Origin of the sequence: Mucilaginibacter terrae (genome assembly GCF_042679325.1) — a bacterium.
Lineage (GTDB): Bacteria > Bacteroidota > Bacteroidia > Sphingobacteriales > Sphingobacteriaceae > Mucilaginibacter > Mucilaginibacter terrae.
Genome location: NZ_JBHTMJ010000012.1, coordinates 57672 through 115342 on the forward strand (window position 1 = coordinate 57672; position 57671 = coordinate 115342).

The following is a 57671-nucleotide window of genomic DNA, read 5'->3' on the forward strand; positions in this document are numbered from 1 at the left end:
TAACCGTACCGAAACGTCAACAATGTTGGCCACTAAGCTTCCATATAACAAACAATTATGGTACCAGCTAAATTCGGTATCAGCATTGGATGCATTTGGAACTAACTTTGTTGAAAACTCGCTATTATCGTATATGGGCCGTATCAACTATAGTTACGATAATAAATATTTGCTTACGGCATCTGCTCGTTGGGACGGGGCCTCACAATTGGCACCTGGCAATAAATGGCAATTTTTCCCCTCAACAGCTTTAGCCTGGCGTTTAGATCAGGAAGAGTTTATTAAAGATGTACCGTGGATAAACCAGTTAAAGTTGAGACTCGGTTATGGTGTTACCGGTAATGCCGCAGTTACCGAATATAGTACTGTTGGTGTGCTACAAACTTTATATTATACATTTGGTGCAAGCGTACAGCCCGGTTATGTTGCATCTGATGCATCATTGGCTAACCCAATTGGCTTGCCTAACCCCCTGTTAGGATGGGAACGTACCACCCAATATAACCTGGGTATCGATTTCGGATTCTTTAAAGGCCGCATCAGTGGTACTTTAGATATGTATAAATCGCGTACTAACGAATTGTTATATAATACTCCTGTTAACCCCGTATTAGGCTATACACGTAGTTTGGCAAATGTGGGTATAACTGCCAACAGAGGTTTGGAGTTAACATTAAATACAGAAAATATACAAAACCAAAACTTTAAATGGTCGAGTACATTAAATTTTGGTATTAATAAAGATAAAGTCGAATCATTACCGGCCGGTAACGATTATAACTTTGTTCCTGCTTTAGTAATTGGCTCACGCATACAAAGTTATTATGATTATAAAAAGATCGGCATATGGCAAAACACCCCGGAAGATTTAGCAGAAATGGCAAAGTTTAATGCCAATATAGCCAGTGCTAACAGCCAGTTCAGACCAGGTTCTATCAAAGTAGCCGATCTGAACAACGATTATCGTATTGATGCCAATAATGATCGTACGGTAGTTGGTTTTGGTACCCCAAGCTGGAATGCCGGTATTACCAATACATTTACCTACAAAAACTTCGATTTATCTGCATTTATATTCTCACGCTGGAACTTTACCATACTAACCGGTTCAGAGGCGTTACAGGGCCGTTATGCACAACGTTTGGTTGATTACTGGACACCCACTAATCCAACAAATGATTATCCGGCCCCAAACTACGGCAGCGCAAATGGCGATACTTACCGTAGTTCTATGAACTATCAGGATGGTTCGTTTGTAAAGGTCCGTAACATTACACTTGGCTATGTACTCCCTAACTTGGTTGCTAAAAAATTAACCTTATCGCGCGTAAGGGTTTATTTACAGGCTTTAAACCCAGGCTTGATCTACTCTAAAGTTGATTGGGTTGATCCAGATTTGGGAGGTTCAACCTTTAACAGGGGCTTTGTACTGGGATTAAATGTTGGATTTTAATTGTTTACGATAATACGATACAAAACATGAAAAATATATCAAAACTTATATATGGTGCCGCCTTGGCTTCAAGCTTAATGGTTTTACCAACTTCATGCAAGAAAAGTTTCTTGGATGAAAATCAAATTACGTTACTAAATACAGAAGATTTTAAAACAACCACAGGAATAGATGGATTAGTGATCGGTATGTACCAGAGTTTAAAATTTCACTTTAATTACACCTGGGCTTATACCACTACCAATTATGGTGTTGATGAATTTACAGCCGGTGGCGATCGTACCGAGCAAATGTGGAACTCGTACGATGGTAACCTTAATTCATTCTCACCCGATGCTGCAAGCGTTTGGGATAATATGTATGGTAACATTAACTCCGCAAACATTGTGATAGAGAATGTGCCTTTGTATTATACTGGCGCAGCTAAAGACACTCGTTTGGGCGAAGGTTATTTTATGCGGGCTTTTGATTATTTTAAATTAGTTAAGCAATTTGGTGGAGTGCCTTTAAGACTAACCCAATCAACAGGTATTGAGTATAATTTTACGCGTGCAACAGCTAAAGAAATTTATGCGCAGGTAATAAGCGATTTTGAAAAAGCGTATCCACTTTTACCTGCAACACCGGGTGAAACCGGCCGTATCACCAAGTGGGCAGCTGCACACTTTTTAGCTAAAGCATACTTGTACCGTGCAAGTGAGTTAAATAATGATTTTAATGCCGATACTAAAGAAGCCGATTTAAATAATGCTATTAAATATGCCGACTTGGTAATTAATACCAGCGGACACACCCTTGCTACCAATTTTAGCGACCTGTGGAACTTTACCACCTTAGATGGTGCAAACGAAACCAATAAGGAGATTATTTTATCTGCCCAGTTTTCTGGTAATACGGCAACACAAGGGCGTTACGGAAACCAAATACACTTATATTACCCATCAGTTTATCAAAATTTACCGGGTATGCAGCGTGATATACCAGGTGACCGTGAATTTCAGCGCATGCGATCAACAGATTATGCATTGGATGTGTACGATCGAGTGAACGATTCGCGTTTTTGGAAAAGTTTTAAAACTCGTTACCTGTGTAACCGTCCTGCAGGTGCCCCTGTTTGGACCGCAGCCAATGCGCCAACACCTGCACAAGTAGGCCAGCCAAGGTTTACCGGCGGGCAAGAGTCTATATTGTATATTGTAAATAATGCAGGTGATACCCGTTATACATCGGCTAATATAGCCCTGCGGGCACCGTCAATGTATGTAAGGTACTTTGCAGGCCAACCCGAAAACTTATTAGGTGGTCATGGTAATTATGGTGTAAGCCAGTATGTAGCATTATCTAAATTTATGGATGGCTCACGTAACGCTGTAGCGTCGCAATTTGGCCAGCGCGATGGTATTTTAGGCCGCTTGGCCGAAACTTACCTCATAGCTGCCGAAGCATACGGTCGTTTAGGACAATATAGTGCTGCCATTCCGTATTTAAACAAAGTGAGAGACCGCGCCGCTTATAAAGATGGTGAAGATCGTGCTGCCTATGTAGATGGCGGTGTAGCATACAAAAACAATGCATCTGCTGCTGCTGCATTTGTATCTTACTCGGATAGAAATACTTATTACGAATCAAACAACATTGCTACCACAACAGCGAATACCTTGAATGGTGTACATTTAAATAGCGAAGCTGATATTTTTAACTCTACCAGGGAGTTTTATAGCCGTTTGAGTGCAGGTTCAAATGCTGATAAATTTTTAGCCTTCATATTAAATGAGCGTTCACGTGAGCTAATGGGTGAGTTGATGCGCTGGGAAGATCTGGCTCGTACGCGTACCCTTATCTCCAGAACAACAGCCTTTAGCGATGAAGCGCGTCCAATAGCAACAAAGCACTACCTGCGTCCCGTTCCTCAAACATTTTTAGATGTTAACCGGAAAGACAACCAGCCTTTAACCCCTGCCGAAAAAGCAGCTATGCAAAACCCGGGCTGGTAATAAATACCATTTTGTTTAAACAGACAAAGCCCCGCTACATTGGCGGGGCTTTGTCTGTTTAATGAGTTTTATTATAGCAACTAATAGATTAATAACAACAGTTTAGTATTTACAGATCTTCTATTCGCACCCCATCTCCAATATTAATAATTCCGCCCTTTATAATACGCGCTGTGATACCTCCATGCCCCCGTACAGCATTATAACCACCCGGGCCTAAAACTTCTTCCATGCGCGAGCAGGGGTGGCATTCGCCGGTGTACTCCAAAAGTACGTTACCTACGTAAAAGCGGCGGTCTTTAAATGCGTAAAGATTAATGCCTTTCACTACTATATTGCGGCGTAACATGCCGGGTGTTAAACCAGGGATCTGCATTACCGAGGCTATCAAATCCAAGTGTTCTTGCTGAATTAAGGTTATCTGCCTTTTGCTGCTGGCCGCCCCCGAAAAGTGATCGCCGGCTAAACCTTTCAAAGTTATAGCCTCAACCTCGTTTAGTGAAACCAATGGTTCTCTGCGCCCGGGCCTGATGCCTATCCAGGTTACCGTGCCTTGCTGGGGCATAGTATCCATTAATGTTTGCAGCGGCGAATTTGGAGATAACTTCATGACAATTATTTATAGAACCAGCTGGGCATGTAACCGCTGTAATGTTGCCGGGGCATTGGCTGTAAAGCCCGGGTGTACTTTAGATGCCTGTACCACCGTACTGCGGGTAGCAGTTAACCACCTGAAACGAGATGCAGCATCCAATTTGCCAATAGGACCACCTTGTAGGGTACCCAGGCAAATTTGCTCAAAGGAATGTAAGTTAGCAGCCAAATCGGGTAAATGCAGTTGTTTGCAAAAGGTTTGCAACCGCTGCTCATCAATTGTATATATACATTGCAAAAATTTAAGCCTGGAGCAATACAATATTACGCCTATGTTTAAAAACTCCTCGCGCTCCACCCTGGGTACGGCGCGTATTACGGCGTACTCAAATAATTGATGCTCTGGCATGTTGTGCTTCGTTTATAAAGTTTATTGATGCGGATAAACGCGTGGTTAAAAACTGGTAATAAACCTCACGTCGCTGTTCGGCCAAGTCTTCTGAGCAAGCATCAATCAGCCAGTCGTCTGGCAGCAGGTTAACAATGGCACGGATACGTTCACTGGTGAGTATGGCTTTAAACTCAGTGTCTACTGTTTCCAGTTCATCGGCCCAGGGAAGTAACACATGGTCTTTCACCTGTGCAAAAGGGCGCTTGGCCTGTTCTTCCCAGTTATGCCACGAGTGATGAAAGTATAGGGCAGCTCCATGATCTATCAGCCAAAGCTCTTGATGCCACATCAGCATGTTGGTGTTGCGTGGTGTACGGTCTACATTGGTTAACAGGCAATCCAGCCATACAATTTGCGAAGATAGCTTACCGCTTAAACGGTTGACGGTAGGGTCGTATGTAATAGCACCCGACAGGTAGTGAAGCGCCAGGTTTAAACCCGTGCTGGCTTTCAGCAGGTCTTGTATTTCTTCATCAGGCTCGGTGCGTCCAAAAGCGGTATCCAGGTTGGCAAATACCAGCTCGGGTATTTTAAAACCCAGGGTGCGCGCAATTTCACCGCCCAATAATTCGGCAACCAGTGCTTTTACACCCTGGCCGGCCCCTCTAAATTTAAGCACGTACAAAAACTCATCGTCGGCCTCGGCAATTGCAGGGAGTGAACCACCTTCGCGCAACGGGGTAACGTAGCGCATTACGTTAACTGTGCGTAACTGACCTTTATGAATATCCATCCCCATTAAGTTTCCTTAGGTAATTACAAAATATATGATGTAGTGGGCAAATATAAGCATAGACCGTATTTTTTGTAGGTTTTGCTTTTGATGATTAATTGAATAGATATGTAATGTAGGAATTATTTTTTGTAATAAATTAACACCTAATTGTGGTTACTTATTTGTGAAAATAGAATAAGCGAGCCGTAACTTCCTCCAATTAATATTTATATAGTTTCAAAATATATTCGGTTTTCTTCATAAAACCTCATATTTCTTCATTTTTCATAAGCACGTGAAAAATTAAATAAAACTCGTATTTATTATAAATATAGGCACAAAAAAAGCGGACTATAAATAATGCCCGCTAATGTTTGTGATGCTGTATGGTTACTGATCCAGCCCGCCGCGACGGGTAGCCTTCACCTGTACAGGCCAAACCATAGGCTGGCCGGTACGTGGGTTATTACCTAACGGGGCTCTTTCGGTTGATGTTCTTTGCGGATCTTCGCAGGCCATGTAAACCAGTATGGCGGTTAAAATAGCGTTGTTACGCACATCATCGAAAACAATTTTATCATAGGTATCGCGGTTGGTGTGCCAGGTATAATTGCCATAGCTCCAGCCTAACGAGCTTAACGAGAAACCAGGTGCGCCCACAGCTACAAAGGAAGCAAAATCGGATCCACCCGCACCTGGCACGCCAGGGAAATTGGTTTTAATAGAATCGCGGATATTTGATGGTACTGCAGCCAACCAGCGTGTTATGTATTCGCTGGCTTTGGCATAACCCTGACCTCCAATGTTTACCACACGGCCGGTTCCGTTATCCTGGTTGAACAGGGCCTGCAGGTTTTTTACGATTTCTGGGTGGTCTTCCACAAACGCGCGGGAGCCATTCAGTCCTTGTTCTTCACTGCCCCAGTGACCTACCAAAATGGTGCGTTTAGGGTTAGGATAGATTTTTTTCAAGATGCGCATAGCCTCCATCATGGTTAAGGTGCCGGTACCGTTATCGGTTGCGCCGGTTCCGCCATCCCACGAATCAAAGTGGGCCGATAGCATAACGTATTCATCGGGTTTTTGCTTGCCTTTGATCTCGGCAATGGTGTTGAAGGTTGGTACTACACCCAGTTCTTTCGATTCGGTATGTACGCTAATACGGGGCTTAACGCCCGACTCGGTTAAGCGGTATAGTAAGCCATAATCTTCCAAGGCTATATCAACGGTAGGTACTTTTTTGGTATAAGCACTGAAGATCTTATCTACACCAAAACCCGCCGACCAGTTACTGGTGATGATACCTGCAGCCCCGGCATTTTCTAAAGCTACAGGCAGGGTACGGGCGTTAAAACCGGTTTTGGTAATACGTTTACGCCATGCATCAGTTTGGGCGGTACGGTCTGTCTTCATGCTTTCAAATGATGCCTTGGTGGCATATTGCTGCCAGTTATCATCAGGGCGGCCGGTTGGCTGAGCCATGGAAATCATTATAAACTTACCTTTAACTATAGGGAGCCATTTTTGAAAAGCGGCAGAATCGGCCAGGTCGGGGAGTATCACCATTTCGGCGGTAACGGTTTTATCGCCCATGCCCGGGCTCCAGGCCAGTTGTGTACCCTCTAATGATTTTACCCTTGGGTAAACCATGTCCAGGTGTGAAATGCCTCTTTCCCAGCCGCGCCATTCACCCCATTTTTCGTTGCGTGCAGTTACACCCCAGCTTTTGTATTTAGCTACAGCCCATTCATTTGCTTTAAGCATTTGAGGGGTGCCTACCAAGCGCGGTCCTACGCCGTCAATCAGTTCATGCGCAAGTTTTTGCAACTGAGAGTTTTCGCTGCCTTCTTTAACAATTTGGTCTACCACAGCGTTTTGCGCCTGTACCAAACCCGAAGAAAGCATGAGTACGATAGCCGGTACAAGGGTTAATGAGTTGAGTTTGCATTTCATAAGGCCAATATAATAAAATAATGAGTTTTTACAGAGTCACGCTGTTGTTACATAATTTGCTTTACAAATACGCTCATGAGTTATGTAGGAAACAATCAAATTGTTAACTTTAAAATTACCAATTATGAAAATACTGACTATACAATTCGCTTTCATGTTTTTATGCTCCTTAGCCCATGCACAAAATAAAGTTTCCGGCTATTTGATAGATACCCGCGCGTTTGATAGTAATGCCGGTCACTGGTATGGTATTAGGGATAAGCACAATGTGATTAATCCTAAAAAGAATCAGCCTAAATATAAAACAAGCGACCTCGTTGCAGTAGGCGATAATATAGTGCTCTATCAAAAAAACAACGGAGGCTGGCCCAAAAATTATGATGTGATGGCTGTGCTAACTTCCGATCAAAAAGATAGTCTTTTCAAAGATAAAGCTAACCTGAACACCACTTTTGATAATGGTACCAGCTATACCCATGTGGCTTGCCTTGCTGGCATTTACCAGGCCACCAAAATTAAAAAGTATGCCACCGCTGCCACTGACGGTTTAAATTACATTATGGCTGCTCAGTATAATAATGGAGGGTGGCCTCAGTATTTTCCGTTGCAAAATAATTATAGCCGGCATATTACCTATAATGATGATGTATTTGCAGGGATTATGGAATTGCTTAAAGAGGTTAAGGATAACAAGAAGCTGTACAGCTTTTTAAATAACGCTGTAAAAAAGAAAGTGGAAGTAGCTTATCAAAAGGGGATAGGCTGCATTTTAAACACCCAAATTAACGATTTTGGTGAGATAACAGCCTGGTGCCAGCAGCATGATGAAGTTACCCTGAAACCTGCCTGGGCCCGCGCCTTTGAACCACCGGCTATTTGCAACGGCGAAAGTGCCGGTATTGTATTGTTACTGATGGATATTGATAACCCTTCGGAAGAGGTAAAAACGTCGGTTAAGCATGCAATTGACTGGTTTAACGAGTCGGCCATACAAGGGATCAGGGTAAAGGTAATACCTGCTGCCCCCGATACCAGCCAGTACACCGTTTCAAATATTGATAGGGTAGTGGTGCAAGATTTAACCGCGCCAACTATATGGACACGCTATTATGAATTACAAACCCATCGTCCTTTGTTTTGTAACCGCGATAGCAAGGTAGTATATGCTCTTAAAGAAGTAGAGCGTGAGCGGCGGTCGGGATATGCCTGGTACACCTATAATCCGCAAAAGGTGTTAAACCAATACCCGGTATGGGCAAAAAAATGGGGCGTAGATAAGTAGACGGCTTGCCTTACTGATATATTTATAGGGGGCTGCTCTCACTATACTTCAAAACAATAAATCCGTTTTTTACCAGATTTATATTAAAACAATGTATTGTTGGTCGATAAAAATTTTGGCCGTGCAATGTTTAAATGTAATTCCTGGTTAAGGCGTTGTATCAGGTAATCGCATAATATGGGTGCCGCCAATTCATCGGGCTGGTGCATACCAAAGTAAAGCGATTGTAAACCTGCATTGCTCCATTGCTTAACCCGGTGTACCCATTCATCTATTCTTACATAATCGGTAGGGTGCAGGGCGTTGCCTACAAAACGTATAAAGGCATGTGGTGTGGTAAGGGTCATGTGCACCACATCGCGCCTTCCGGCGGTGTCGGTTATAATGGCACCTACATTCAGTCGCTCCATCAGTTCAAAAGCAGCATTGCGGTTAACCGATTGCGAAAACCATTCGCGGTGCCTGAGTTCGGCAAAAAATGGCAGGTCGCGAGGCAGGCTCTCGAGGTAAGCTTTAAACTCAGGAAAGTTTTTGGGTAAATAACTATCGCTTACCTGTAAAAATATAGGTCCCAGCTTATCTTCAAAAGCCAGCATACTTTCTAAAAAGCTGGTGGTTATTTCATCAGTACCTTTCAGCTTTTTAAGGTGGCTTATGAGTTGATTAACCTTGGGACAAAACTTAAATCCGGGATTTACGGCTGCTTTATCTTTCCACTTACTTATGGTAGCCGAATCATACATACGGTAATGTGTAGTATTGAGTTCAATCATATTAAACTGCCTGGCATACTCCTGCAAAAAGTCGGTATCTTTAGTTTTAGCCGGATACAAATTACCTTTCCAAACTTTTTGTGCCCAACTGGAACAGCCTACATAAACCTGCAGGGTTTTACCGTTTTTTGCCTTACCCAGCACACTGGTGGTTATATCGGCATCAGGGGGCAAAGTAAAATCTATTTCGGCTAATTGTGGTATAGCTACTTTACCAAATTCCATAGGATAGTTAATGTATAATTGTTTAAAAAGTGTTTGCCGCTTTATAAAATTAACTTTTCAAGCATTTTAATGTATAATTCAATTCCTTCGCGTATCTCATGTGTGTAAACAAATTCATCGGCTGTATGTGAGCGTGCCGAATTACCCGGACCCATTTTAAGCGAGGGTATGTCCAGCAGTGCCTGGTCTGATGTGGTAGGCGACCCATAAGTGCTGCGACCTAAAGCTATGCCGGCTTGTACTATAGGATGATTTTTATCAATGGACGAGGGTTTGAGCCTAACCGATCGGGGTATTACCTGGCAACTCACCTGCTGCTGAATAATGTTCAGCACTTCTTCGTTGCGGTATGCATCGGTTACCCGTACATCAACCGTAAAATTGCACGTAGCTGGTACCACGTTATGCTGCGAACCTGCGTTGATGATGGTCACCGACATTTTTATAGGCCCGAAAAGTTCCGACTCTATGGCAAAACGGTAATTGCGAAACCATTCAATATCATTCAGCGCTTTGTAAATGGCATTTTCCCCTTCTTCGCGGGCAGCATGACCCGATTTGCCGTAGGCTACACAATCCAGTACCATTAAGCCGCGTTCGGCAACAGCTAACTGCATTTGAGTTGGTTCGCCTACTATGGCAAATTCCAGCGCACCCAAATCAGGTATAATGAGCTCCAGTCCGTTCACGCCTGAAATTTCTTCTTCGGCAGTCGTGGCTATGCAGATGTTATATTTCAGATTTGGTTGATCATAAAAATGCAGAAATGTAGCTATTAGCGATACCAGGCACCCACCGGCATCATTACTGCCTAAACCATATAACTTGCCATCTTCTATAGCAGGATCAAGTGGGTTTCGGGTATAGCCCGAGTTGGGTTTTACCGTATCGTGGTGTGAGTTAAGTAATATTGTTGGCTTTGCTGCATCAAAATGCAGGTTATAAGCCCATATATTGTTAAGCTTGCGTAGTGTAGTTACGCCTTGCTTGTTAAAAAAATCTTCAATTAGAGCGGCTGTCAGGTCTTCTTCTTTACTGAAAGATTGTGTTGCGATCAGTTGTTTTAAAAGTTGCAGGGCGTTATGATATAGCGTATCGGTATTTGCCATAGGTTTTAGGCTTGCATGCCTGAAGTTATACCTGCAAATGTAGATGATTTTAAATTAGTACTTGAAAAAAGATTTATTATTAGCGCCCGAAATGAACTTTAGATAAGCCATGCGAAAATTCCTACAAAACACAACGCAGGCCGTATAAAGTGATGCGGCCTCATTCTGTGTATATCAGGGCTGGGAATATATACAATTACCTGCTGGCCAAAACTTGCTGATTTATATCTTGTAAATAGTTTATATTATTGCTGGCAAAAATTACACCTTCGGTATAAACATGGCCCTTAATGGTTAGCATACAGCGGTTTTAAACACAAAGCCGCCTTCTGCAAACAGAGGCGGCTTTGTGTTTAATTAACTAAACTTATTGTTTTAGCTCTTCGGATTTAATGTTTCGCTAATGCGTTCGGAAAGATCCTGTAAATGGTAAGTGCTCATGGAATCAGAGATATTTGCTGATTTGATCATGGCGTTAATAGCTCGCAGTTGTGCTTTGGCTACCGATATGGCATCAGTTTGCTCCAGCTCGCGGGCAGGGGCACCACGGCCACCTAAAGCCACTTGTACTAATGCGTTGGGTGCAGGTGGTTTAACCATATCAATTAACTTATCAACATACAGTTTTTGCAGGTTACGACGGTAAACGTCAATAGCCTGGTTGCTTTTGATCTCACGGAAAATTATATTTTGCATATCGGCCATAAAGTCGGTGACTTTGTAAGCCTTTGCACCGTCAACAGCCTCAAAGGCAACTAACTTGTTTAGCACGCGTGGAGTAACCAAGCGGCTCAAAGCAGCATCCTGGCGGGTATAAATAACTTGTAACGGGTTGGTACCAATATCGCTTAACACTGCTTGGTTTAATAACCAGGTTGGTGTAGTAAATAATTGCTTATCTAAAAATGCCATAGCTTCTCGCTGGGTTGCGGCTGGTGTGTACTCATACACAGTACCGGCCTGGTCGGTAGTTTTGGGGTTTTCGTAAATACCACCTACGTTTTTGGCTACGTGGCCCATGTAGCGGCCAAATTGGGTAACCAGCTGGTTGTACATGTTTTCCAGGTCGTCATATCCTTCGCCTTTTTCTTTGGTCCATTCAGGTAGTTTAACTACAATACGTTGCAGATTTTTAATACCGTATGCGCTGGCTACCATAGCATTATCGCTTAAATCCTCATTTTGCGAGTGCGGATCATCGGGATTAGTTTCCGTACCAAACCATAAACGACGATTTTTGGCGCTTTCGATAGTCATCTTATTAAGCTCCTCTTTCTCTCCATCGGCACCTTTATCGCCTAAATATTTGTAACCCCATTCAATAGCCCATTTATCGTAATCGCCAATGCGAGGGTATAAACCTTTTGCCGAAATGTTATCCTCCGGCTGAGCTACATAGTTAAAACGAGCATAATCCATAATAGATGGGGTGTGACCGTTAGCCTCTACATAAGCCTTATCGCGCAATTTTTCAACCGGAACGGTAGAACTTGAACCATAGTTATGACGCAAACCTAAGGTATGGCCAACTTCGTGCGATGATACGAAGCGGATCAGGTCGCCCATCAGTTTATCATCGAAAGTCATTTTGCGGGCGCGCGGGTCAACAGCAGCCGTTTGGGTAAAGTACCAATCGTGTACCAGTTTCATAACGTTGTGGTACCAGTTGATATGCGTTTCCAGGATCTCGCCGCTGCGTGGATCGGAGATGTGCGGACCACTGGCATTTTCTGTTTCAGATGGTTTGTAAACAATAACCGAGTGGCTGGCATCGTCTAAACTCCAGGTTGAATCCTGTTTGCTGGTTGGGGCAACTTTGGCTACAATGGCGTTTTTAAAACCGGCTTTTTCAAAAGCGGCCTGCCAATCGTTAACACCGGCTATTAAATACGGTACCCATTTTTTAGGCGTTGTTGGGTCTATGTAATAAATAATTTGTTTTTTAGGTTCAACTAATTCACCTCGTTTGTATTTGGCCATATCGGCAGCTTTGGGCTCCAGTCTCCAACGGGCAATTAACTGCACATCTTTAACTCCCTGCGGGTTCAGGTCAAAATCGGTATAGTTGCTGGTAAAGTAACCAACACGGGGGTCGAAGTAACGGCCTTTCATAGGTACTTTTGGCAATATTACTATGGAGGTGTTTAGTTCAACCGTTACCGAACCATTTGCAGCACCAGCAGTAGGGGCAGGGGCACCACCACCACGGCCAAACGGCGAAGCAGCCGCCAAAAGGCCATAGGTTTTTACAGTACTAATTTCTACGTTATTATAGTAGCTGCGTACATTTTCAATATAACTGCGATCGGCCACGAGGTTACCTAAGCGGATGCGTTGCTTTGCTTGTGGCGAACTGAAAAAGAAGATCTCGTTATCACCGTTAATGTAATCGGTCATATCAATAACGCTGCCCTTCGAGTCGGGCGAGTAGGCTGCCACATTAAAGGCGGCAGCAATAGCCTGTATGTTAGAGCGTTGTACAGCCTGGTACATTGATTTTGTACTATCGGGGCTGTAAACACTGTAGGATACCTTGCGTAAAAAAATACGGTTATTAGGTCCTTTTTCAAACTTAATAACGGTACTGCCAATTTGGTCACCGGCGTAACCATCGGCCGCACGTACTTCGGCACCTGCGCGGGCAATGCGGTTTACCACTAATATATCGCGGTTAAGTACACTATCACCAATCTCAAAATAGTATTTATCATCTATTTTGTGGGTTTTAAATAACCCCTTACGGCTAACAGCCTTTTCGGTGATCACGCTTTTGTAGGGGCGAGGCTGTGCTCGGGGGGCTGCTGCGGCATTACCGGCAAAGCCACCGGGTATGGCGGCCCGTCGGGCAGCACTATCGGGCCTTCCTTGTGCAAAGGAACCGGTAGCAACCGCGGCAAATACCAATGTTAGTAATAGTTTATTCATTTTAGGAAGTTAAAATTTTATCAACTAAATGTAAAGCAAAGAAGCTTAATTGCATAAATATAACTTAAATGTTACAGTATTTATTTGGATACGAACTTATGCCTAAAGCATCTTGTGGGTCTGCACTTTTTATTTAATTTAGTTGATGCTTTTCAACGAAGACTTTTTGCATCACATCTGGAAATTTAAGCTGTACGATTTTCGGGATCTGCAAACTACCGATGGAGAGGCATTAGAAGTAATTTCGGCTGGGGTGCATAATCACCATGCCGGGCCCGATTTTCAGGATGTGCGCATCCGTATAGGCGATACGCTTTGGGCAGGACATGCCGAAATTCACATTAATGCGGGCGACTGGCATAAGCACAATCATACCCATAATGATGCTTACAGCAATGTGGTGCTACATGTAGTGTACCATAATAATGAGCCAGTTTTATTGCCCGATGGCAATGCCATACCTACTTTAGAATTATTTGACCGCATACCCGAAAGCCTGTATTTACGCTACCATCAACTGGTGTACGGTAACCAGAAAATTATACCTTGCGAAGGCAGCATTAAAACCGTTAATGGTATTACCATACGCAACTGGCTAACACGGGTACTGGTTGAGCGGCTTCAAAAGAAATCAGAAGTGGTTATAAATAGCCTGCAACATAACCGGGGCAATTGGGAAGAAACATTTTACCAGTTTTTAGCAGCCAATTTCGGGTTTAAAATTAATGCTTTGCCGTTTGAACTGCTGGCCAAATCGTTACCGCAAACTATATTGGCCAAACATAAAAACAGCGCTTTTCAAATTGAAGCCCTGATTTTTGGGCAAGCAGGTTTTTTGGAAGGCAGCCTGACCGATGCCTACCCGGTTGAATTGAGGGGAGAATACCATTTTTTGCAGAAAAAATACGGTTTAGTACCTGTTGAAAAACACTTGTGGAAGTTTATGCGTTTACGCCCTTCTAATTTTCCAACTGTCAGGCTTGCACAATTTGCCGCGCTAAGTTTTCAATCAAACCATTTATTTTCTAAAATATTAGAGACCGATAGTGTAGTGCAATTACGCAAACTTTTTAGTAATATTGTAGTTAACGAGTATTGGAGAGATCATTACCGGTTTGATGTGGGATCGAAACCCTTTATAAAAAACTTTGGTGATATTTCTATTGATCTGCTATTGTTAAATACGGTGGCTTTGTTTTTGTACAGCTATGGAAGTTATTTGAAAATACCTGCTTATGTTGACAGGTGTTTGGAACTGCTGGAAAATTTGCCGGTTGAAAATAATTTTATAATCAACGAATTTAAAGAACTGGGTGTTAAAGCTGACAGTGCATTTGAATCGCAGGCATTGCTGGAATTAAGGAGCAGCTATTGCGATCACAAAAAATGTTTGCAGTGTGGAGTAGGGAATCAAATATTAAATTTAAGCAATATATGATGCAGCGTATTTTAACCTTTTTTGAAAGATATTCGTTTGGGGTATGTACCTATCTGGGCGAACGCTTTAATATTTCCATAGCCAAAATCAGATTGTTTTTTATTTACTCTTCTTTTTTAGCGGTGGGGTTTCCAATTATGTTCTATTTTTTTGCTGGCATAGTTTTAGATATCCGTCATTATATTAAACGCATGCGTACCCGGGTTATGGATTGGTAGTTTGAAAGAGCTTAACAAGCCAGTTTTAATTCAATATCTTTAAGTAAAGCGTATATATCGGCGGTTTTAATTTTGCTTAAATTTAAATTTTCCGATTGACGGAACGCATAGGTGTAATTATTATAATCTTTTCCTGATATCATCATTAACGGAATATCTTTTACCGTATCAATAGCTTTTAACGCGCGACTTACCGTCATACTATCAACTTCAGAAAGCATACTATCCATTAATATCAAATCAGGGTGGCATCTGGATATTTCGCTAAATACTTTGTAAGAGCGGTATAAGGGGCAAACATCATATCCCTGGCAACCCAATATTTGCGATAACCTGTTGAGTTCCATTACGTCTTCATCAATAATCATTATCCGCTTGCTCATAATTGTATATTTATGTTAATTAGTGTTCAATTAACATGCCACAACCTATACAATTCCAGTTCACTTAAATTAGCGGTCAGTCAATATTCAATTGTTACAAGCAAAAACAATTTCCATACAAATAGGGGTTACGGGCTGGCAGCTTGTTTTATTATTTTTGGCTTACACCATATTTTCAACCGTGTTACACGGAAAGCTTGCAGAACTTTTGCAGGTTTTTTAAATTTCAATATCTACCAACCTTCAGGATGTGTTAGTATTTAATGTTTTTATTATGGCAATTATTTTAATTATTAATTATAAACTGAGATTGATGTCATCTCAAATATAAATAGTAAAGTGTTGCCCAACTATATACTATGGCAAATATACCTTCCAGCATTGTGTATTATACAATACACAAAATAGTTAAAAACACATTTAAAGTAAAGTTAAAAACCTTATTAAATAAGGGGATCAGTTGCTGGCGGTAAGAAGAGTTACTTTCTCTATCAGTTCGGTAAGATCAAAGGGTTTGGATATAACAGCCTCGCAACCGAACGATGGATAATCAACATCACGGTTAATGTATGCTGAAAAAATAATTACTGGTATGTGGCTTAATTTATCGTCAGCTTTAAATTGCTTGCAAATTTCACCGCCGTTTGCGTCACCAAGTAAAAAATCGAGTATAACCAAATCGGGGTTATAGGCATGCGCTACCTGTAAAATATTTTCACTTGTGGAGGTGGTATGTACATCAAAATTTTCGTAAGAAAGCACCTCATTCACCACTTCCAAAATATCCTGATTATCATCCAACACTAATATACGCTTCAACATCAATAGAAAATTAGGGGTCAAGTTGCAAATGCAATTCACTGCATAAAGCCTGGGTGCAAATATACCTTAACTAAAATGATGTACAAATATTATAGTATTTACTTATGTAAAAATATTGTAACTTATAATTTAAACAGGTATATTAATAAGTTATAATTTTTATTTTCATTAGGTTATAATAGGATAGATAAAAATTACTGAATGTATGATTGTTAATTAAATTTTTACCACAATTAATTTTGTGCTATTAACCCCGAAATAACATTAATACTTAAAGCTACAATGGCAGTATTAAAGGCAAAAGCTATAAGTGCATGCAACAAGGCCAAACGGCGTATCTTCCTGGAAGATATTTCCACATCAGATACCTGGAAGGTCATCCCTATAACAAAGGAAAAATATACAAAATCGAGGTAATCGGGCTCCTGCTCATTGGCAGGAAATTGTAATCCTCCCGTAGGTTTGGTAGCATCGTCGCCATCCGAAATGTAAAATAAGTGTGCATAACGCATCGTAAAAACGGTATGCACCAGCCACCACGAGGTAAAAACCGAACCGGTTGCCAGTAATACATGCTGGGTGATCTCTGCCGGCAATAGGTGTTTGTTCGATTTCAATAAAAAGATAATTGCTCCTAAGCTCACTAACGACGCGAAGATGACAAAAAGGAATATAAATGTGCGGCTGGAGTCTTCGAGCTTAGCTATTTTTTTTACGTCTTTAGGATGGGCAGTAAAAATAACAAACCATTGCGGAACGATCAAACTAAATGCAAAGCAGATCCATGTGAGCAGGATAAGTTCAGGGCCTGATAATTTTTTGTAAAAAACGCTTGTTATTACAACTGCTACAACCAAAGCAATCAGCAAACGATGGTGCGCATCCATGTAATACTGCATGTTTTTTTGGATTTTATGTGTTTTGGAAATAGCCATTGGTTTAGTTCTCCTCTACAATGTGCGCAACCCGCCCAACCTGTCCATCCTCCAGCCTAACCTTAATTCCACGGGAGTGATAGGCCGAACTGGTAAGCAAGCGCTCCACAATTCCACGCGTTAAGTTACCGCTGCGCTGGTCTTTTTTAAGTATAACATCAACTTCCAGGCCGGCATAGATGTCTTTACGGTTTTGTCCGTTCATTGGGTTAGTTATTAGTTGTTAAGTATGTTTAGCATTGCAAATGCCTGAATAAGGTGCTGTGGTTAAAAATTGTTAGTTTGAGATAAAAATTCCTGGCCTCTGAAGGTGCAATATCAAATGTCTGAATTGTTATGCTGAACCTGTCGAAGCATTCGCCGCTTTGCAAAGTCTTTCACAAGCTCACACTAATAATCATAACTATTATTTCACCAGTTTATCAATAGCTTCTGCCGTTTTATCAAAATTAAAATTTTGTAAAAGGCTATTCATGGCCTGTGTAATTTCGGCGTTCATTAAATTTCCAATACTACCCTCATGGGTATGATTAATTGTTTTTTCTGGTTTGAAATTGCCTTGCTCTATGGCCAATCCTACTTGTTTATATGCATCACGAAAGGGTACGCCATCCAGTACCTGCCGGTTTACTTCTTCTACGCTAAAAAGGTATGCATACTTGGCCTCATCTAAAATATTGGTTTTTACGGTAATGTTTTGTAGCATAAAGTTAGCCATTTGTAAACAGCTTTTAAGCTCGGTAAATGCCGGGAACAGTAACTCTTTCAATAGCTGCATTTCGCGGTGATAACCCGATGGCAGGTTGGTGGTTATAAGGGCAATATCGTTGGGCAGGGCTTGCAGGCGGTTGCTTTTACCACGCATAATTTCCCAAACATCGGGGTTCTTTTTATGCGGCATAATGCTGCTGCCGGTGGTTAAACTTTCGGGATAGCTTACAAATGCAAAGTTCTGGCTCAGATACAGAGTTTGGTCCATTGCCATACGGGCCAGCGTAGCCGCCACGGCCGATAGCGCCTGTGCTATAATACGTTCGGTTTTGCCACGCCCCATTTGTGCGTAAACAACGTTATAGTTTAAGCTATCAAAACCTAATAACTGGGTAGTTAAGGTGCGGTTAAGTGGAAAAGATGAGCCATATCCTGCTGCCGAACCCAAAGGGTTTTTATTGGTGATTTTGTAAGCGGCCAGTACAAGTTCCAGGTCATCGGCCAGGCTTTCGGCATAAGCGCCAAACCACAACCCGAATGATGACGGCATAGCTACTTGTAAATGTGTGTAACCAGGCAGTAATACGGCTTTATATTTTTCGCTTAGTTGTATCAGTAAAGTAAATAACTGCTCCACTTCCTCAACAACCTGCTGTAATTGGTGGCGGAAAAAGAGTTTCAGGTCAACCAAAACCTGATCGTTACGGGAGCGGCCACTATGAATTTTTTTACCGGCATCGCCAATGCGGCGGGTGAGCAACATTTCTACCTGTGAGTGTACATCTTCTACACCGGTTTCAATTTCAAAGTCACCAGCCTGTATATCTTTGTAAATACTCTTCAATTGGGCCTGTACCAGTTGAAGGTCATCGGTGCTCATCAATCCAATGGTTTGCAGCATTTGTGTGTGTGCCAGGGAGCCTAATACGTCAAAAGCGGCCATTTGCCGGTCAAACTCGCGGTCGCGGCCAACGGTGAAGTTTTCAACCAATTCATTAACGTTTGTAGTTTTTTGCCACAGCTTACTCATGCTGCAAAGATGTGTAATTTTATGTATTGCTGAAAGGATGTAAAAAGGATGCACTATACTGATTACCTCACTTTTATAAGAAATAAAATAATTTGCGCTCAAGTCAGCAATTAAATCTTTTCATTTGCCAATTATTACTTTGTATGATGATCTTTAAATACTCGCTTGCTTATATTATCATTTGTTCATTTATCATATCGTGCAATGCCAATAAAGCCGATAGTGCTTATATGAAGGATGAGGACTACAAAGAATACAGCCGTACCTACTCGCCCGGTAAGACCAAATTACTGATAGATTATGCCAGCCATAAAGGTCCGTTCGATTACCATGTGAGCGGTACGGCCATCATCAATACTAAAGACACTGCTGGTAATTTAGCGCATTATACCTTACCACGGGTGCTTACCCATTTAAAATGGACCGGTGAAAATAGTGTAACTGCCATGTATGATGTAATACCCTCCATACGTAAAGGAAGAAAAGTTACAGTTAAAGATACCATCATTAACGGGGTTTATGTTAAAGCCCTGGCTAATGACTTTATTGAGCAAGGTGATAGTTTGAAGCTTAATTATAGAGAAACCTCTCCTGACAGGAAGCATGAACTGGTTGTTTACCGCTATGGAAAGGGTAAAAAAGCAGGATTTATGCATTTATCCATCATACCGGCAAAAGGTGCCATCCCTAAATATGGTAACTACTTTATAGCCAACCCACAGGCCGATTATATTTATTATGCCCGTTGGAGCCGTACCAATAAACTCATATTTTTTACAGATAACATAGGCAAAGACCTCATATACTACGGATTGGTAAAGAACAGGCCGGCCATGGAGTACCAGCTTGTGGCCGATGATGACCGGTATAAAGGTAAAATAAGGTGGGTAGGGTGGTAGGGTAGTTGATTATAGGTTTGATAGCGTTTATTGGTGCGGTGCCAATGAAACCCATACTGCGTATTACCTAAACCTCTACAAATCTGTATTAAACGTATCGATATAATGATCGGTGTCCTCTATTTTAGAATGCTTATGCGTATCGCGCATAAAAATGTAAATAAACAGAGATATGGCTATGCAGCCGGTTACATAATAGTAAAACCATTGTGCATGCCCGGCTTGTTTAAACCAAAGAGCGATATATTCGGCCGTACCCCCAAATAACGATACTGCTATGGCGTAAGGAAAGCCTACGCCCAAAGCCCGCACTTCGGCCGGGAATAGCTCGGCCTTTACCACGGCATTAATTGAAGTATAGCCGCTAACTATAATCAAGGCCATTAAAATTAGTGCGAAAGCTATCCATTTATCGGTAGCATGGCTCAAATTATTAAGTAACGGAATGGTGCACAACGTACCCAACACACCAAATGATATAAGCAGCGGTCTACGGCCAATACGGTCGGAGAGGGCTCCAAATAAAGGCTGCAATAACATAAATATTACGAGTGTAAGGGTTGATATCAGCGTAGCATCGGTTTTGGAAAACCCCGATGTGTTCACCAGAAATTTTTGCATATAGGTAGTAAAGGTGTAAAAGGCAACCGTGCCGCCCAACGTTAAGCCAATTACAGTTAGCACCGCTCGCGGGTGCTGCATTAAAGCTTTGATAGTTCCACGGGCTGCATTATGCGCTCGCTCATCTTTAAACGAGGCCGATTCATGCAAAGTGCGCCGTAAAAACATAACGCTAATGGCCAGTACCGCGCCAATACCAAACGGAATACGCCAGCCCCAATCGTGCAGTTGTTGTTCATTTAAAAAAAAATGTTGCAGTAATATCAGTACACCAAGGGCTATCAATTGCCCCATAATTAGTGTTACATACTGAAAGCTGGAGTAAAAGCCACGATTGTGTTTAGCGGCCATTTCGCTCAGGTAGGTGGCGCTGGTACCGTATTCTCCACCCACGCTCAAGCCCTGTATAATACGCGCCAATACCAGTAATATAGGCGCAGCTATACCTATTTGATGATAGCCGGGCACGAAAGTGATGATGAGAGACCCCAAGCTCATGAGCAGGATAGATGCGGTAAGTGCTTTTTTGCGGCCGTGCCTGTCGGCGTAAGTTCCCATTAACCAGCCGCCTACCGGCCGCATTAAAAAACCTATGGCAAAAATGCCGGCAGTATTAAGCAATTGCGCCGTATTATTAGCCGAGGGAAAAAAAGAAGCGGCGAAATATAAGGAGAAAGCGGAATACACATACCAATCGTACCATTCTACCAAATTACCCAGTGAACCTCCTATAATTGATTTGAGGCGCTGTGCAACTGTTATTTCGTAAAGGCTTTGTGTTTGCTTCATTGTTTGTTTTAAAGTTAAACAAACATAGTAATAATGTACTGTGGTAAATACGGTTTGTTAAAAGGTGTAATTTTCGGGAAATGGGTCTTGTTCGGTTTGGGTTTCGGTGCTTTTTACAATGTGGTGTATGGTTTCATCAAGTTCCAGCACGGCCTTTTCCATCATTTGCAATATTTGCGATTTAGGACCGGTCTCTTCAAGCTTCAGCAAATGCATTAAACCTAATATGGAAGCAACGGGTTTTCGTAATTCATGCGATTGCAGGTAAGCTATTTTACGAAGCGCTTGGTTTTGAGAAATTATTTTTTCTTCATTTCTTTTCCGTTCGGTTATATCGGTACTATTAAAAGAAACCCCTATAATCCGGCCTTCACCATTATAAGTTGGATTATAAGTTATTTTAGCCCAACGGGGTTCTAATCCGTCAAATTTAACAAGGCGTTCGTGCTGTACGGTTTCGCCGTTGAGTGCTGTTTTTACATGACGGATGAAATCATCAACATAGCTGCCATATATAAAATCTACCGCATTAACACCAGCAACTATTTCTCTACCAAAAATGGCAAATGAAATATCTCTGAATGTTTTGTTAAAAGTAATGACCTCCATATTGAGGCCTATAAGCAAATGGCTAGATTTTGAACTTTCAAAGAACGAACGCAATTTGTTTTCCGAGTTTTTGGCTTCAGCAAACTGTTCTTTTAGGATCTTCAGGCTTGATTCAAATTCGATCATATTTACGGCTTGCTGCGAGAGCAAATGCAGCATGTTTTTACGCCGTTCGGATAATATTTTGGCCTCCTGGCCTAAAACGTATAAACTGCCAATGTTCTGTTTATCATGAGTAATAAGTGGCACACCGGCGTAAAAGCGCAGGTGGGGGGCACTTAGTACTAAAGGATGTTGCGCAAACTCGGTACTTTTAGTAAGATCGTTAATAATGCGTACCTGAGTATCCTGTAAATCTATATTCCAAAAGGACATATCCTTTGGTATAACATCAGCTACAAAACCATACCTAAACTGATGTTTTAATTTGCCCTCATCTAAAAAAACAAGGAAAGCGGCCCGGGTTTGGCATGCTTCTGCTGCGAGGGTCACAATGTTCTGCAGCTCATTTTCCCGGCTTACGTTCAGGTTCAAAAACCTTTCCATCGACCGAATTTTATAAAATTCGTTAAAGGGCATATTTGCTGTGGAGTTATTTACAGTAGGAACAGCAATATACGATAAAAGTACACGTAATGTTACGTTAGTTATTATTATGTAATATATATATTACAATTATAAGTTGTAAGATATTGATAACTAATTGTATAAAATTTTTAATTATTTAACATAAAAACATCCTGCTCAAATCAATTTAGAAATTTGTGGTTATCATTACCTGTATAACGTTGCGGCGATAATCATTATCCATCTCTTTTTGATACCAATATTGGTAGCCAATTTCTGTATCTATCTTCTTATTCCACCGGTAACCTATGGAAAAAAACGATCGGTTTTGGTCGAAGAAGTGATTGTTAACCCGCTCTTTATGCTGTACATTTAAAAAAATTTCGTTTTGTAAACCCATGTACAATCCTTTGGTAAACGCAGTATCGGCAATTAGCGGAATTTGCGCACTAATGAATGCTCTCGAACGCTGTGAAAATTTAACCATATCCTCGTTTATCCAGCGCTGTTCCAGGCGGGCACGTAAGGTAATTTCGGTACTATGATACTTAAAATTGTATAAGTATTGTTCATAAACCCTGTTCTCCAACTTTATAATTATTCCTGCGGGTTCGTGCTCCCAGTCGCGTTTGTAGGCGTAACCTATGGCTGCCGAGTGCTTTTTGTTGAAGTTATAATTAATAGCACTGCGTAGTAGCATCGTATTAAAATAATTGAAACGGTTGGCCGATCGTATCTGTGCATCTGCAAGCAGGTCAAACTTCTTGTTAAGTGTTTGCGTGTGCGTAATAAATACCCATCCCTGCGTTTCGGTTAATTGCGCGTAACTTTTACAGCCGGTAATGCATAATATCAGCGTTATCAGTTTTTTATTGAAGTTCATAATTTAGTGTTGAAGTTTAAACTTATAAAGCTTCTATTTGTTCATCAATTTTATATAAACACAATATGAAAACTACCAGAATTGGATGGGCAGGTTTAGGCAACATGGGCGTACCCATGGTTAACAATTTGCTTAAAGCAGGTTACCCGGTACAGGTGTATAACCGCACCCGCAATAAAGAAAGCGATGTTGTAAAAGCCGGAGCCCAATCGGCGGCAGGTTTACAGGCTTTGGCTACCGATAATGAAGTGATCTTTGTAATGGTATCTGATGATGAGGCCGCAAAGCAATTGTTTAACACCCGGGACGGCTTGCTGTCTGGAAATGCGGAAGGCAAACTGTTTATCCACGTAAGTACCGTATCCCCAAAAACATCACTTTATTTGGATGAGTGTTGCCAAAAGCAAGGTGCTTTATTTTTAGAAACACCCGTATCGGGCAGTGTAAAACCTGCTCAGGATGGTACACTGATCATATTGGCAGGTGGTACTCTTGAGGCTTATGAAAAGGCTCAGCCGCTGCTGGACGTGCTTGGCAAAATGAGCATCCATACCGGGCCGGTAGGGGTAGGTGCTGCCGCCAAATTAGCTATCAATTACTTTTTAGCAATAAACATTCAAAGCCTGGCCGAAACGGTATTATTTGCCAAAGCCAATGGCGTTAAAACCGAAGACATGCTCACCATAATTAACGAAGGCGCGGTGGGGAGCGGCATCACTAAACTCAAATCACCCGCTATATTAAAAGGAGAGTTTCCGGCGGCATTTGCGTTAAAGCATATTGTAAAAGACCTGCGCCTTGCTAAAGAACAAGGTTTAGAAGCTCCGCTGAGTACGCCTTTGTTCGATACTTTTAAGGAAGCTCAGGCATCTGGTTTGGGCGAAGAAGACTTGATGGCTATTTTTAAATATTTAGATAAATAAGCTGGACCGTTTGTAACAATACAGTAATGAGGCACTATTTTAATGTGCCTCTTTTTGCTTACCGGCTTTTTTTAAATATCTTCCCGCTAAGTTTTTACAACTAACGCTTATGAAGATATTTTACTCGTTAACAGCGGCTACATTATTATACGTACAGGTGTATTCACAGGTGCCTGTAAATAATATGTTGGCTGTTCCGTATGCAAAAGGCAATTATCAGCTCGCTGCCAGGTTTTCCCCTGCCAAAATTAAAAAGATGGTGTTCAGTACCTCGGTAGATCCGCATTGGTTAAAAGGCTCCAACAGGTTTTGGTATATGTACGAAACCGGCAATGGTAAACAATGGTATATAGTAGACCCTTCATCACGAAGTAAAAAGCCATTGTTCAACCCCGAAAAGCTGGCGGCTGCCATTACGCTAATTGTAAAAGACCCATTTGATGCGCAGCATTTGCCTATCGAAAACCTGAAATTTACCAAGGATGAAAAGCTGATCCAGTTTGAGCTTAAAAGCACAATAGATCAGCTAAAGAAAGACCGCAAGGATAAAAAAGCGGCCGACTCGCTGGAAAAGAAAACTTTTTATTTTCAATACGATCTTCAAAACCAAAATTTGATTGAACTGAAGAACTACGAAAAAGTAAAGCCGAAACCCACGTGGGCATCCATTGCCCCCGATAGTTCGGCGATAATATTCGCCCGTAAGTTTAACCTATACTGGATGGATAAGGCCAACTATAAAAAGGCCTTAAAGAATGAAGACGATAGCACCATTGTGGAGCACCAGCTTACTAAGGATGGTGTTGAGTTTTACGATTATGGGAGTGGCTTTGGCAACGAGACTAACGTAGAGCGCGAGAAGAATGCTAAAAAGAGAAAAGGGACACAAGTGTTGTGGTCGCCCGATTCAAAACACTTTGTGATGTCGCGCACCGATTCGCGCAGGGTGAAAGATCTTTGGGTAATTAACAGCATAGCTATGCCACGCCCAACTATTGAAACTTATAAATACCAAATGCCAGGCGAAAAGGAAGCACCTGTACGTGAGCTCTTATTGTTTGATTTTACTGCTAAAACTTCAAAAAAGCTCAACGTTTCGTTATTTAAAGATCAGGAATTATCTACCTGGCCGGCACCGGTACTGCAAAAGAACCGTGATGATGAGTTTCGCCCTTCGGTATGGTTAGGTACTAACAGCAAGTTTTATTTCTATCGCACGGGCCGCGATCTGAAAAGGATTGACGTTTGTACAGTTGAGATTAATACTGGTGCAGTTAAGGTACTTACAGAGGAGCGTATGAATACTTATGTGGAAATTACCCGCCCCGGCTTAGTGAATGATGGCAAAGAATTGATTGAATGGTCGGAACGTGACGGCTGGGCGCATTTTTATTTATACGATGAAAATGGTAAATTGAAAAATCAGATCACTTCTGGTTCTTTCCATTGCGAGGATATAGTAAATATCGACCAAAAGAACCGTGTGTTATACTTTACGGCATCCGGCCGCGAGGCGCAAGATCCTTATTACATGCATTTGTACCGCATCAATTTTGACGGAAGTCGCCTGGAATTATTGAATGCGGGTAATTTCGATAATGTAATCAGTATGAGCGATGATAGCCACTATTTTGTAAATACGGCTTCAAGAGTTAATGCCGCACCAAAATCGGTATTGTTCGATAATTCGGGCCATAAGTTAATGGATCTCGAAGCTACCGATTTAAGCGGATTAATGGCTTCAGGCTATAAATTTCCCGAGCCGTTTAATGTTAAGGCCGATGATGGCGTGACCGACTTATATGGGGTAATGTACAAACCGTTTGATTTTGATGCCACTAAGAAATATCCCGTTATAGAATACGTATATCCGGGTCCGCAAACGGAGGCAGTAAATAAGGCTTTCAGTTTGAGCATGAACAACGTGGACAGGTTAGCGCAATTAGGCTTTATTGTGGTAACGGTGGGTAACCGGGGTGGTAATCCGGGCCGTAGTAAATGGTATCATACTTACGGTTATGGTAACCTGCGCGATTATGGTTTAGCTGATAAAAAAGCTACGGTTGAACAATTAGCCGATAAGTATGCTTTTATTGATATTAACCGCGTGGGTATTACCGGGCACTCGGGTGGCGGCTTTATGTCTACCGCTGCTATACTGGTTTACCCGGATTTTTATAAAGTGGCCGTGTCCGAATCGGGTAATCATGATAACAGTATTTATAACCGCTGGTGGAGCGAAAAGCACCATGGCGTAAAAGAAACGATTACCCCGAAAGGCGATACTACCTTTCAGTATGCTATTGATAAAAACCAGGATTTGGCTAAAAATTTGAAAGGTCGCCTGATGTTGTCTACAGGAGAGATAGATAATAACGTAAATCCTTCCGGTACGGTACGGGTAATTAACGCGCTTATAAAAGCCAATAAGCGGTTTGATTATGTGCTGTTACCCGGTCAGCGCCATGCTTATGGCGATATGACGGAGTATTTCTTTTGGCAAAAGAGTGACTATTTTGTAAAGTATTTACTGGGTGATTTTTCGCAACCGGTAGATATATTAGAAATAGAACGAGATACCGAGCATAACAATAAGCGCCCGGCTGCTACAAGCGGCGAAATAAGCAGTCAGTAAGTGAGAAAGAAAATCCTGGGTGTAAATGCCTCGGATTTTCTTTTTTAACGTATTTTGATGGAACAAGTACTGTGAATTGAAGGATAATATTATTAATGCCTATCGGATTAAATTTGATCTATTCACCTGAAATTTAGTATTAGTAATTAATAAGCACTGCTGGAACCACCACCAGCCGAATTTCCACCGCCAAACGGACTTTCGGGACCTGCCGGTGTATTGCTTGTATTGGCAAAGGTCTCACCAATAACAAGTGATTCTACGTTTAAATGATCTAATAAGTTTTTACGGTTAATTGCTGTATAGGTAAAACCGTGTTTGGGAGTTTTTAAATATTTAATTATTGCATAGCTTATGGCCAGCAACGCACATCCACCTATAGCAAATGCAACTTCAAGCGGTAGCACATGGTAGTAATTCCTGAAAGTAAATATGGCACCTGCTATTAACAACAGGCCTGTGCGTATAAGTATTAAATTTTTGTTTTTAAGGCCAATATATAGGTACGCAAATGGAAACAGCATGGTACATGCCCAAAATATATAGCCAAATGGTACCGGTGTGCCGGGTGGAGCCCCGGTAAGTTCGGTACTTAACGCTTGCACTACATAGTAATTACCGCTCAGGTAAAGCGTAATTAGAGTTAAAATTTGTGCTATACTAAGGCACCTATCGTAGTGTATAGCTTCAGGTATCTCGCTTAATTTGATTGCAGCATAGTATATAGCAGCCGATGCTATCATCATAATAAATGGCATGGTTGCCATACCAAAAGAACCGAATTTGTTCCAAATAAAAAATACCAACGCCAGGGATGACAGGCATGCAATGGCGCTCATCAGCAAATCGGCGAAACGCAGGGTTAAGTAGCTGCTTAGCACCAATACAAAAGCACTGATAGGTATATGATAGCTTTGCTTATCATCTATAGTGAAAAGCATCCAGTTAAAACCGCCGGTTAGCAGTCCGGCGGTTATCCAGAGCAAAGCCTCATCCACACCCGATTGATAATAACGATTTTGTTTAACCATGTATTCCAACAAAAAATATCCGGCCACGCCTAACACTAACGGCCATCCAAAATTATCTATTACACGGGCTTCGGCTAAAAATAAGCTTACTAACCCAACTGAAAATGTGACAATAATTACCGTAAGAATAAATAGCCCAATACGTATCACAATACCCGGCATGTAAAAACCGACCGGGTATTTTTCCTTTAATAGTTTAACTTCAGCTTCGGTAAGGCAACCCGTATCTTCGTCTTTCTCAAATTGGTTGTGCAGTTGCAAATTATTAAGCCATGTTTTGTTGTAAATGATCATGCGGATTTGATTTTTTTATTAAGGTGGATCAATAGGAATATAAGCCCAATGGCCGACCCAATAAAGTACATGAATAACAGGTAATATGCGCCGATATCATTCAATGCAACAAGTCCGCGTACTAATATGCAGCTTACAGCAAAGTAGCTGTATAGCACTGCTAATAGTAAAAAATAAAAGGATTTTTCTTTAAAAGCATCGTAATATAAGGCTGTGGCTAATACAAACAATCCAAGAAGCCATAACATGGAAGCTGCGCTCTCATAATTGAAAAAGTATCCAGCCAAAAGCGATACAAAACTTACATGAATGCCATAATGCTGATAGCTGAATTTAAAATGCTTTTTAATGATTAACTTTTGGCTTAGCCACGCAAAAAGTAGAAGCAAAAGTCCGAAACTTAAGTAAGTGCCGATGATGCTTTGGCTATTAAAGTTGCCTGCTGAAAGCAGTTGTTTTGGTGTTACCGTTACGCCCATCCAAACACCTAAGTTGGCGATAGCCATGTTGAGGATACCTACATGATCGAAACTGTAAGCAATATAAAATAAGGCCAGCATGGGTATAAAAGTTGCCATGCCGTAGTTATTGCCAAATACATTATACTGGTACTGTATGTAACCTACAAAAGTCACCAGGCTAATGGTGCCTAATAGTAGTACGTAATCAAAAAAAGTATTTGGCGTTTGAACTTTGGCTGTGCTGAACGGCTTTTTGTGTTTAAAGCAGTAGCTGATACAGCCACCGCTTAACAAGGCAATAAACAGTAAAATTACCTGGTGCCCAATGGTATCGATGTTTTTATAAACCAGGATACCTATGCCGCCGGTAAGCAATAATATACCCAGGTATATAATAGTCTTTATTTCCCAGTGTACAGAAAAAAGCGGGTTTGATTTTTGTTGCTTGATTTGGGCAAAAGACGTATTGCTAATAAATCCATCGGCATATAATTGCCGGTAAAAATCGTCATAATTGTTTTTATTCATTCAGGTATCATAGGATAATTACCAATGATACTAAAATTTCATAGGATTAGTAACACAATTGAGAAGTGCTTACTTCTTCAGGATCTTATGCGCTAAGCGCTTGGTGCCATCAACCGGCTGTGTAATTTTTAAGCCCAGCAACTGCGTTACCACCGGATAGATCTCCACGTTTTGGAAAGTAGGTATTGTTAAATTGCTTTTAAACCCAGGTCCCCATGATAAAAAAGTAGCATGCATATCCTTAACCAGTGCAGGGTCGTAACCATGTGCACCAGGATTAGGTTTACGCGAACCGGATGTGAAGATTTTAGGATGCTGAGGTATCAATAAAATATCTGCAATACGGTTATAGCGGTCGTTAGCGGTATTGTAGTGCCAGCTTAACGGCGTATTAGCGCGTAAATAAACGCTATAATCTTTGGCTTGTTTTTTCAGTTCCTGATAGGTAGCCAGTGTGGCAGAAGTGTCTTTGGCGTAAATTTGTACCAGTTCTCCCTCGTTTAATATTTTAAACTTAGCGGTATCTATTGATGCCGGTACCGATAAGGTATGATTGCCATCAATGTTGGTCATGCCGTGGTCGGCTACTAATATAAAGTTTACTTTAAGTCCTGTTGCTTTCACGGCTTTGTTCAACTGGTTAACAGCCGAATCTATAAACAACACGGCATCGCGTGTTTCGGGGGCGTTGGGTCCAAACTTATGGCCGGCATGGTCAACCTCCGGGAAATAAAATGTTATAAAATGCGGACGGCTTGCCGGTGGTAATTTTAACCAGTTAACAACCGTTTTAATACGGTCGTTAATCCCGATTTTTTCGTTATACTTATAATAATAGGTAGGGTAAATTCCTTTGATGGGGGCTTCGGAGCCTACCCAGTAGAAGCTGGCCGTAAGCATTTGCTGCTGCTCGGCTAAAACCCAGAGTGGAGTGCCGCCATACCATTTGCCTTCTACAACAGGTTTGCCCCGCGTGGTGTAAATTTCTTTGAACTTACGGTCGTAATACCTGTTGCCAACCATACCGTGATGTGAAGGGTAAAGCCCGGTAACTAATGTATAATGGTTGGGGAAGGTTACCGAAGGGTAAGAGGGGATCATTGATGTAGCCATAGTACCCGTTCGTCCTAAAGCTAATAAGTTTTTTGCCTGGTATTTTTTGGCATAATCATAACGCATACCATCAACCGATATCATGATCACATAGGGCTTCTTTTGTTGCAATAAGCTATTCTTACGGCCTTTGATGATTTGCTGGGTGGTATCAACCTGGCTTAAAGCGGTAAACCACACTACGCTTAACAATAAAGTAAAATATCTCTTCATTAACTCAAATTAATTGTCAAATGTAATTAAACCGTGCTACCGAAAATACAATAAAGGGTAATATTATGATTACTCAATATGCGGTGATACAGGTAACATCATTAAAAGCTAACTCATGTACACGCCGCCGTTCACGTTAATGGTTTGTCCACTTACATAGCCGTTACAAGCCAGTAAAAGTGCTACATCAGCCACTTCTTCGGGTTGGCCAAAACGTTTTATGGGAATTACATCGGGAGTGATTTTATCGTTATCAGCAATCATACCGGTTTCCAATAACGCAGGGGCGATAGCATTTACCGTGATACCATACCCGGCCAGTAAAGCGGCATAAGAATGGGTAAGGCCAAGCATACCTGCTTTTGAAGCTGCGTAATGAGGGCCAATTACGCCACCTGTTTGCGCCGCAACCGACGAAATATTGATAATGCGACCATAATTTTTTTGTTTCATGGCTGGTACGGCTGCTTGTATGGTTAAAAAAGCCGAGGTAAGGTTAATATTCAATACCTCCGACCAATCATCGATACGAATGCTTTCGGAGGGTTGGGGCTTTGCCATACCTGCGTTATTAATCAAAATATCAATATCGCCAATTTGGTTATGGATCTGTTTAAATAAGTCGGTAACTTCTTGAGCATTAGAAAGATCGGCTTTTATAGCTATCGCTTTACCGCCTGACAGATTTATTTCACGGGCAAGGTTTTCGGCACTCTCTTTACTGTTATTATAATTAATAATAACTGTTGCGCCTGCCCCGGCCAAACTTCGTGCTATGCTTTTACCAATGCCCTTGCCGGCACCGGTAACTAAAGCATTTTTTCCGGTAAGCTTTCGAATTTCCATATACTTGTAAGGTATTTAGCAAGGTAGTACATTTATGCCGGGAAGTTTGCCGTGTTTGTTTATACTATGTAACTATGTTATTACAAGTTTATTTATTGTAGTTAAGCCAAAAAACACGCATGCATGTTGTACAATATTTGTATATTATTCTAAATAATATACATACTTGTATATTTTATTTTGTTACGCTTCAAACTCAATTCGTACCTGTACAAAATTATCATCTGTTACTTTAGCAAACTGTTTAGGATTGCGGGTGAAATCAGGGTCGGTATCCAGGTAAATTTCTGTGATTTTTACAATATCTGGATTATTGTTTGTACCGGTATTGTACTCATAATAAGGTTGGTTTTCCAGGTTAAGCTTAATATCCTGGTATTGTTTACCGGTAAGCATTACCATTTTTTCTGCTTTCATAATTCTCCGTTTATAATTATACACCCAGCGTGATAATTGATTGGTTATTGCGTGCAAAGATAACCCAGTACTTTAATGAGAGATATATATTTTAATAAAAAATATGACGGTTCTCTTTATCGCTGCACTTAAACCGTAAACAGCAATATTTTTGCATATAAACAAATATAAAAGTAATAAAACTACAAAGCCCTTAACCAAAACGGTTAAAGGCTTCACCAATTTTTATAAACTTAAATTATAGTTATCTTAAAATATCAGCAATTTCGGGATAACCGCTTTGCATGGCCAGGTCAGCCGCAACTGAGCCATCTTCCATAGGTAAATTAACATCAGCACCATCTTCCAGTAACGCGATCAGCATTTCAGTATTACCCTGTTTGGCGGCATAGTGTAATGGTGTAATACCTGTGTGGTGTTGTATATTAATCTGCACATTGTGCTCAATTAACATGCGCACTACATCTATATGGTTTTGTGCCGAGGCTAAGTGTATCGGGCGGATACCCGAATTACCGTTGAGAGGCTGGTTAACATCAGCGCCTTTAAATAGGAGGTAACGCGCTGCTTCATATTGCCCAAAATAGCAGGCCAATGCCAAAGGAGTAAATCCGTCATCATTATACTGATGAATTAATTCGGGGTTTGTATAAACCAAATAAGCCAAAATATCGAATTTACCCGCTGCGGCTGCTTCAAAAATGTCTATTTTATCCAGGTACTTTAATAACAGTGAAGTTGCATCGGGCTTTTTGTAATAGCATGACAGCATCAGTGGCGATACATCTTCGCTCATTGAATTTTTTGCTAAAGACGGATTTTGCGCCAATAATTGGTTTAATGAATTTAAATCTCCGGTGGTAATTAAATATTCTAACTGTCCCATAGTCAAGTCGTTCTTGTTAACATTAAATTAAAAACCGTGCCAAATAAAATGTTATTAATAACTTTATATTTGTACTTTAACTGTAGATGAAGATGCCGCCAAAAGGAAACCAGTTTAAATCAAATACTTTAAGGGACGATAATCGTCCGCGCCAGGGCAATGATACCCGCCCGGAGCGTGAGCGTGTCGTAAAGCAAAAACTGGAAAACTTGCCTTCATTTAATTTGGGTAACGGTAGGGTTTTTAAAATTGCCGGTTTGTTGTGCCTTGTTATTTCGGTATTTTTTTTAATTGCTTTTACATCGTACCTTTTTACCTGGGAGAGCGACCAGAGCTACGTGCTTAAAGCAAACGGCGGCTGGGGCAACTTATTTAAAACCCAGCAAGAACTTTTAGATAACGGCATAACCGACCCTGTGGTTGATAATTGGTTGGGTAAGCTTGGCGCTTTAATGGCTAACCAGTTTGTTTATGAGTGGTTTGGTATCGCCTCGTTTTTGTTTGTAGTGGTATTTTTTGTAATTGGTTACCGCCTGCTATTTAAGGTAAGGTTATTTTCGGTTAGTAAACTGCTGGGCTATTCTTTTTTCGGATTAATCTTCATATCGGTTGCTATTGGCTTTTTGCATGGCTTTATAAATGATTACGCGCACTTTTTAGAAGGCGAGTTTGGCTATTGGAGTACCCGTTTACTCAACGCCCAGATAGGGCAGGCAGGTACCGGTTGCTTGCTGATTTTTGCGGCGCTTACCGTATTAATTATTGCTTACAATATAGATTTTAAACTGCCCGAACGACCAAAAAGAACTTTGGTTACACCTAATGCCGTATCCGGTGTAAGCCCCGAGAGTGTTGAACTGGAAGACGAGACCCCATCAGAACCTATTGAATGGCCAAAGGGAAACAATCGTATTCGCGAAAGCACTATAGCCATGCAAACGCCAGTACAATCTGCGCCTGGCGAGAGATTAAAGCAGGAGCCATTGACTAAAACACTTTTAGTTGAACCGATGATACCCGAACCTGTTGTGCCGCATTCGGTTACACAAGCTGCTATGTTGGGTAATACGCTGGCTCACGAAAGTATTGTGCTTAGCCCAACAAATACTAATGTCAACGATTTTGACGATGAAAACGTTCCTGAACTGGACGATATACCCCTTACGGTAGAAGAAAGCAGGCCATTGCCTGAACTAAGCATTGAAAAGGCACCCGAAGTTACCGCTAATGAACTGGTGGATAAATTTGGTGCTTACGATCCCAAATTAGATCTTCCTAAATATGAGTACCCACCTTTAGACCTGCTGGAAAATTATGGGTCGAACAAAATAAGTGTTGATACCACAGAACTGGAAGCCAACAAGAACAAGATTGTTGAAACGCTTAATCATTATAACATCGAAATTGATAAAATCAAAGCTACCATTGGGCCAACAGTAACTTTGTATGAAATAATACCGGCACCGGGCGTACGGATCTCCAAAATTAAAAACCTGGAAGACGATATTGCGTTAAGTTTAGCCGCATTGGGTATCCGTATTATTGCACCCATGCCGGGCAAAGGTACTATTGGTATAGAGGTGCCCAACCGTAATCCCGAAATGGTTTCCATGCGTTCGGTACTGGCAACCGAAAAATTCCAGACCACTACCATGGATCTGCCTATTGCTTTGGGTAAAACCATCTCCAACGAGGTCTTTATTGCCGATTTAGCCAAGATGCCTCACTTACTGGTAGCTGGTGCTACTGGTCAGGGTAAATCGGTGGGTATTAATGCAATTTTGGTTTCGCTATTATACAAACGTCACCCGGCCGAGTTAAAGTTTGTAATGGTCGACCCTAAAAAGGTGGAGCTAACCTTATTTCGTACTATTGAAAGGCACTTTTTAGCTAAGCTACCCGATGAGGCCGATGCTATTATAACCGATACCAAAAAAGTAATTAATACGCTTAACTCATTATGTATTGAGATGGATCAGCGTTATGATCTGTTAAAAGATGCGCAAGTACGTAACCTGAAAGAGTATAACGCCAAATTTGTGAACCGTAGGCTCAACCCGGAGAACGGTCACCACTTTATGCCTTTCATCGTATTAGTGGTTGATGAGTTTGCCGATTTAATGATGACGGCTGGTAAAGAGGTAGAAATGCCCATTGCCCGTTTGGCTCAGCTGGCCCGTGCGGTGGGTATTCACCTGGTTATTGCTACTCAGCGTCCATCGGTTAACATTATAACAGGTACCATTAAAGCCAACTTTCCGGCACGTTTGGCTTTCAGGGTGTTGTCTAAAATCGATTCGCGCACCATTTTAGATGCAGGTGGTGCCGATCAGTTGATAGGTAGAGGGGATATGCTGCTGGCAACCGGCAGCGACCTCATCCGTTTGCAGTGTGCGTTTGTAGACACACCCGAGGTTGAAAAGATTTCTAACTGGATAGGTAACCAGCGGGGCTACCCAACGGCAATGCTGCTACCTGAGTATGCGGGCGAAGGCGAAGCGAACAGTCCGAAAGAATTTGACCCTAATGACCGGGATGCCATGTTTGAAGATGCTGCCCGTTTAATTGTGCTGCATCAGCAGGGTTCAACATCGCTTATTCAGCGTAAACTTAAACTGGGTTACAATCGCGCAGGCCGTATTATAGATCAGCTGGAGGCCGCAGGTATTGTGGGCCCGTTTGAAGGCAGTAAAGCCCGGGAAGTACTTTACCCCGATGAGTATAGCCTGGAGCGTTACCTCGAAGAACTCCAAAAATAATGTTGCCGTTAAACTATGCTCACTTTTTTTGTTCTAACTAAACAATCCTATTAATAGGATTGTTTATTAATATGAGCTTATCGAACACTTGTATTAGTGCTAAGTGTTAGACAGGCTCAGATTGGCATAATTGTTAATCTTAATTTTGTTAGCTAAAAATTGCTACCTACCATGAAAAAAATATTCGTATATTTTATATTATTAACCGCTGCAACCGGTACTGCCTTTGCACAAAAGTATGCCGAAGCTAAAGCCATTTTAGGACAGGTGAGTCAAAAATACCGCACGTACAATACTGTTAAAAGCGACTTCATAATCACCATTCAAAACCCACAGTCGGGTGTTAACGAGGTGCAGAACGGATCGTTGTTAACGCAGCCTAAAAGTAACAAATACAAGTTCAGCCTATATACCTCCGCTGCAAAAACGGCCATAACGCAGGAAATTACCAGCGACGGTAAAACCCAGTGGACTTACATGCCTAAAGAAAAAGAGGTACAGGTGAACGATGTGAACAACAATGCCGAAGGCATGAATCCCGCACAATTGTTCACCCTATATGAAAAAGGATATAAATATATTTATACCGGCCTGCAAAAACAGGCGGGTAAAAGCTACCAGGTGGTTGAGCTTACACCAACCGATGCAAAGCAAGCCATTTTTAAGATCAAATTGCTGATTGATAAAGTAAAAAAGCAGATCTACAGTGCACAACTTTTTGATAAGAATGGCAATCGCTATAATTATACTATTAAAACTTTTACGCCCAATCCTGCAGTTACAGCCGGCACTTTTATATTTAATCCCAAAACATACCCTGGTGTTGAAGTAGTAGATTTGCGGTAAAATTTTAAGAAAGCAAAAGAGCGATGTTTATTAATAAAAGAATTCTTTTTGCTTGTATAAATTTTTATAGTTCGTGTTCCAATAACTTTATACTCTCCGTGTTACCTTTCAAGCGGGCATAATCTATAGCACTTTTACCGAAATTATCGCAATGATTTCTATCGGCACCATGTTGCAGCAGGAGTTTGATCATATCGGTATGGCCAAAAGTTGCGGCAAATATGAGCGCAGTAGAACCATTGGTATTACGCGCATCAACAGCAGCACCATGGTCAAGTAATATTTTGCCAATTTGCAGGTAACCTTTAAAGCATATTCCCATGAGGGCGGTATTGCCCATGCCATCCTGAAAACCAGTATCGGCACCTGCATCCAGTAATACCTTTACCGCTTCGCTATTATTGTAGTAGGCCGCAATAGTCAGTGCGGTAGACCCGCGGTTGTCGGTACCATTGATATTGGTACCATTTATGGCACTCTTTAATTCTTCGGATTTATTGTTGCGGGCCAGTTCAAAAATATCGGCAGTAGATAAATTTGTTTCCATAATTACAGTTGATGTTAAACATTTACAAGGTAAATGATTTATAGGTTTAGTTTAAAATTGATAATTTCTATGAGCTATAGATTTTGATTAAATTTAACCTGATTAAGTGCTAATTTATCAAAACAAAGTATTCAGTTCAATAATTTAACCTTTAACCTTTAACCTTTAACCTTTAACCTTTAACCTTTAACCTTTAACCTTTAACCTAACCTATAACCTTTAACCAAAATGACTCCTTACGAACAGCAAGCACATATCCAGCTACAATTCTGGCAATATAAAATGCAGAAGAAACCATCGTTTACCGACAAGCTTTCTAAAACCGTACAAACCAAAATTAACGATCTGATACCCGATAAAGTACATAAGGCTATTACCGTTACCATCGAAAAAATGATTAAAGCGGTGCTATTTGGTTCCAAGTATTTAACCGGGAGTTCGCCCGAAAAGGGTATGTCTCTGCAAATGCGCGAATCGTTAATACAACAAAAGATAGATAACTACCAAAAAACCGCAACGGTTGAGGGCGCCGTAACCGGTGCCGGAGGCATATTACTGGGACTGGCGGACTTTCCGATCCTGATAGGTATCAAAATGAAAATGCTGTTTGACATTGCTGCCTTGTATGGCTACGATGTAAAGGATTACAAGGAGAGGTTATACATCCTTTATATCTTTCAGTTGGCTTTTTCGAGCCAGGAAAGGCGCAACGAAATTTATGAACTAATGGCCGGCTGGCAGGGTTATAGCGGCACCTTGCCCGATAGTGTAGACGAGTTCGACTGGCGCATATTTCAGCAGGAATACCGCGATTATATTGACTTGGCTAAAATGGCGCAGCTGCTGCCAGTTATTGGTGCTGCGGTAGGGGCTATAGCCAACTATAAACTAATAACTCAGTTAGGCGAAACCGCCATAAACTGTTATCGCATGCGCCGCATAAGTCCTTTACAAATAGTACAGGCGAACGCGCAGGAAAAATTGGATTGACGTGGACATGGCCTGACCATATAATTCGTTTTGCGTTGTTACTAACAATTCGCACTTATAATGGTTAAATATTGAGTAGCCAGTTGTAATCCACATCTTTATGAAAACTTTAATTAGCCTAATAGCCGCTTTCGGTATCCTAATTATGACCACTTGCAAAAAGAGTTCTTCTGATGGTGATACAGAGGAACAAGCAGGCGATACCGAGCTTACCACGCAGGTGCTAACCCAACAGCTGGTCTTCCCCTGGGAAATTTTATGGGGAGCAGATAATATGCTTTGGATAACCGAGCGTGGCGGCAAAATAAGCCGGGTGAATCCCAATAACGGGCAAATCAATCCTTTGCTGACTATTGCTGATGTGAAATCGCAAGGCGAAGGTGGTTTACTGGGCATGGCCTTACACCCCGATTTTGCTAATACACCACAACTTTTTGTGGCATACAACTACGATAAAAGCGGCATTTATACCGAAAAAATAGTGCGTTACACTTATAACGGAACGGCATTAGTTAACCCGGTGACATTACTGGATAACGTGCCTGCGGCCAATAACCACAATGGTTGCCGTTTGGCTATATCGCCAGATCTGAAGTTGTATATAACCACCGGCGATGCAACGGTAGCTTCTCAGGCACAAAACTTGAACAGTCTGTCGGGCAAAATCTTACGCATTAACCTGGATGGCAGCATCCCGGCCGATAATCCAACAGCAGGCAGCCCGGTATGGAGTTATGGACACCGCAATGCACAAGGATTGGTGTTCGCCAATAACCGCCTGTACAGTTCGGAGCATGGCAACACTACCGATGATGAAGTTAACATGATCCAAAAAGGACGCAATTTCGGCTGGCCTAATGTAGAAGGTTTCTGCAGCACCGGTACCGAACCTGCATTTTGCAATACTAACAATGTAGCGGAGCCCATCCAGGCATGGTCGCCGACTATAGCACCATCAGGAATGGATTATTATAACAGCGATGCCATACCGCAATGGAAAAACTCTTTATTGCTGGCTATTTTAAAAGGTACCGAACTGCTGCAACTGAAGCTGAATACAGCCGGTGATAAGGTAGAAACCGTAAATACATTTTACAAAAGTACTTACGGTCGCCTACGGGATGTTTGCGTATCGCCCGATGGTAAAGTGTACATGATAACCAGTAATGGCACTGCCGATAAGATTATAGTGGTAAGTAAGAAGTAAGCGCTCATCACACCGCTACTAAATTTTCAACACCTGCCGTCAAATCCTTTGTAAACCGCTAAATTTACCAGCTTAACTAAAAAGGATAACGCTTGGGCAAAATTGCTACCAAAGAAACGCCGCTTATGCAGCAGTATAACCAAATTAAGGCCAAGTACCCTGGTGCCTTATTGTTGTTCCGCGTTGGCGATTTTTATGAAACCTTTGGCGAGGATGCCGTAAAGGCATCGGGGATATTGGGTATTGTGCTTACTAAACGGGCAAACGGCGCCGCCACGCATATTGAACTGGCCGGTTTTCCACATCATTCTTTAGATACTTATCTGCCTAAACTGGTACGTGCCGGTCAGCGGGTAGCTATCTGTGATCAGCTGGAAGATCCGAAGATGACCAAAACCATTGTCAAAAGAGGCGTAACGGAATTAGTAACTCCCGGCGTGGCTACCAGCGATAATATCCTAAATCAAAAGAATAACAACTATCTGGCTTCATTATATTTTGAGAAAAATAGTATAGGAATAGCCCTAATCGATATTTCAACCGGCGAGTTTTTAACCGCGCAGGGCAACACCGATTATTTAGATAAACTCCTGCAATCTTTTAGCCCAAGCGAGGTGATCTACCCTAAAAGCTACAAGCGAGACTTCAGTGAAAAGTTTGGTGATCGTTATTATACCTACACCTTAGATGAATGGCCGTACAGTGGCGATTACGCTTACGAAACGCTCACCAAGCACTTTGGCGTAAAATCGCTTAAAGGCTTTGGTATAGAAAAGCTGAACCTGGGCATAATTGCGGCCGGTGTAGCACTGCATTATCTCAACGAAACCGAGCACCGCAACCTGCAGCATATCAGCGCTATCAGCCGGATAGAAGAAGACCGTTATCTATGGCTTGATCGTTTCAGCATCCGCAACCTCGAATTAGTAGGCTCGAGCAACGATAACGCATTGACATTGGTCGACGTGCTCGATCATACCTGCTCACCTATGGGTGCACGCTTGCTGCGTCGCTGGATCGTGATGCCGTTAAAGGAATTAAAGCCCATTAACGACCGCCTGAATGTAGTGCAGCACCTGATTAAACAGGAAGACTTACGCAACGAATTGCAGGCCTGCATTCGCCAGGTAGGCGATTTGGAAAGATTAATTAGCAAGATAGGATTACAAAAAGCTAATCCGCGCGAAGTTTGCCAGTTGCGTAAAGCCTTACAAGCTATTAGCAGTATAAAAAATATGTGTAATGTGGCGGGGGGCGAGCAGTTGGGTACGAGGAGCGAGGTGCCGGGAGCGGGTGTTAATGAAGCCTTACTGGCTATAGGTAATCAATTGAATCCATGCGATTATATCTGTGATAAAATAGGGCGTGAAATGAATGCTGAGCCACCCATACAGTTGGTAAAAGGCGGCGTTATGGCCGAAGGTATTGATGCTGAACTGGACCGCTTACGAAAAATTGCATTTGGCGGTAAAGGCTATTTGCTGGAGATCCAAAAACGCGAGGCTGAACAAACTGCTATTCCGTCGTTAAAAGTGGCGTTTAATAATGTATTTGGTTATTACCTGGAAGTTACCCATTCGCACCGGGATAAGGTACCAACCGACTGGATTCGTAAGCAAACGCTGGTAAATGCGGAGCGTTACATTACTCCCGAACTTAAAGAATATGAAGAGCAGATTTTAGGTGCCGAGGAAAAGATCCTGGCGTTAGAGACTCGTTTATATAACGACCTGCTTTATTCGCTTGCCGAGTATATTAAACCTATACAGCTTAATGCACAGTTAGTGGCACGTTTGGATGTATTACTGAACTTCGCCACCGTATCTATCAAAAACTATTATGTAAAGCCGCAAATGAACGATGGGCTGGTCATTGATATTAAAGGTGGCCGCCACCCGGTGATAGAAAAGAACTTGCCGCCGGGTGAGGAGTACATTACGAATGATGTTTACCTCGATTCGGATAGTCAGCAGATCATTATCATCACAGGACCTAACATGGCTGGTAAATCGGCATTATTACGGCAAACCGGTTTAATTGTTTTGCTGGCGCAGATGGGTTGTTTTGTGCCTGCCAAAGAGGCACAGATAGGATTAGTAGATAAGATCTTTACCCGTGTGGGAGCATCGGATAACTTGTCATCAGGCGAATCTACCTTTATGGTGGAAATGAACGAAACGGCCAGCATCCTTAACAACCTGAGCAATCGCAGTTTGATCTTGCTGGACGAAATTGGCCGCGGTACCAGTACTTACGATGGTATTTCTATAGCCTGGGCTATAGCCGAATATTTACATAATCATCCATCGGCTAAAGCCAAAACGCTGTTTGCCACACACTATCATGAGTTAAACGAACTCACCAACATGTTTGGCCGAGTTAAAAACTATAACGTAACGGTCAAGGAAGTGGGCAACCAAATCATCTTCCTGCGTAAACTGGTTCCAGGTGGCAGCGAGCATAGCTTTGGTATACACGTAGCCAAACTGGCCGGCATGCCGCCTAAGGTACTGGCACGTGCCCATGAGATACTCAAAAAGCTGGAAGCCGAACGTACCGGTGGCGAGAATATTAAGGAAAGCATTAAGAAGGTACAAAAGCAAGCCCTGCAATTACAAATGTTTTCCATAGACGACCCGGTGCTGGTCAAGATCCGGGATATGTTAAATAATTTGGATGTAAACACCTTAACCCCGGTAGAAGCTTTGATGAAATTGGATGAGATTCAGCGGGTGATAAAAAGTTAAGTAGGTAGTATAGCAACTCGTCTTTGCGAGCGTAGCGTGGCAATCCCTGCTTAGAAAGGTAGCCGTTGTACCTGTCGTGCAGAGATTGCTTCGTTCCTCGCAATGACGGTTTAAGCCAAACTGAAAAGGCCACAGCTGCAATCACAACTATGGCCTTTTTCTATTTCAATCAATGAACAATTAACTAATCAACTATTCACCATTCAACCACTCACTACTTATTTTTAGCTTGTTGTTGCTGGCGCATCATTTCTTCTAACTTGGCCTGGAAACCGGTTTTCTTCTTTTTAGGGTCTTCCGGTTTCTTTTTGTTTTCCTGGATCTGCGCATGAATCTTTTTATCATCTACCCAAAAGCGAATGAGGTATTGCTGTAAAAAGGTTAACATATTAGCCAGGAAGTAGTAATAGTTCAAACCTGATGGGTAGCTGTTTAAGAAACCCAGGAACATGATCGGACTTATATAGCCAATATACTTCATTTGACCTGTAGCACCCGATACCTGGTTGTTAAAGTAGGTGTACACGATAGTCGAAATGGTCATCAATACACACATTAAACTTAAGTGATCGCCTATGAAGGGTATGGTAAAGCCAAAATTGATAAAAGCATCATAGGTTGAAAGGTCATGCATCCATAAAAAGCTTTGTCCACGCAGCTCAAATAAACTTGGGAAGAAGCGCAAAAAAGCAAATATGATAGGCATTTGCAGCACCAGAGGCAAGCAGCCACCCAACGGGTTTACACCCGCTTTGCGGTATAATTTCATGTATTCCTGTTGTAGCAGGGTGGGATTGTCTTCACCAACTTTAGCTTTAATTTCATCCATTTCCGGCTTCAAAACTTTCATTTTGGCCATGCTGAGGTATGATTTATAGGTAAGCGGCGATAGCACCAACTTTAACAGAACGGTTAAGGCTAATATTACAAAACCCATGTTCCAGTTAAAGTGCTGTAAGAAGTTAAACACTGGTATTACGGCGTAACGGTTAATCAGTTTTAAAGGTCCCCAACCCAGGTCAATCTGTTTTTCCAAATCGTAACCTTGTTTTTGTAGGGTACTAAAGCGGTTAGTGCCAAAGTAAAACTCCATTGGATAGGTGTTTTCGGCATTGCTGCTTAACGTTAAAGCAGCTTTCATTTGCTTAACGTCGGTAGAACCAACATTGGTGCTTACGGCTAAATCAGCTTTTTGAAAACCTTGTTTAGCTATCAGCACATTGGAGAAAAAGTGTTGTTTAAAAGATACCCATTGCAGTTTTTTATCGGCAATTTGTTTGCTTTCGTCTTTACTAAGGCTCAAATAATCTACATCATTCTCTGTATTTTTATAATACACGGTAGAGTAGAGGCGTTCTTGTATTACATCTTTTTCCTGTTTGTGCAAACTTGCCGCCCAGTTTAATGTAATGGTTTTGTTATTGGCCAGCACATTATCTAAACCGGTTAATTTAACAATATAACCTACTTTAAAACCAGTAGCACCTAAGGTATATATATAATCAATATACTGAGTTGGGCTATAGCTTAAACGTAAGGTTACGCTGCTGCTATCGCTACCGGCCACTTTAACATCAGTGCTGGTAGGGGTAAAATAACGGTCATTGGTATTAATAGCTGTACTGCCCGCCGTAAAACGAAAACCAAACTGATTATCGTTGCCATCAAATAAAATGAGCGGTTTTTTATCGAAAGTCTTGAAATCTTTCAACTCTACGCTATAAACGCGGCCGCCACGACTGCTCAACTTTACTTTAACGTCTTTGTTTTCTAAAGTAATCAATTGCTCGCTGCCAACAGTTGAAGCACCAAACGGCGCTTTTAATGCGGCTGAATCAACAGGAGCTTTTATTGTTGCGGTATCGGTTTTTGCAACAGTCGGAGCCTTCTTTAAAAGACCGGCTTTTTTCAGGGAATCCTGGTGCTCAATAAGGCGCGCTTTTTTTACTTCTTCCTCGTTAGGTTTTAAAAAAAAGAACGAGCCTACCAGTATCACGGCAATCAGGAATAACCCTGTGAACGTATTTCTATCCATTATTATCTATCGTACAATTAAATCAGTTCTTGCGGGCGTAAGCCAGCGAAGCGGCCACAAAGTTAACAAAAAGTGGATGCGGATTAGCAACTGTTGATTTTAATTCGGGGTGGAACTGCGAGCCAACAAAAAACGGGTGATTTTTAAGCTCAACTATCTCTACCAAACCATTTTGCGGGTTAATGCCCGACGGGATCATACCTGCTTCTTCGTACTGTTTTAGGTATTCGTTATTAAACTCGTAACGATGGCGGTGACGCTCGATAATATGTGGTTTGCCATATATAGATGCTGCTTTACTGCCCTTTTTTAAATCGCACGGGTAGGCGCCCAAACGCATGGTGCCGCCCTTATTGGTAATATTTTTCTGATCTTCCATCATACTTATTACCGGGTAAGTGGTATGTCCATCCATTTCTACACTGTTGGCCGCATCAAGGTTTAATACGTGGCGACCGAATTCAACTACGGCACACTGCATACCTAAACAAATACCGAAAAACGGGATATTGCTTTCGCGTACATAGCGAATAGCCTCAATTTTACCTTCAAAACCACGTTGACCGAACCCTGGTGCAACCAGTACTCCATGCAAACCACGCAACTTTTCAATGGCATTTTCAGGTGTCAGTTGTTCCGATTGAATATAAGTCACCCTTACCTTACACTCATTTTTGGCACCGGCATGTATAAAAGCTTCGGCAATAGATTTATAGGCATCGGGCAATTCCACATATTTACCTACTACACCAATACGTATTTCGGATGTTGGGTTTTTTAAGCGGCCTAAGAAGTCTTTCCAGCTTTCCAGATCAGGCTCATTTTTAGTAGGTAATTTCAACTTGGTTAGCACCGTTTTATCAAGCTGCTCTTTTAGCATCAGCAACGGCACATCATATATACTTGAAGCATCAATAGACTCAATAACCGCGTTAATGTTCACATTACAGAAAAGCGCTATCTTTTTACGGATATCCATATTGAGGTGATGCTCTGTACGACATACCAAAATATCAGGTTGAATACCGTACTCTAACAACATTTTAACAGAGTGCTGTGTAGGTTTAGTTTTTAATTCGCCTGCGGCAGCAAGGAAAGGGACCAGGGTTAAGTGGATGACCAGCGAGTTACCCGAACCGCTTTCCCAGCGAAACTGGCGTACGGCCTCTACAAAAGGAAGTGATTCAATATCGCCCACGGTACCACCAATTTCGGTGATCACAATATCGTAATTGCCTGTGTCTCCTAATATTCTGAAATTCCGTTTGATCTCGTCGGTAATGTGGGGAACCACTTGTACGGTTTTACCTAAAAATGCACCTTCACGCTCGCGGTTAATTACATTTTGGTAGATACGACCAGTAGTTATATTGTTAGACTGTGAAGTAGGGATATTCAAAAAACGCTCATAATGACCTAAGTCCAAGTCGGTTTCGGCACCGTCTTCTGTAACATAACATTCACCATGCTCATACGGATTCAGTGTTCCCGGATCAATGTTGATATAAGGGTCGAATTTTTGGATAGTAACGCGGTAACCGCGCGATTGTAGGAGTTTAGCCAGTGAAGCCGAAATAATACCTTTCCCTAACGATGAGGTAACGCCGCCCGTAACAAATATATATTTAGTCATGATCTTGATGAAACCGGCCAGGCAAAAACGTGTCTGAACCGTAGTATGTGTACGGGATACAAAAGTAAGAAAATTTCTGGCTATGCCCGATGTTTCTGAAAATAGCTTAGCGCAAAAAGGTTATAGCAAGGTAAGTTCATCATTGCCATACTAATACAGGAAACAAGAATGTAAAATAAATTAGTGTACTTCTATCCAGCCGGTATTATCATACTGATCGGTTACCAGGTAGTAATTACGAAAGGAGCCTTTAATGTTTACTTGGTCACCAATTACTAAAAGTGTTTTACGGGCAGCATTCAAGCTATCGGGCGCATCAAGCAAGGCTTGCTGCTGTTTAAGGTTAAGTTTGCGTAATGTACTGGTGGTATTTACATCGCGACTGTTAATATAACCTTGTGTGCCATCGGGCAGGGTTGCCTTATACCAGCCCTCGGTAGCGGCTATAATATTTAATACAGTACTTACAGGCAGCGTTTGACGGATGTGGGCGTCTTTATCAGGCTCTATATAGAGCCGGTTGGTTTTGCTGGTAGTGCGGGCAGTGGCGTTTAAGAGTTGCAATGACGCAGTGATAGCTTTGGGTGATTGTACCGTGCGGTTCACAAAAGGATAAGGATCGATAGCTCCACCATTGGTATAGATGCCGAAGTGGAGATGTGAAGGTGTACTGCGCGCATTACCGGTATTGCCTACCAAACCCAAAGTGTCACCTATGTGCACGGTTTGTCCGTTTTGTGCCAGTTGCTGATCCAGGTGGGCATAATACAGGGTGTAGTCGCGGTCGGTTGGGCGCATGAAAACGACCAGTCCGCCCAACTCGTTGGTGCTTACACTGGTTACCACACCATCTGCCGCGGCTATGGCCGGCGTGCGTTTAGGTGCAAATATATCGATGCCTTCATGCTTGCGACCGCCATTATCGCGTCCATCGCCCCAAAAGCTGCCAACATTAGGCTTTCCTGTTGATGATACCGGGAAACTGAGCGATGGTCCGGAAGTAATGGTCAAGGTATATTCGCCGCTTCGCAACAATTCGGGTTGCAGGCGGAGAATGTACTTGCCGTTCTGTTTAACTTCATGATCGAGTGTAGCGCCGGTGGTATCGGCCGATGCAATGAGCTTTTGCTCGGTTGAACTAATTTCCTCCAACAAGTCCATGTAAATGGCAAAGTTGAGTAGTGGTCTTTTGCTGAGGGTGATGTGCAATTTTTGTCCGCGTTTGACATCGAAGCGCAGGGTAGCCGACGGGATTTTTTCAGCCGAGAAGTAGCCGGTTTCTTTATAAGGTATGCTAACGTTAAGTGCGTTAGTAATACTGGCCTGTCCTTTTTGTATCCAGGCGCTGCCCATGGCGGTTTTATCCAAACCGGCATCTTTAAGGCGTTGACCGTACGCGTCGTGCGGCGATAATTTATTGAAGATAGCCAGCGGACCAGTATTTTTGCTACAAGAAAATAATACAATGCTCACTAAAAGCACACAACTAAAGTATTTCAAATCAAAAGGCATGAGGAATTATAAACTGTAAAACCAACCTTTTGAAGTGTGATAATGTTTTAGCGGTTACCAAACATTATAAATCAGTTGGTTTGTTTTCTTCTATGAGTTTACCTGTGTTGTAATAATGAACAGTATTCTGCAGCGTTTTGAAACTAAAATTATCAGCCTCTTCATACTGCTTAAGTACTTCAGGATTATCGGCTATCATTTCGGAAAAAATATTTTGGCGGCTCTTTTTAGAGCTATTACCGAAAAGCGCTTTGGTTTTTAATTCCTGCAACTCCCCATTGTCTTTACTCACATACCAGGTTGTGTTGGTGTAGGTTGCACCCATATACCCATAGCTGGTTACTGTGTAAGTGTATAAAGTGATCTTACCATCTTCAACCAGCTGTAAAAAAACAAGCTTTTTACTTTTAGGCAAATGGGTTGCACGATAAACACGTTTTAAATCATCTGTGCGGTAGTAGCTTACATCTTTTACATTAAATTTTTTGAAGTCTTCCATTTCAGCAGTTTTGTATTTGTCTGCTCCAATAAAGGGAAACTTCATTTCGCACTTAACAGTATCGCCATTAAGATTAACTATAATACCTGTTTGTTGGGCATGAGCAACAAAGCTGATGATGGTACTTGTAAGGATAACAATCAGTAGAAATTTTATTTTCATGTGTGAGTTTGTTTGGGTTCCATAAAGATAAAAACTTTTATGACCTTTTAAAATTGAGGAATAGGCTTATTTATAGGAAAGAGGTCCCTTGATTGTCTAACCAATTTACAGTGAAATTTGCGTTAGCCATTGTAGAGGATAGCCCGGAATGCAGCGATAGCGAAATAAGGACTTGAACGGAAAGCGCGGGCCGGAGGCAACGCCCATATTAGTTATTGGGTTGTTATGTTATTGTTTCGCTGTTAGGTTTTTCATACTGCCTTAATACCCAACAAGAAAGAAAACAATGGAAAGTTATACCGGTAGTCTTTGCAAATCTTCAGGCGTATCTACCGCTTGGGTTTCTAATTCGGTTTCAGCCACTTTAATGCGATAACCGTTCTCAATCCAGCGCAGTTGTTCCAGGTTTTCAGCTTTCTCTAAGGAAGAAATAGGCAAGCGGGTTACGGCTTGTAAAATTTCTGACCGGAAGCCGTAGATACCAATGTGTTTAAAGTAAGTAAAGTGCTGCAGCCATTGTTCAGATTCTTGTCCGCGTTGGTAGGGGATGGGCGTGCGGGAAAAGTAGATGGCTTCACCTAATTTATTGATGATAACCTTTGGCGAGTTGATATTGTGCAGATCATCGGCCACGGTTATTTTTTTGATGAGCGTAGCAATTTGGGTATCGGCTGTGGTAAAGCAGGCCGCTACTTTGCTAATCTGCACCGGGTCAATATAAGGTTCATCACCCTGTATGTTGATGACCACTTCGTATTCGGGATAATTGGCTGCTACCTCGGCGCAGCGGTCGGTACCGCTTTGATGGTCGGGCGAGGTCATTACGGCCTTGCCGCCGAAATCGTGGATATGGTTCAGGATGCGCTCATCATCGGTAGCTATGATCACATCATCCAGGCTCTGGCATTTCACGCACTGCTCATACACGCGCTGTATCATCACCTTACCGGTAATATCTACCAGCGGCTTCCCCGGGAACCGGGTAGATGCGTAACGTGCAGGAATAATGCCGAGGATTTTACCCCTCCCAACCCTCCCCGGGAGGGAGTGCTTAGTATGTTTTTCGTTCATAACCAGTTATCTTTGATGTGGTATTTAAAAGCCCTCCCTCCCGGGGAGGGTTGGGAGGAGTTCTTAAAACAGTCCGTGTATCTCTCTTTCTATCAAATTGATAATGGTACCCAGATCTTCTGTGTTATTGGCGAAGTCGAGATTGTCCATATCTACAATCAACAATTTGCCGAGGTTGTAACCGGCTATCCATTTTTCGTACTTTTCATTAAGTTTGGAAAGGTAATCTAACCGGATGCCTATCTCATAATCGCGGCCGCGGCGGTGTATGTTGCTTACCAGTTTAGGTACCGAAGCTTTGAGGTAAACGAGCAGATCGGGCGGGTTGATGAACGAGGTAATGTTATCGAATATCGACTGGTAATTATCGTAATCGCGGGTGCTCATCAGCTCCATATCGTGCAGGTTTTCGGCAAAAATATAAGCATCCTCATATATGGTACGGTCCTGAACAATGTCTTTATCGCTGGCTTGTATTTCCCTTATTTGTCGGAAACGGCTGTTTAAAAAATAAATCTGCAGGTTAAAACTCCAGCGTTTCATGTCGCTGTAAAAGTCTTCAAGGTATGGGTTATTATCCACCGCCTCATACTGCGGTTCCCAGCCATAGTTTTTGGCCAGCAAACCGGTTAAGGTAGTTTTACCGGCGCCTATATTTCCAACAATTGCAATGTGCATAGCCCCTCCTAAACGGCGTAGCCCTCATGAGCACCGTCAATATTTAATATATGTAGCGAATAATCCTCCCCGGGAGGGAGGACCTTATTTTTTAATTTGTGCTAAGATAGGCTTTTTATTCATAAGCCCTCCCTCCCAGGGAGGGTTTGGAAGGAGCTTTAAAAATTCCTGAACCCAATGATCTCTCTAACCTCTTTAATGGTGCGTGATGCACTTTCGCGGGCTTTGGCGGCACCGTAGCGGGCAACCTGCCGCAGATAAGCTTCATCGTTAGCTATGTCGTTAATTTTATCGCGGATGGGTGCGGTAGCAATAATCATATCCTCGGCCAATTGTTTTTTAAAATCTCCGTATCGGATCTGCATTTTATTGTACAGGCCGTCAAAATATTCATAAGTGTCGGCAGTTGATACCACTTTCATCAAATCGAACAGGTTTTGGATTTCTTGCGGTTTTTGTTGGTTTTCTACGGTAGGACCAGCATCGGTAACTGCTTTCAATACTTTTTTGCGGATGGTCTCTGGGCTATCGGACAAGTAAACGGCATTGGCTTCACCTTCCGATTTTCCCATTTTACCTTTACCATCCAGTCCGGGTATTTTAACCAACTGACTGCTGTAATTAAACGCATAAGGCTCAGGGAAGTATTCGGTGTTATACAACCGGTTAAAGCGGTTACCGAAAGTGCGTGCCATTTCCAGGTGTTGTTCCTGATCTTTACCCACAGGCACTTTGGTAGCTTTATGAATAATGATATCGGCAGCCATTAATACCGGGTACGTTAATAAGCCGGCGTTTACATTATCGGGGTTGGCGCGAACCTTATCTTTAAATGAGGTGGCGCGTTCCAACTCGCCCAGGTAAGCGTTCATGTTCAAATACAGGTAGAGCTCGGCTACTTCGGGCACATCGCTTTGTATATAAATGGTGGCTTGCTCAGGGTCAATACCGGCGGCCAGGTATTCTACCAGCACTTGTTTTACGTTACCGTGCAAATCGCCGGGCGTAGGGTGGGTGGTGAGTGAGTGTAAGTCGGCAATAAAAAAATAACAGTTGTATTCGTGCTGCATTTTTATAAAATTTTGGATAGCACCATAATAGTTACCCAAATGCAAATTACCGGTTGAACGAATACCACTAACAACAGTTTCCATAATGGCGCGAAAGTAAGGAAATTTTATATTTTTGACGCGGATGAAAAAACTATTGAGAAAAGTACACAGCCGTTATTACCGTTATGGTGTGGCTTTTTTCTATTTTTTGTTGTGGCCCTTCCTTTATCACTTTTCGCGTAAACCAAGCAGGTATGCTGTCATGAACAAATTCAGGCAAGTATGGGGTTTTTGCAGTTCGGCCACAGCGGGTATATTTTACCATTATAATTACGAGCAGCCTATCGACTGGAGCCGCACTTACATTATTTGCTCCAACCATACATCTAATCTCGACATAACCGCCATGAGTTTGCTCATTAAAAACAACTATTGTTTTATTGGCAAAGAGGAACTATTAAAAAATATGGTAACCCGGATCTTTTTTAAAACGGTGGATATACCTGTAAACCGCGATAGCAAGATGTCGTCGTTCCGGGCATTTAAAAGCGCTGCCGAACGATTGCAGCATGGGGTTACCATGATTATTTTTCCCGAAGGAAAGATCCCGGACGATTACCCGCCGCAATTACATGAATTTAAGAACGGCCCGTTCCGGTTGGCTATTGAGCATAAAGTGCCTATTATCCCGGTTACTTCTTTAAATACCTGGAAGGTGTTGTGGGATACCGGTTTGGAATTAGGAAGCCGCCCGGGCGTATGCGACATATACGTACATGCGCCTATTGAAACTGCCCATTTAACGGTTGATGATGCCGACGCCCTGCGCGATGAGGTTTATAGGCTAATAAATGATAAATTTGAAAGCTATGCAGATAGATAAAGATACCGTTGCCAAAATTGCTCACCTGGCCCGCCTGGAAGTCACAGAGCAGGAAAGCCAGGAACTGGTTGGCGATATGAATAAGATCCTCGATTTTATGGCCAAGCTGAACGAGGTGAATACCGATAATGTGGAACCCTTAGTTTACATGACCAACGAAGTAAACGTTTTACGCGAAGACGTAGTAAGGCAGGAAATTACCCACGAAGAAGCCCTTTCTAACGCACCTGAAGAGGATGGGAAACACTTTTTGGTGGCTAAGGTTATTGAGCGAAAGTAGGAGTAATGTGCGGAGGTGCTGATTATGGATGGGTAAATGAGCAAAAAGTGGACTTGCCTTATCAACCAATCAACCAACATTTGTTTGTCAGAATGTCAGGCTGCTATTGTGGCAAGCTATTTGAATAGTATATATTTGTTAAACATAAATAATAAAGATCATGGCTTTAGAAATTACAGACGCTAACTTCGAGGAATTAGTGTTGAAATCAGATAAACCGGTATTGGTTGACTTTTGGGCAGAATGGTGTGGCCCTTGTCGTATGGTTGGACCGGTAGTTGAAGAAATTGCGAAAGAATATGACGGTAAAGCTGTTGTAGGAAAAGTGAATGTGGACAATAACCCGGGCATATCCACGAAATTCGGTATCCGTAATATCCCTGCCCTGTTGTTTTTCAAAGGTGGCGAAATTGTTGACAAACAAATAGGCGCCGTTCCTAAATCGGTATTAACCGAAAAGTTAGCTAAACAACTGGCTTAACACTTTTCGTAATAAATTATATAAAAAAAGCGTTTCCATAATTGGTAAACGCTTTTTTTATTTACTTTAGTTGCAATGGCCGAGTTAAATACCAATCAGGAGATCCGTCAGTTAGTCAACCTCGAATTACTGGCAAAGCAGGTTGTAGAAGGGTTTATTACCGGCCTGCATCAAAGTCCTTTTCATGGTTTTTCTGTAGAGTTTGCCGAACACCGTTTGTATAACAATGGCGAATCGGTTAAAAATATAGACTGGAAGCTTTTTGCCAAAACCGATAAATTATTTGTAAAGCAGTTTGAAGAAGAAACCAACCTTCGTTGCTATCTACTTTTAGATACGTCATCGAGCATGAATTATCCGCAAAAAGGATTAAGCAAGTTACAATTTTCGGTTTACGGAATAGCCTCGCTCATGTACCTGTTTAAAAAGCAGCGCGATGCCTTTGGTTTAGGGATCTTCTCGTCACAAATTGATTGGCTGAGCGCGGCAAGGTCAACTTCTACACACCTGTTTTATTTGTTTGCCGAGTTAGAGAAGGCATACAATCAGCCCAAAGTTTCTGCACAAACCGATCTTACCAATGTGATTCATCACATTGCCGAAGAGGTACATCAGCGATCCATGATCATTATTTTTAGTGATATGCTGGAAAATAGCCTGAATCCAGAAAAAAGTCGGGCTTTGTTTGCCGCCCTGCAACATCTCAAATATAACAAGCACGAGGTTATTATATTTAATGTGAACGATAAACAGCACGAAGTTGATTTTAGCTTTGATAACCGCCCGCATCACTTTGTAGATATGGAAAGCGGTGAAGAAGTTAAAGTGCATCCCGGCAAAGTGCGCGAAAGTTACCGATCAGCATTAAAAAATCACCACCACCAACTGGAACTTAAATGTGCCCAATACCAGGTAGAGCTGGTGGATGCTAACATTCACGAAGGGTATAATCACCTGTTAAAATCTTACCTGGTAGTAAGAAATAAAACTATTTAATTATCAGATAATAATTGTAAATATTACTATCAAATATTCATCTTGGTAGTAATATTCTAAAAAATGTAAAACTATAATTTCTATAAATTGTGTACAGTAAAATTCAATTGATAAAGGTTGATTAGTAGTGTTAAACTCTTTCAGAATTAAGCAATCAAATAACTGTAAATACTATTAAAACAATATATAATTCCCTATATGAGACTTTCTATCGAGCGTAAGGCTGTAAAAGTAAACCCCGATCCCAAGCGTGTTATTGCCCGTTTCTTTTTTAATGGTAACGAACGTTCAAAAGACGTAATACAACGTGTAATGGCCGTTGATGAAGATAGGGTTTTCAGCCTTATTTCGCCGCTTTTACAAGAGTATTCTACCCGTCATCGTAATATTACCAGGGTACTTAACCGCCATTGCGCCAAATTAAAAAATTTATTCAGTGAGCTTAGTATCGATTTTGATTCACTGAGCGTTTATCGCAAATTGCTCATTGGTTCATACTTTACGCACGAATATTCTATTGAATCGGCGGCGTTTTTTAATCCCTCAATAGTTGACGACCCCGACCAAAGCGATCTGGAAGAAGGCGAGAGAAGGGTTATTATCAGTTTCAGGGCAGTGGGAGAGGGGCACATTTCATCAATTACTTTCCGTAGGGCCTTGTTCGACAAGAATAATAACATTACCGTATTACCTGCCGGTAATTATATTGATGAAGCCGAAATTGTGCGTAATGCCGTTTACAATAAAAAGCTATTTTTTGATAAAGCGGTAACCACACAAATTAATATAGATGTGTTGAAAGAGCTGGAAGGTAAGCTCGACCATCACTTCGAATATTCTAATTTGCGCCGTTTGATCCTCGATTCGCAAAAGCTTCAGGCAAATGATATGCGCAAGCTGGAATACGACAAAATCTTATGGCTGGCCGATTCTTATTATGAGATTGTTTTTTCACTGGATACCGATATTTCTGACCGCGTGATCTTCCCTATTTCGGAGTATGAGCGCAAGGGTATTGAAGATGCCCGTTTTGTAAAGTTTATTAATGATGATGGAAGCTGGTCATATTACGCAACCTATACCGCATACGATGGCGCGCTGATTATGCCTAAACTGCTACAAACTACCGATTTTATTAATTTCCGTATTATGCCGTTATATGGTGCTGGCTCGCAAAATAAAAACCTGGCACTGTTCCCGCGTAAAATCAATGGCAAATATGTAATGATGTCGCGTATTGATGGTTGCAATAATTACATCATGTATTCCGACAAGATCAACATCTGGGAAAATCCGGTAATTTTACAGAAGCCAAAGTTTACCTGGGAATTTGTTCAGATAGGTAATTGCGGATCGCCTATTGAAACTGAAGATGGCTGGTTAATGATTACACACGGTGTTGGCCCAATGCGTAAATATGTTTTAGGCGCCAGTTTATTAAAGTTAGACGATCCGGGAGTGGAAATAGGCCGTTTAAAAGAGCCTTTGCTTATGCCAAACAGTGAAGAACGTGAAGGTTATGTACCTAATGTAATATATTCTTGTGGATCGATAGTACATAACGGTAAACTTATATTACCTTACGGTTTGTCGGATTACTCTTCATCATTTGCTGAAGTTGATTTAAAAACACTATTGAATAAGTTAAAAGAGGATGGAGTTTAAGCACCTGCACTATCTACAAGAAAAGCTTACCAAAGTGTAAGCTTTTCTTGTAGATAGATTACCTTGTATAAATGGTTAAAAACCGAAATCTTATCGTAATATCTGCTGATATAATTTATAATAATCATCCACCATTTTCTCGCTGGAAAATTGGGATGTAGCCCAATCCCTGCAAGCTTCTCGGCTAATAGTTGGTAATTGTGAAACAGCCTCAACCGCTTCATGTATAGTATTTACCAAAAAGCCGGTTTCCTGATCTTTAATCAACTCTGGCATCGAACCTTTGTTGAAAGCAATTACCGGAGTGCCGCATAACATGGCTTCGGCTACGCTCATGCCAAAAGGTTCGTTAAAATTAATAGGGTGAAGCAGGGCTGATGCTTTGCCTAACAGATCCTTGCGCTTATCGGGCCCGGCATGACCTGCGTAAATGATCTGCTCATTATCAATATACGGTTCAACGCGTTCGCGATAATAATTGGCATCTTGAATTATACCTGCTATCAGCAATTTTTTCTTGCTCTTTTGGGCAATTTCAATAGCCTCGGCAGTACCCTTGTCATGATGGATGCGGCCAAAATACAACAGGTAATCATCCGGCTCGCTGTTAAAGCTAAAATCGCGAGAATCCAGTCCATTGTAAACCGTGGCCAGGTAATCTAATTCCGGGCTGCGGTCTGCATTGCTGATAGATACATAATGAGAGGTAGCATTGTACTTTTTATATACAGGAACAATGCGTGTTGACGAAAAACCATGAATGGTAGTAATTACCGGCGTTTTAATTAATCCCGAGTACGTAAGCGGTAAAAAGTCGAAATTGTTATGGATCAGGTCAAACCGGGAGGCTTTTTCCATCAGGTTACTAATGTGTAAACATTCTAACACTTTGGCATCCTGGTTACGGTCTTCTTCGTAACCTGTAGCGCAAACAGCATCCAGTTTTCCACCCGTAATAGAATCCCCGGTAGCAAACAGCGTAACCTCAACCCCTTTTTTAACCAAACCTTCGGCTATGTTGGAGGCCACTTGTTCCCACGGGCCGTAGTGCCTGGGCGGTGTGCGCCAGGCAACGGGAGCTAAAACAGCAACTCTCATTAACAAGCTTCTATCTTCTGTCCGTACTTGTTATATTCGTACTCCAGCTCAAAGGCTTTTAATACCGTGAGGTGCGAGATCATATAAGCCAAGGTACTTTCGGCACCTTGATTACGGTTAATACCTGTCGGCATTAATCCATCGCAGCAGCCTTTGGTTTCGTGGTCATAAAGGGGCGCACGCAAGGTGTTTTCACCAAGGAACCATTTATAACTCAAGAACATTTTCTCGATATACTCTGGCTGACGTAAGGTTTCATAAGCTTGAAAATGCATCAGTACCATAGCCATAGTTTCAATAGCCTGCTGATCGAAAGTTGGGAACGTACCACCGCGATAATACCAACCATCGTTACCTATCGGGCTTAAATACCCGTTTGAAAGCGTTAGTTTATCTAAGAAGGCCATAGACTCTAAGGCTATCTTTTTTACTTTTTCGTTGCTGGTAATTTCGCATGAGTGTAATAGAGCTAAAGGTAAAATGGCGTTATCGTACGTCATTACCTCTTCAAACCATTGCCAATCAGGTGATGATGTTTTTTCGTAGGCCTCAACCAAAGGTGTGGTTAAGCGTACCAGTTCCTGCATCATACCTTCATCTGTAGGGATGGCTTTCAGGTAAAGCGAGATGCCGATAATAGTGTTGGCCATACCCCGTATGTGCTCTAACTTTCTGAAATGCGGAAACGAGCGGTGAAACAATTCCATCGCAAATTCGCGATAGGAGTTATGCGCAGCACAGCCAATTAAATGGCCTAATGCCCAAATAGTACGACCAAACGAATCCTCAGAACCAACTTCATCTAAATAACGGCGGTCGAAGCTCAGAAAGTTACGAAAATTACCGTCATCGGTTTGCATATAATGAATATAGCTCAAGTAAACCGGCAGTAGTTCAAATGCTTCGGGGCTTTTGTTACGCTGGTAAGCCATTAGCGCCATTATTAATGCCCGGGCATTGTCATCCAAACAATAGCCTTCTTTTAGGTTAGGTATGCCATATTTAGCATGTTGCACAATACCGGTATCATCGGTTAAACGCAATACGTGAGCCAGGTTAAAGGCAGGCATAATTTCGGGATCAACAATACTGTTGCGTAAAATTTTATCTCTGAAATCATGACGGCTTGCTGCTTCTTGTGCCACTTTAATATACTCGGCACCAACTACAGGCCAGCGCAGGTGCAAACCATACGAGTAGGCATTTTGTTTAATTTCGTTCATGGTATGCTGGTTATCCAGCAGGTCGTTCACATTATCGGCCAAGGCATCAGCATCTTTAAAATCGAACAAACGGCCCCGGTTGCTATCTAATAATTCGGTAGCATGCCAGTAAGGCGTAGATACTACAGCTGCACCAGCACCAACAGCGTAGGATAAGGTTCCGCTGGTTATTTGAGCCTCATTATGATATGGAGTAACATATATGGTTGCAGCCGTAAGGTAATTAATCAGCTCTTCTTCGGTAACAAACTTATTAATGAAAGCCAGGTGGTTTGATACTTTAAGCTGTGCAGCTAATGACTTCAAGTAATCGCGGTATTCTTCGCCCGAGTGTTTAACTACGCCCGGGTGCGTATTACCCAATACCACATACGTCACATCGGGGTGTTTGGCTGCTATTTTAGGCAGGGCTTTAATAACCACCTCTAAACCTTTATTACGGCTAATTAACCCAAAGGTTAACATTACTTTTTTGTCTTTGAACGAACTGATGTTTAAAACCGGATTGTTTTCCGGTTCTTCCAAGTCGGGCACTCCATGTTCGATGATTTGGATCTTTTCAACCGGAATTTCGTAAATAG

Annotated in this window: 49 protein-coding genes (2 of these 49 cut by a window edge); 18 read left to right on the forward strand and 31 right to left on the reverse strand. The window is 41.8% G+C overall.

Features of this window, described 5'->3' with window-relative positions:
• On the forward strand, window positions 1-1453 hold the final stretch of the coding sequence (locus ACFQ3S_RS12110; protein WP_377164725.1) for a SusC/RagA family TonB-linked outer membrane protein. Its footprint begins 1949 nt before the window's first position; the window shows 1453 of its 3402 coding nt (coding positions 1950-3402); the start codon falls outside the window, past its left edge; its stop codon occupies window positions 1451-1453.
• Window positions 1454-1479: 26 nt separating this feature from the next.
• Window positions 1480-3447 (forward strand): RagB/SusD family nutrient uptake outer membrane protein, encoded by a 1968-nt coding sequence (locus tag ACFQ3S_RS12115; RefSeq protein ID WP_377164727.1) that lies wholly within the window; start codon window positions 1480-1482, stop codon window positions 3445-3447.
• A gap of 109 nt (window positions 3448-3556) precedes the next feature.
• Here the strand turns inward: ACFQ3S_RS12115 and ACFQ3S_RS12120 are convergent, their stop codons facing one another.
• From ACFQ3S_RS12120 to ACFQ3S_RS12135, 4 genes are all read right to left on the reverse strand, one after another.
• Entirely contained in the window at window positions 3557-4057 is a 501-nt protein-coding gene (locus ACFQ3S_RS12120; protein WP_377164729.1) for an MOSC domain-containing protein, read from the reverse strand.
• Window positions 4058-4066: 9 nt separating this feature from the next.
• A complete protein-coding gene (locus ACFQ3S_RS12125; protein ID WP_377164731.1) occupies window positions 4067-4450 on the reverse strand; it encodes a DUF3037 domain-containing protein in 384 nt (127 codons plus the stop codon).
• Entirely contained in the window at window positions 4428-5225 is a 798-nt protein-coding gene (locus ACFQ3S_RS12130) for a HipA family kinase (RefSeq protein ID WP_377164733.1), read from the reverse strand. Before ACFQ3S_RS12130 ends, ACFQ3S_RS12125 begins: the two co-directional genes overlap by 23 nt.
• Window positions 5226-5597: 372 nt before the next feature.
• Window positions 5598-7160, reverse strand: a complete 1563-nt coding sequence (locus ACFQ3S_RS12135) for a M20/M25/M40 family metallo-hydrolase (RefSeq protein ID WP_377164735.1) — start codon at window positions 7158-7160, stop codon at window positions 5598-5600.
• Between the two features lie 124 nt (window positions 7161-7284).
• On the opposite strand from ACFQ3S_RS12135, the gene pelA reads away from it, so the two are divergent.
• Complete coding sequence (pelA, locus tag ACFQ3S_RS12140) at window positions 7285-8442, forward strand: pectate lyase (protein ID WP_377164737.1); 1158 nt, start codon at window positions 7285-7287, stop codon at window positions 8440-8442.
• 83 nt (window positions 8443-8525) lie between these two features.
• Here pelA and ACFQ3S_RS12145 read toward each other — a convergent pair whose 3' ends face one another.
• The 3 genes from ACFQ3S_RS12145 to ACFQ3S_RS12155 form a co-directional block, all read right to left on the reverse strand.
• Window positions 8526-9440 (reverse strand): DUF72 domain-containing protein, encoded by a 915-nt coding sequence (locus ACFQ3S_RS12145; protein WP_377164739.1) that lies wholly within the window; start codon window positions 9438-9440, stop codon window positions 8526-8528.
• 41 nt (window positions 9441-9481) lie between these two features.
• The gene (locus tag ACFQ3S_RS12150) at window positions 9482-10549 is read right to left on the reverse strand and encodes a M20 family metallo-hydrolase (RefSeq protein WP_377164741.1); all 1068 of its coding nucleotides are present in this window, start codon (window positions 10547-10549) and stop codon (window positions 9482-9484) included.
• 375 nt (window positions 10550-10924) lie between these two features.
• Window positions 10925-13474 carry a zinc-dependent metalloprotease gene (locus ACFQ3S_RS12155; RefSeq protein ID WP_377164743.1) on the reverse strand — a complete coding sequence of 850 codons (2550 nt, stop codon included), beginning with the start codon at window positions 13472-13474 and terminating at the stop codon, window positions 10925-10927.
• A gap of 145 nt (window positions 13475-13619) precedes the next feature.
• Between ACFQ3S_RS12155 and ACFQ3S_RS12160 the strand changes: the two genes are divergently transcribed.
• Window positions 13620-14912, forward strand: a complete 1293-nt coding sequence (locus ACFQ3S_RS12160; RefSeq protein WP_377164745.1) for a DUF2851 family protein — start codon at window positions 13620-13622, stop codon at window positions 14910-14912.
• Window positions 14909-15130: a PspC domain-containing protein gene (locus ACFQ3S_RS12165; RefSeq protein WP_377164747.1), complete on the forward strand. Its 222-nt coding sequence runs from the start codon at window positions 14909-14911 to the stop codon at window positions 15128-15130. Before ACFQ3S_RS12160 ends, ACFQ3S_RS12165 begins: the two co-directional genes overlap by 4 nt.
• An 11-nt stretch (window positions 15131-15141) precedes the next feature.
• Here ACFQ3S_RS12165 and ACFQ3S_RS12170 read toward each other — a convergent pair whose 3' ends face one another.
• From ACFQ3S_RS12170 to argH, 5 genes are all read right to left on the reverse strand, one after another.
• On the reverse strand, window positions 15142-15513 hold the full coding sequence (locus tag ACFQ3S_RS12170; RefSeq protein WP_377164749.1) for a response regulator: 372 nt from the start codon (window positions 15511-15513) through the stop codon (window positions 15142-15144).
• Between the two features lie 456 nt (window positions 15514-15969).
• Window positions 15970-16335 carry a response regulator gene (locus tag ACFQ3S_RS12175; protein WP_377164751.1) on the reverse strand — a complete coding sequence of 122 codons (366 nt, stop codon included), beginning with the start codon at window positions 16333-16335 and terminating at the stop codon, window positions 15970-15972.
• Window positions 16336-16568: 233 nt separating this feature from the next.
• The gene (locus ACFQ3S_RS12180) at window positions 16569-17270 is read right to left on the reverse strand and encodes a DUF1345 domain-containing protein (protein WP_377164753.1); all 702 of its coding nucleotides are present in this window, start codon (window positions 17268-17270) and stop codon (window positions 16569-16571) included.
• A gap of 4 nt (window positions 17271-17274) precedes the next feature.
• Window positions 17275-17475 (reverse strand): YwbE family protein, encoded by a 201-nt coding sequence (locus tag ACFQ3S_RS12185; protein WP_377164755.1) that lies wholly within the window; start codon window positions 17473-17475, stop codon window positions 17275-17277.
• A gap of 201 nt (window positions 17476-17676) precedes the next feature.
• Window positions 17677-19011, reverse strand: coding sequence for an argininosuccinate lyase (argH, locus tag ACFQ3S_RS12190; protein ID WP_377164757.1), 1335 nt, complete (start codon window positions 19009-19011; stop codon window positions 17677-17679).
• Window positions 19012-19154: 143 nt separating this feature from the next.
• Between argH and ACFQ3S_RS12195 the strand changes: the two genes are divergently transcribed.
• A complete protein-coding gene (locus ACFQ3S_RS12195; protein ID WP_377164759.1) occupies window positions 19155-19910 on the forward strand; it encodes a hypothetical protein in 756 nt (251 codons plus the stop codon).
• A gap of 75 nt (window positions 19911-19985) precedes the next feature.
• Here ACFQ3S_RS12195 and ACFQ3S_RS12200 read toward each other — a convergent pair whose 3' ends face one another.
• The 3 genes from ACFQ3S_RS12200 to ACFQ3S_RS12210 all read right to left on the reverse strand — a co-directional run bounded on the left by ACFQ3S_RS12200 (window position 19986) and on the right by ACFQ3S_RS12210 (window position 23379).
• On the reverse strand, window positions 19986-21320 hold the full coding sequence (locus tag ACFQ3S_RS12200; protein WP_377164761.1) for an MFS transporter: 1335 nt from the start codon (window positions 21318-21320) through the stop codon (window positions 19986-19988).
• Window positions 21321-21377: 57 nt separating this feature from the next.
• The gene (locus tag ACFQ3S_RS12205; RefSeq protein WP_377164763.1) at window positions 21378-22475 is read right to left on the reverse strand and encodes a PAS domain-containing protein; all 1098 of its coding nucleotides are present in this window, start codon (window positions 22473-22475) and stop codon (window positions 21378-21380) included.
• A gap of 208 nt (window positions 22476-22683) precedes the next feature.
• Window positions 22684-23379 carry a DUF2490 domain-containing protein gene (locus tag ACFQ3S_RS12210; RefSeq protein ID WP_377164765.1) on the reverse strand — a complete coding sequence of 232 codons (696 nt, stop codon included), beginning with the start codon at window positions 23377-23379 and terminating at the stop codon, window positions 22684-22686.
• 65 nt (window positions 23380-23444) lie between these two features.
• Between ACFQ3S_RS12210 and ACFQ3S_RS12215 the strand changes: the two genes are divergently transcribed.
• Both ACFQ3S_RS12215 and ACFQ3S_RS12220 read left to right on the forward strand, forming a co-directional pair.
• A complete protein-coding gene (locus ACFQ3S_RS12215) occupies window positions 23445-24302 on the forward strand; it encodes an NAD(P)-dependent oxidoreductase (RefSeq protein ID WP_377164767.1) in 858 nt (285 codons plus the stop codon).
• 109 nt (window positions 24303-24411) lie between these two features.
• Complete coding sequence (locus ACFQ3S_RS12220) at window positions 24412-26937, forward strand: S9 family peptidase (RefSeq protein WP_377164770.1); 2526 nt, start codon at window positions 24412-24414, stop codon at window positions 26935-26937.
• Window positions 26938-27083: 146 nt separating this feature from the next.
• Here the strand turns inward: ACFQ3S_RS12220 and ACFQ3S_RS12225 are convergent, their stop codons facing one another.
• From ACFQ3S_RS12225 to ACFQ3S_RS12250, 6 genes are all read right to left on the reverse strand, one after another.
• Window positions 27084-28262, reverse strand: coding sequence for a hypothetical protein (locus tag ACFQ3S_RS12225; protein WP_377164772.1), 1179 nt, complete (start codon window positions 28260-28262; stop codon window positions 27084-27086).
• Window positions 28259-29251 carry a DUF2157 domain-containing protein gene (locus ACFQ3S_RS12230; protein ID WP_377164774.1) on the reverse strand — a complete coding sequence of 331 codons (993 nt, stop codon included), beginning with the start codon at window positions 29249-29251 and terminating at the stop codon, window positions 28259-28261. The genes ACFQ3S_RS12225 and ACFQ3S_RS12230 overlap by 4 nt, the downstream gene beginning before the upstream one ends.
• A gap of 69 nt (window positions 29252-29320) precedes the next feature.
• The gene (locus tag ACFQ3S_RS12235; protein ID WP_377164776.1) at window positions 29321-30577 is read right to left on the reverse strand and encodes an alkaline phosphatase family protein; all 1257 of its coding nucleotides are present in this window, start codon (window positions 30575-30577) and stop codon (window positions 29321-29323) included.
• A 108-nt stretch (window positions 30578-30685) separates the two neighbouring features.
• Window positions 30686-31423 carry a 3-oxoacyl-ACP reductase family protein gene (locus tag ACFQ3S_RS12240; RefSeq protein WP_377164779.1) on the reverse strand — a complete coding sequence of 246 codons (738 nt, stop codon included), beginning with the start codon at window positions 31421-31423 and terminating at the stop codon, window positions 30686-30688.
• Between the two features lie 183 nt (window positions 31424-31606).
• Window positions 31607-31840, reverse strand: a complete 234-nt coding sequence (locus ACFQ3S_RS12245) for a hypothetical protein (RefSeq protein ID WP_377164781.1) — start codon at window positions 31838-31840, stop codon at window positions 31607-31609.
• A 244-nt stretch (window positions 31841-32084) separates the two neighbouring features.
• Window positions 32085-32726, reverse strand: a complete 642-nt coding sequence (locus tag ACFQ3S_RS12250) for an ankyrin repeat domain-containing protein (RefSeq protein ID WP_377164783.1) — start codon at window positions 32724-32726, stop codon at window positions 32085-32087.
• 92 nt (window positions 32727-32818) lie between these two features.
• On the opposite strand from ACFQ3S_RS12250, the gene ACFQ3S_RS12255 reads away from it, so the two are divergent.
• Together ACFQ3S_RS12255 and ACFQ3S_RS12260 are read left to right on the forward strand one after the other, a co-directional pair.
• Window positions 32819-35485 (forward strand): FtsK/SpoIIIE family DNA translocase, encoded by a 2667-nt coding sequence (locus tag ACFQ3S_RS12255; RefSeq protein ID WP_377165356.1) that lies wholly within the window; start codon window positions 32819-32821, stop codon window positions 35483-35485.
• A 171-nt stretch (window positions 35486-35656) separates the two neighbouring features.
• Complete coding sequence (locus ACFQ3S_RS12260) at window positions 35657-36331, forward strand: LolA family protein (protein WP_377164785.1); 675 nt, start codon at window positions 35657-35659, stop codon at window positions 36329-36331.
• Between the two features lie 64 nt (window positions 36332-36395).
• On the opposite strand, the gene ACFQ3S_RS12265 is transcribed toward ACFQ3S_RS12260, so the two are convergent.
• Window positions 36396-36878 (reverse strand): ankyrin repeat domain-containing protein, encoded by a 483-nt coding sequence (locus tag ACFQ3S_RS12265; protein WP_377164787.1) that lies wholly within the window; start codon window positions 36876-36878, stop codon window positions 36396-36398.
• 228 nt (window positions 36879-37106) lie between these two features.
• Between ACFQ3S_RS12265 and ACFQ3S_RS12270 the strand changes: the two genes are divergently transcribed.
• From ACFQ3S_RS12270 to mutS, 3 genes are all read left to right on the forward strand, one after another.
• Window positions 37107-37868 (forward strand): EcsC family protein, encoded by a 762-nt coding sequence (locus ACFQ3S_RS12270; RefSeq protein WP_377164789.1) that lies wholly within the window; start codon window positions 37107-37109, stop codon window positions 37866-37868.
• 100 nt (window positions 37869-37968) lie between these two features.
• Window positions 37969-39075: a PQQ-dependent sugar dehydrogenase gene (locus tag ACFQ3S_RS12275; protein ID WP_377164791.1), complete on the forward strand. Its 1107-nt coding sequence runs from the start codon at window positions 37969-37971 to the stop codon at window positions 39073-39075.
• 125 nt (window positions 39076-39200) lie between these two features.
• The gene (gene mutS, locus ACFQ3S_RS12280) at window positions 39201-41822 is read left to right on the forward strand and encodes a DNA mismatch repair protein MutS (RefSeq protein WP_449288935.1); all 2622 of its coding nucleotides are present in this window, start codon (window positions 39201-39203) and stop codon (window positions 41820-41822) included.
• Between the two features lie 214 nt (window positions 41823-42036).
• Here the strand turns inward: mutS and yidC are convergent, their stop codons facing one another.
• The 7 genes from yidC to trpS all read right to left on the reverse strand — a co-directional run bounded on the left by yidC (window position 42037) and on the right by trpS (window position 50566).
• On the reverse strand, window positions 42037-43857 hold the full coding sequence (gene yidC / locus ACFQ3S_RS12285; protein ID WP_377164795.1) for a membrane protein insertase YidC: 1821 nt from the start codon (window positions 43855-43857) through the stop codon (window positions 42037-42039).
• 22 nt (window positions 43858-43879) lie between these two features.
• Complete coding sequence (locus tag ACFQ3S_RS12290; protein ID WP_377164797.1) at window positions 43880-45490, reverse strand: CTP synthase; 1611 nt, start codon at window positions 45488-45490, stop codon at window positions 43880-43882.
• A 180-nt stretch (window positions 45491-45670) separates the two neighbouring features.
• Entirely contained in the window at window positions 45671-47002 is a 1332-nt protein-coding gene (locus ACFQ3S_RS12295) for a peptidoglycan DD-metalloendopeptidase family protein (RefSeq protein ID WP_377164799.1), read from the reverse strand.
• Window positions 47003-47066: 64 nt separating this feature from the next.
• Window positions 47067-47663, reverse strand: coding sequence for a hypothetical protein (locus ACFQ3S_RS12300; protein WP_377164801.1), 597 nt, complete (start codon window positions 47661-47663; stop codon window positions 47067-47069).
• 294 nt (window positions 47664-47957) lie between these two features.
• Entirely contained in the window at window positions 47958-48734 is a 777-nt protein-coding gene (gene kdsB / locus ACFQ3S_RS12305) for a 3-deoxy-manno-octulosonate cytidylyltransferase (protein WP_377164803.1), read from the reverse strand.
• Between the two features lie 63 nt (window positions 48735-48797).
• The gene (locus ACFQ3S_RS12310) at window positions 48798-49412 is read right to left on the reverse strand and encodes a deoxynucleoside kinase (RefSeq protein ID WP_377164805.1); all 615 of its coding nucleotides are present in this window, start codon (window positions 49410-49412) and stop codon (window positions 48798-48800) included.
• Between the two features lie 158 nt (window positions 49413-49570).
• Window positions 49571-50566: a tryptophan--tRNA ligase gene (gene trpS, locus ACFQ3S_RS12315; RefSeq protein WP_377164808.1), complete on the reverse strand. Its 996-nt coding sequence runs from the start codon at window positions 50564-50566 to the stop codon at window positions 49571-49573.
• 40 nt (window positions 50567-50606) lie between these two features.
• On the opposite strand from trpS, the gene ACFQ3S_RS12320 reads away from it, so the two are divergent.
• The 5 genes from ACFQ3S_RS12320 (at window position 50607) to ACFQ3S_RS12340 (ending at window position 54769) form a co-directional block, all read left to right on the forward strand.
• Window positions 50607-51347: a lysophospholipid acyltransferase family protein gene (locus ACFQ3S_RS12320; RefSeq protein ID WP_377164810.1), complete on the forward strand. Its 741-nt coding sequence runs from the start codon at window positions 50607-50609 to the stop codon at window positions 51345-51347.
• Complete coding sequence (gene gatC, locus ACFQ3S_RS12325; RefSeq protein ID WP_377164812.1) at window positions 51334-51627, forward strand: Asp-tRNA(Asn)/Glu-tRNA(Gln) amidotransferase subunit GatC; 294 nt, start codon at window positions 51334-51336, stop codon at window positions 51625-51627. Before ACFQ3S_RS12320 ends, gatC begins: the two co-directional genes overlap by 14 nt.
• A gap of 160 nt (window positions 51628-51787) precedes the next feature.
• On the forward strand, window positions 51788-52108 hold the full coding sequence (gene trxA, locus ACFQ3S_RS12330; protein ID WP_377164814.1) for a thioredoxin: 321 nt from the start codon (window positions 51788-51790) through the stop codon (window positions 52106-52108).
• Between the two features lie 75 nt (window positions 52109-52183).
• Window positions 52184-53104 carry a DUF58 domain-containing protein gene (locus tag ACFQ3S_RS12335; protein ID WP_377164816.1) on the forward strand — a complete coding sequence of 307 codons (921 nt, stop codon included), beginning with the start codon at window positions 52184-52186 and terminating at the stop codon, window positions 53102-53104.
• Window positions 53105-53302: 198 nt separating this feature from the next.
• Complete coding sequence (locus ACFQ3S_RS12340) at window positions 53303-54769, forward strand: glycoside hydrolase family 130 protein (protein WP_377164818.1); 1467 nt, start codon at window positions 53303-53305, stop codon at window positions 54767-54769.
• Window positions 54770-54859: 90 nt separating this feature from the next.
• On the opposite strand, the gene ACFQ3S_RS12345 is transcribed toward ACFQ3S_RS12340, so the two are convergent.
• Together ACFQ3S_RS12345 and ACFQ3S_RS12350 are read right to left on the reverse strand one after the other, a co-directional pair.
• Window positions 54860-55867 carry a glycosyltransferase family 4 protein gene (locus tag ACFQ3S_RS12345; protein WP_377164820.1) on the reverse strand — a complete coding sequence of 336 codons (1008 nt, stop codon included), beginning with the start codon at window positions 55865-55867 and terminating at the stop codon, window positions 54860-54862.
• Window positions 55867-57671: the 3' portion of a glycosyltransferase family 4 protein gene (locus ACFQ3S_RS12350; RefSeq protein ID WP_377164822.1), read on the reverse strand. Its footprint extends 472 nt past the window's final position; only the last 1805 of its 2277 coding nucleotides appear in the window; its start codon lies off the right edge, out of view; the stop codon is at window positions 55867-55869. The genes ACFQ3S_RS12345 and ACFQ3S_RS12350 overlap by 1 nt, the downstream gene beginning before the upstream one ends.

Bases quoted from the DNA above. Each gene is read 5' to 3' on its own strand.
- ACFQ3S_RS12115 (WP_377164727.1), top strand. From the start codon at position 1,480: ATGAAAAATATATCAAAACTTATATATGGTGCCGCCTTGGCTTCAAGC.
- ACFQ3S_RS12120 (WP_377164729.1), bottom strand. From the start codon at position 4,057: ATGAAGTTATCTCCAAATTCGCCGCTGCAAACATTAATGGATACTATG.
- ACFQ3S_RS12125 (WP_377164731.1), bottom strand. From the start codon at position 4,450: ATGCCAGAGCATCAATTATTTGAGTACGCCGTAATACGCGCCGTACCC.
- ACFQ3S_RS12130 (WP_377164733.1), bottom strand. From the start codon at position 5,225: ATGGATATTCATAAAGGTCAGTTACGCACAGTTAACGTAATGCGCTAC.
- ACFQ3S_RS12135 (WP_377164735.1), bottom strand. From the start codon at position 7,160: ATGAAATGCAAACTCAACTCATTAACCCTTGTACCGGCTATCGTACTC.
- pelA (WP_377164737.1), top strand. From the start codon at position 7,285: ATGAAAATACTGACTATACAATTCGCTTTCATGTTTTTATGCTCCTTA.
- ACFQ3S_RS12145 (WP_377164739.1), bottom strand. From the start codon at position 9,440: ATGGAATTTGGTAAAGTAGCTATACCACAATTAGCCGAAATAGATTTT.
- ACFQ3S_RS12150 (WP_377164741.1), bottom strand. From the start codon at position 10,549: ATGGCAAATACCGATACGCTATATCATAACGCCCTGCAACTTTTAAAA.
- ACFQ3S_RS12155 (WP_377164743.1), bottom strand. From the start codon at position 13,474: ATGAATAAACTATTACTAACATTGGTATTTGCCGCGGTTGCTACCGGT.
- ACFQ3S_RS12160 (WP_377164745.1), top strand. From the start codon at position 13,620: ATGCTTTTCAACGAAGACTTTTTGCATCACATCTGGAAATTTAAGCTG.
- ACFQ3S_RS12165 (WP_377164747.1), top strand. From the start codon at position 14,909: ATGATGCAGCGTATTTTAACCTTTTTTGAAAGATATTCGTTTGGGGTA.
- ACFQ3S_RS12170 (WP_377164749.1), bottom strand. From the start codon at position 15,513: ATGAGCAAGCGGATAATGATTATTGATGAAGACGTAATGGAACTCAAC.
- ACFQ3S_RS12175 (WP_377164751.1), bottom strand. From the start codon at position 16,335: ATGTTGAAGCGTATATTAGTGTTGGATGATAATCAGGATATTTTGGAA.
- ACFQ3S_RS12180 (WP_377164753.1), bottom strand. From the start codon at position 17,270: ATGGCTATTTCCAAAACACATAAAATCCAAAAAAACATGCAGTATTAC.
- ACFQ3S_RS12185 (WP_377164755.1), bottom strand. From the start codon at position 17,475: ATGAACGGACAAAACCGTAAAGACATCTATGCCGGCCTGGAAGTTGAT.
- argH (WP_377164757.1), bottom strand. From the start codon at position 19,011: ATGAGTAAGCTGTGGCAAAAAACTACAAACGTTAATGAATTGGTTGAA.
- ACFQ3S_RS12195 (WP_377164759.1), top strand. From the start codon at position 19,155: ATGATGATCTTTAAATACTCGCTTGCTTATATTATCATTTGTTCATTT.
- ACFQ3S_RS12200 (WP_377164761.1), bottom strand. From the start codon at position 21,320: ATGAAGCAAACACAAAGCCTTTACGAAATAACAGTTGCACAGCGCCTC.
- ACFQ3S_RS12205 (WP_377164763.1), bottom strand. From the start codon at position 22,475: ATGGAAAGGTTTTTGAACCTGAACGTAAGCCGGGAAAATGAGCTGCAG.
- ACFQ3S_RS12210 (WP_377164765.1), bottom strand. From the start codon at position 23,379: ATGAACTTCAATAAAAAACTGATAACGCTGATATTATGCATTACCGGC.
- ACFQ3S_RS12215 (WP_377164767.1), top strand. From the start codon at position 23,445: ATGAAAACTACCAGAATTGGATGGGCAGGTTTAGGCAACATGGGCGTA.
- ACFQ3S_RS12220 (WP_377164770.1), top strand. From the start codon at position 24,412: ATGAAGATATTTTACTCGTTAACAGCGGCTACATTATTATACGTACAG.
- ACFQ3S_RS12225 (WP_377164772.1), bottom strand. From the start codon at position 28,262: ATGATCATTTACAACAAAACATGGCTTAATAATTTGCAACTGCACAAC.
- ACFQ3S_RS12230 (WP_377164774.1), bottom strand. From the start codon at position 29,251: ATGAATAAAAACAATTATGACGATTTTTACCGGCAATTATATGCCGAT.
- ACFQ3S_RS12235 (WP_377164776.1), bottom strand. From the start codon at position 30,577: ATGAAGAGATATTTTACTTTATTGTTAAGCGTAGTGTGGTTTACCGCT.
- ACFQ3S_RS12240 (WP_377164779.1), bottom strand. From the start codon at position 31,423: ATGGAAATTCGAAAGCTTACCGGAAAAAATGCTTTAGTTACCGGTGCC.
- ACFQ3S_RS12245 (WP_377164781.1), bottom strand. From the start codon at position 31,840: ATGAAAGCAGAAAAAATGGTAATGCTTACCGGTAAACAATACCAGGAT.
- ACFQ3S_RS12250 (WP_377164783.1), bottom strand. From the start codon at position 32,726: ATGGGACAGTTAGAATATTTAATTACCACCGGAGATTTAAATTCATTA.
- ACFQ3S_RS12255 (WP_377165356.1), top strand. From the start codon at position 32,819: ATGCCGCCAAAAGGAAACCAGTTTAAATCAAATACTTTAAGGGACGAT.
- ACFQ3S_RS12260 (WP_377164785.1), top strand. From the start codon at position 35,657: ATGAAAAAAATATTCGTATATTTTATATTATTAACCGCTGCAACCGGT.
- ACFQ3S_RS12265 (WP_377164787.1), bottom strand. From the start codon at position 36,878: ATGGAAACAAATTTATCTACTGCCGATATTTTTGAACTGGCCCGCAAC.
- ACFQ3S_RS12270 (WP_377164789.1), top strand. From the start codon at position 37,107: ATGACTCCTTACGAACAGCAAGCACATATCCAGCTACAATTCTGGCAA.
- ACFQ3S_RS12275 (WP_377164791.1), top strand. From the start codon at position 37,969: ATGAAAACTTTAATTAGCCTAATAGCCGCTTTCGGTATCCTAATTATG.
- mutS (WP_449288935.1), top strand. From the start codon at position 39,201: ATGCAGCAGTATAACCAAATTAAGGCCAAGTACCCTGGTGCCTTATTG.
- yidC (WP_377164795.1), bottom strand. From the start codon at position 43,857: ATGGATAGAAATACGTTCACAGGGTTATTCCTGATTGCCGTGATACTG.
- ACFQ3S_RS12290 (WP_377164797.1), bottom strand. From the start codon at position 45,490: ATGACTAAATATATATTTGTTACGGGCGGCGTTACCTCATCGTTAGGG.
- ACFQ3S_RS12295 (WP_377164799.1), bottom strand. From the start codon at position 47,002: ATGCCTTTTGATTTGAAATACTTTAGTTGTGTGCTTTTAGTGAGCATT.
- ACFQ3S_RS12300 (WP_377164801.1), bottom strand. From the start codon at position 47,663: ATGAAAATAAAATTTCTACTGATTGTTATCCTTACAAGTACCATCATC.
- kdsB (WP_377164803.1), bottom strand. From the start codon at position 48,734: ATGAACGAAAAACATACTAAGCACTCCCTCCCGGGGAGGGTTGGGAGG.
- ACFQ3S_RS12310 (WP_377164805.1), bottom strand. From the start codon at position 49,412: ATGCACATTGCAATTGTTGGAAATATAGGCGCCGGTAAAACTACCTTA.
- trpS (WP_377164808.1), bottom strand. From the start codon at position 50,566: ATGGAAACTGTTGTTAGTGGTATTCGTTCAACCGGTAATTTGCATTTG.
- ACFQ3S_RS12320 (WP_377164810.1), top strand. From the start codon at position 50,607: ATGAAAAAACTATTGAGAAAAGTACACAGCCGTTATTACCGTTATGGT.
- gatC (WP_377164812.1), top strand. From the start codon at position 51,334: ATGCAGATAGATAAAGATACCGTTGCCAAAATTGCTCACCTGGCCCGC.
- trxA (WP_377164814.1), top strand. From the start codon at position 51,788: ATGGCTTTAGAAATTACAGACGCTAACTTCGAGGAATTAGTGTTGAAA.
- ACFQ3S_RS12335 (WP_377164816.1), top strand. From the start codon at position 52,184: ATGGCCGAGTTAAATACCAATCAGGAGATCCGTCAGTTAGTCAACCTC.
- ACFQ3S_RS12340 (WP_377164818.1), top strand. From the start codon at position 53,303: ATGAGACTTTCTATCGAGCGTAAGGCTGTAAAAGTAAACCCCGATCCC.
- ACFQ3S_RS12345 (WP_377164820.1), bottom strand. From the start codon at position 55,867: ATGAGAGTTGCTGTTTTAGCTCCCGTTGCCTGGCGCACACCGCCCAGG.